The organism is Burkholderia sp. 9777_1386, assembly GCF_015712265.1.
GTDB lineage: Bacteria > Pseudomonadota > Gammaproteobacteria > Burkholderiales > Burkholderiaceae > Burkholderia > Burkholderia cenocepacia.
The window spans coordinates 112,472-163,333 of the sequence record NZ_JACCQB010000011.1 but is presented as its reverse complement, the minus strand read 5'-3'; the positions used below and the strand labels follow the sequence as shown (position 1 = coordinate 163,333).

46 protein-coding genes, 2 tRNA genes and 1 pseudogene (1 of these 49 running past the window's edge) are annotated in these 50,862 nt (G+C 65.3%); 33 read left to right on the top strand and 16 right to left on the bottom strand.

Annotated features, from left to right (window positions below; all coding sequences use genetic code 11):
• On the bottom strand, window positions 1-222 hold a 222-nt coding region (locus H0X91_RS12095; protein WP_226209475.1), incomplete at its 3' end, for an FAD-binding protein.
• 107 nt (window positions 223-329) lie between these two features.
• On the opposite strand from H0X91_RS12095, the gene H0X91_RS12090 reads away from it, so the two are divergent.
• Together H0X91_RS12090 and H0X91_RS12085 are read left to right on the top strand one after the other, a co-directional pair.
• The gene (locus H0X91_RS12090) at window positions 330-1,112 is read left to right on the top strand and encodes an SDR family oxidoreductase (RefSeq protein WP_011545236.1); all 783 of its coding nucleotides are present in this window, start codon (window positions 330-332) and stop codon (window positions 1,110-1,112) included.
• A 32-nt stretch (window positions 1,113-1,144) separates the two neighbouring features.
• Window positions 1,145-1,585, top strand: coding sequence for an acyl-CoA thioesterase (locus tag H0X91_RS12085; protein ID WP_062884576.1), 441 nt, complete (start codon window positions 1,145-1,147; stop codon window positions 1,583-1,585).
• A gap of 127 nt (window positions 1,586-1,712) precedes the next feature.
• On the opposite strand, the gene H0X91_RS12080 is transcribed toward H0X91_RS12085, so the two are convergent.
• Window positions 1,713-2,258, bottom strand: a complete 546-nt coding sequence (locus H0X91_RS12080; RefSeq protein ID WP_006488515.1) for a LuxR C-terminal-related transcriptional regulator — start codon at window positions 2,256-2,258, stop codon at window positions 1,713-1,715.
• Between the two features lie 220 nt (window positions 2,259-2,478).
• On the opposite strand from H0X91_RS12080, the gene H0X91_RS12075 reads away from it, so the two are divergent.
• A complete protein-coding gene (locus H0X91_RS12075; protein ID WP_006488507.1) occupies window positions 2,479-3,183 on the top strand; it encodes a CoA transferase subunit A in 705 nt (234 codons plus the stop codon).
• Window position 3,184: 1 nt separating this feature from the next.
• Window positions 3,185-3,826 (top strand): CoA transferase subunit B, encoded by a 642-nt coding sequence (locus tag H0X91_RS12070; RefSeq protein WP_062884575.1) that lies wholly within the window; start codon window positions 3,185-3,187, stop codon window positions 3,824-3,826.
• 76 nt (window positions 3,827-3,902) lie between these two features.
• Here the strand turns inward: H0X91_RS12070 and H0X91_RS12065 are convergent, their stop codons facing one another.
• Genes H0X91_RS12065 through H0X91_RS12055 form a run of 3 tightly spaced genes read right to left on the bottom strand, consistent with a single transcriptional unit; the run spans window position 3,903 to window position 6,233 of the window.
• Window positions 3,903-4,616, bottom strand: coding sequence for an SDR family oxidoreductase (locus H0X91_RS12065; protein WP_062884777.1), 714 nt, complete (start codon window positions 4,614-4,616; stop codon window positions 3,903-3,905).
• Between the two features lie 37 nt (window positions 4,617-4,653).
• Complete coding sequence (locus tag H0X91_RS12060; protein ID WP_060210808.1) at window positions 4,654-5,664, bottom strand: polysaccharide deacetylase family protein; 1,011 nt, start codon at window positions 5,662-5,664, stop codon at window positions 4,654-4,656.
• A gap of 11 nt (window positions 5,665-5,675) precedes the next feature.
• Window positions 5,676-6,233: an ester cyclase gene (locus H0X91_RS12055; protein WP_058901392.1), complete on the bottom strand. Its 558-nt coding sequence runs from the start codon at window positions 6,231-6,233 to the stop codon at window positions 5,676-5,678.
• Between the two features lie 134 nt (window positions 6,234-6,367).
• Here H0X91_RS12055 and H0X91_RS12050 point away from each other — a divergent pair, with 134 nt between their 5' ends.
• The 13 genes from H0X91_RS12050 (at window position 6,368) to H0X91_RS11990 (ending at window position 19,317) form a co-directional block, all read left to right on the top strand.
• Window positions 6,368-7,276, top strand: a complete 909-nt coding sequence (locus tag H0X91_RS12050) for a LysR family transcriptional regulator (RefSeq protein ID WP_006495363.1) — start codon at window positions 6,368-6,370, stop codon at window positions 7,274-7,276.
• A gap of 123 nt (window positions 7,277-7,399) precedes the next feature.
• On the top strand, window positions 7,400-8,296 hold the full coding sequence (locus H0X91_RS12045) for an alpha/beta fold hydrolase (RefSeq protein WP_012492553.1): 897 nt from the start codon (window positions 7,400-7,402) through the stop codon (window positions 8,294-8,296).
• An 80-nt stretch (window positions 8,297-8,376) separates the two neighbouring features.
• Window positions 8,377-8,730: a RidA family protein gene (locus H0X91_RS12040; RefSeq protein ID WP_006486103.1), complete on the top strand. Its 354-nt coding sequence runs from the start codon at window positions 8,377-8,379 to the stop codon at window positions 8,728-8,730.
• Window positions 8,731-8,769: 39 nt separating this feature from the next.
• On the top strand, window positions 8,770-11,004 hold the full coding sequence (locus H0X91_RS12035) for a RelA/SpoT family protein (RefSeq protein ID WP_006486099.1): 2,235 nt from the start codon (window positions 8,770-8,772) through the stop codon (window positions 11,002-11,004).
• Between the two features lie 85 nt (window positions 11,005-11,089).
• Window positions 11,090-11,166: transfer RNA gene (locus H0X91_RS12030), tRNA-Val, on the top strand.
• A gap of 270 nt (window positions 11,167-11,436) precedes the next feature.
• A complete protein-coding gene (gene thrS / locus H0X91_RS12025) occupies window positions 11,437-13,344 on the top strand; it encodes a threonine--tRNA ligase (protein ID WP_062884574.1) in 1,908 nt (635 codons plus the stop codon).
• 49 nt (window positions 13,345-13,393) lie between these two features.
• A complete protein-coding gene (gene infC / locus H0X91_RS12020) occupies window positions 13,394-13,918 on the top strand; it encodes a translation initiation factor IF-3 (protein ID WP_071734130.1) in 525 nt (174 codons plus the stop codon).
• A 190-nt stretch (window positions 13,919-14,108) separates the two neighbouring features.
• Window positions 14,109-14,306, top strand: coding sequence for a 50S ribosomal protein L35 (gene rpmI / locus H0X91_RS12015; RefSeq protein ID WP_004191477.1), 198 nt, complete (start codon window positions 14,109-14,111; stop codon window positions 14,304-14,306).
• A 30-nt stretch (window positions 14,307-14,336) separates the two neighbouring features.
• Window positions 14,337-14,696, top strand: coding sequence for a 50S ribosomal protein L20 (rplT, locus tag H0X91_RS12010; RefSeq protein ID WP_004192938.1), 360 nt, complete (start codon window positions 14,337-14,339; stop codon window positions 14,694-14,696).
• 148 nt (window positions 14,697-14,844) lie between these two features.
• Complete coding sequence (pheS, locus tag H0X91_RS12005; protein ID WP_006486107.1) at window positions 14,845-15,858, top strand: phenylalanine--tRNA ligase subunit alpha; 1,014 nt, start codon at window positions 14,845-14,847, stop codon at window positions 15,856-15,858.
• A 98-nt stretch (window positions 15,859-15,956) separates the two neighbouring features.
• Window positions 15,957-18,386: a phenylalanine--tRNA ligase subunit beta gene (gene pheT, locus H0X91_RS12000; protein ID WP_062884573.1), complete on the top strand. Its 2,430-nt coding sequence runs from the start codon at window positions 15,957-15,959 to the stop codon at window positions 18,384-18,386.
• Between the two features lie 72 nt (window positions 18,387-18,458).
• The gene (locus tag H0X91_RS11995; RefSeq protein WP_006486093.1) at window positions 18,459-18,845 is read left to right on the top strand and encodes an integration host factor subunit alpha; all 387 of its coding nucleotides are present in this window, start codon (window positions 18,459-18,461) and stop codon (window positions 18,843-18,845) included.
• A gap of 58 nt (window positions 18,846-18,903) precedes the next feature.
• Entirely contained in the window at window positions 18,904-19,317 is a 414-nt protein-coding gene (locus tag H0X91_RS11990) for a MerR family transcriptional regulator (RefSeq protein ID WP_006486110.1), read from the top strand.
• Window positions 19,318-19,398: 81 nt separating this feature from the next.
• On the opposite strand, the gene H0X91_RS11985 is transcribed toward H0X91_RS11990, so the two are convergent.
• Window positions 19,399-21,609 carry a hypothetical protein gene (locus tag H0X91_RS11985; RefSeq protein WP_062884572.1) on the bottom strand — a complete coding sequence of 737 codons (2,211 nt, stop codon included), beginning with the start codon at window positions 21,607-21,609 and terminating at the stop codon, window positions 19,399-19,401.
• Between the two features lie 294 nt (window positions 21,610-21,903).
• Window positions 21,904-22,782: a tyrosine-protein phosphatase gene (locus H0X91_RS11980; protein ID WP_006486109.1), complete on the bottom strand. Its 879-nt coding sequence runs from the start codon at window positions 22,780-22,782 to the stop codon at window positions 21,904-21,906.
• Between the two features lie 319 nt (window positions 22,783-23,101).
• Here H0X91_RS11980 and H0X91_RS11975 point away from each other — a divergent pair, with 319 nt between their 5' ends.
• The 4 genes from H0X91_RS11975 to H0X91_RS11960 all read left to right on the top strand — a co-directional run bounded on the left by H0X91_RS11975 (window position 23,102) and on the right by H0X91_RS11960 (window position 26,197).
• Entirely contained in the window at window positions 23,102-23,815 is a 714-nt protein-coding gene (locus H0X91_RS11975) for a class I SAM-dependent methyltransferase (protein WP_006495357.1), read from the top strand.
• A gap of 131 nt (window positions 23,816-23,946) precedes the next feature.
• A tRNA-Pro gene (locus H0X91_RS11970) sits at window positions 23,947-24,023 on the top strand.
• A gap of 140 nt (window positions 24,024-24,163) precedes the next feature.
• Entirely contained in the window at window positions 24,164-25,372 is a 1,209-nt protein-coding gene (bamC, locus tag H0X91_RS11965) for an outer membrane protein assembly factor BamC (protein WP_012492557.1), read from the top strand.
• A gap of 534 nt (window positions 25,373-25,906) precedes the next feature.
• A complete protein-coding gene (locus H0X91_RS11960) occupies window positions 25,907-26,197 on the top strand; it encodes a putative quinol monooxygenase (RefSeq protein ID WP_006495355.1) in 291 nt (96 codons plus the stop codon).
• A gap of 47 nt (window positions 26,198-26,244) precedes the next feature.
• Here H0X91_RS11960 and H0X91_RS11955 read toward each other — a convergent pair whose 3' ends face one another.
• The 3 genes from H0X91_RS11955 to H0X91_RS11945 form a co-directional block, all read right to left on the bottom strand.
• Window positions 26,245-26,502, bottom strand: a complete 258-nt coding sequence (locus H0X91_RS11955) for a hypothetical protein (protein ID WP_006486090.1) — start codon at window positions 26,500-26,502, stop codon at window positions 26,245-26,247.
• A gap of 136 nt (window positions 26,503-26,638) precedes the next feature.
• Window positions 26,639-26,914 carry a hypothetical protein gene (locus tag H0X91_RS11950; protein WP_006486101.1) on the bottom strand — a complete coding sequence of 92 codons (276 nt, stop codon included), beginning with the start codon at window positions 26,912-26,914 and terminating at the stop codon, window positions 26,639-26,641.
• A 209-nt stretch (window positions 26,915-27,123) separates the two neighbouring features.
• Window positions 27,124-27,840 carry a YdcF family protein gene (locus H0X91_RS11945; protein WP_012492558.1) on the bottom strand — a complete coding sequence of 239 codons (717 nt, stop codon included), beginning with the start codon at window positions 27,838-27,840 and terminating at the stop codon, window positions 27,124-27,126.
• 160 nt (window positions 27,841-28,000) lie between these two features.
• Here H0X91_RS11945 and H0X91_RS11940 point away from each other — a divergent pair, with 160 nt between their 5' ends.
• On the top strand, window positions 28,001-28,318 hold the full coding sequence (locus tag H0X91_RS11940; RefSeq protein WP_006495354.1) for a hypothetical protein: 318 nt from the start codon (window positions 28,001-28,003) through the stop codon (window positions 28,316-28,318).
• A 194-nt stretch (window positions 28,319-28,512) separates the two neighbouring features.
• Here the strand turns inward: H0X91_RS11940 and H0X91_RS11935 are convergent, their stop codons facing one another.
• Together H0X91_RS11935 and H0X91_RS11930 are read right to left on the bottom strand one after the other, a co-directional pair.
• Complete coding sequence (locus H0X91_RS11935) at window positions 28,513-28,764, bottom strand: hypothetical protein (protein WP_006495353.1); 252 nt, start codon at window positions 28,762-28,764, stop codon at window positions 28,513-28,515.
• A gap of 201 nt (window positions 28,765-28,965) precedes the next feature.
• Window positions 28,966-29,361 (bottom strand): annotated as a pseudogene (locus tag H0X91_RS11930) (transposase); the annotation flags it as partial.
• Between the two features lie 431 nt (window positions 29,362-29,792).
• Here H0X91_RS11930 and H0X91_RS11925 point away from each other — a divergent pair.
• From H0X91_RS11925 to truB, 9 genes are all read left to right on the top strand, one after another.
• Window positions 29,793-30,695, top strand: coding sequence for a LysR family transcriptional regulator (locus H0X91_RS11925; RefSeq protein WP_006486096.1), 903 nt, complete (start codon window positions 29,793-29,795; stop codon window positions 30,693-30,695).
• Window positions 30,696-30,769: 74 nt separating this feature from the next.
• Window positions 30,770-31,930, top strand: a complete 1,161-nt coding sequence (locus H0X91_RS11920; RefSeq protein WP_196433050.1) for a pyridoxal phosphate-dependent aminotransferase — start codon at window positions 30,770-30,772, stop codon at window positions 31,928-31,930.
• A gap of 272 nt (window positions 31,931-32,202) precedes the next feature.
• The gene (scpB, locus tag H0X91_RS11915; protein WP_034200656.1) at window positions 32,203-33,240 is read left to right on the top strand and encodes an SMC-Scp complex subunit ScpB; all 1,038 of its coding nucleotides are present in this window, start codon (window positions 32,203-32,205) and stop codon (window positions 33,238-33,240) included.
• A 60-nt stretch (window positions 33,241-33,300) separates the two neighbouring features.
• The gene (gene rluB, locus H0X91_RS11910) at window positions 33,301-35,052 is read left to right on the top strand and encodes a 23S rRNA pseudouridine(2605) synthase RluB (protein ID WP_059723746.1); all 1,752 of its coding nucleotides are present in this window, start codon (window positions 33,301-33,303) and stop codon (window positions 35,050-35,052) included.
• A gap of 430 nt (window positions 35,053-35,482) precedes the next feature.
• Window positions 35,483-35,941 carry a ribosome maturation factor RimP gene (gene rimP / locus H0X91_RS11905; RefSeq protein ID WP_006490686.1) on the top strand — a complete coding sequence of 153 codons (459 nt, stop codon included), beginning with the start codon at window positions 35,483-35,485 and terminating at the stop codon, window positions 35,939-35,941.
• The gene (gene nusA / locus H0X91_RS11900) at window positions 35,941-37,416 is read left to right on the top strand and encodes a transcription termination factor NusA (protein WP_006495348.1); all 1,476 of its coding nucleotides are present in this window, start codon (window positions 35,941-35,943) and stop codon (window positions 37,414-37,416) included. Before rimP ends, nusA begins: the two co-directional genes overlap by 1 nt.
• Before the next feature lie 91 nt (window positions 37,417-37,507).
• The gene (gene infB / locus H0X91_RS11895) at window positions 37,508-40,423 is read left to right on the top strand and encodes a translation initiation factor IF-2 (RefSeq protein WP_006495347.1); all 2,916 of its coding nucleotides are present in this window, start codon (window positions 37,508-37,510) and stop codon (window positions 40,421-40,423) included.
• Between the two features lie 115 nt (window positions 40,424-40,538).
• Window positions 40,539-40,937, top strand: a complete 399-nt coding sequence (gene rbfA, locus H0X91_RS11890) for a 30S ribosome-binding factor RbfA (RefSeq protein ID WP_006495346.1) — start codon at window positions 40,539-40,541, stop codon at window positions 40,935-40,937.
• Between the two features lie 13 nt (window positions 40,938-40,950).
• On the top strand, window positions 40,951-41,883 hold the full coding sequence (truB, locus tag H0X91_RS11885; RefSeq protein WP_034200655.1) for a tRNA pseudouridine(55) synthase TruB: 933 nt from the start codon (window positions 40,951-40,953) through the stop codon (window positions 41,881-41,883).
• Window positions 41,884-41,990: 107 nt separating this feature from the next.
• Here truB and H0X91_RS11880 read toward each other — a convergent pair whose 3' ends face one another.
• The 4 genes from H0X91_RS11880 to H0X91_RS11865 form a co-directional block, all read right to left on the bottom strand.
• Entirely contained in the window at window positions 41,991-43,550 is a 1,560-nt protein-coding gene (locus H0X91_RS11880) for a DHA2 family efflux MFS transporter permease subunit (RefSeq protein ID WP_012492561.1), read from the bottom strand.
• Window positions 43,551-43,578: 28 nt separating this feature from the next.
• A complete protein-coding gene (locus H0X91_RS11875; RefSeq protein WP_006490688.1) occupies window positions 43,579-44,793 on the bottom strand; it encodes an HlyD family secretion protein in 1,215 nt (404 codons plus the stop codon).
• A 52-nt stretch (window positions 44,794-44,845) separates the two neighbouring features.
• Window positions 44,846-46,342 (bottom strand): efflux transporter outer membrane subunit, encoded by a 1,497-nt coding sequence (locus H0X91_RS11870; RefSeq protein ID WP_034200654.1) that lies wholly within the window; start codon window positions 46,340-46,342, stop codon window positions 44,846-44,848.
• An 87-nt stretch (window positions 46,343-46,429) separates the two neighbouring features.
• Entirely contained in the window at window positions 46,430-46,921 is a 492-nt protein-coding gene (locus H0X91_RS11865; protein WP_034178626.1) for a MarR family winged helix-turn-helix transcriptional regulator, read from the bottom strand.
• 327 nt (window positions 46,922-47,248) lie between these two features.
• Here H0X91_RS11865 and typA point away from each other — a divergent pair, with 327 nt between their 5' ends.
• Complete coding sequence (typA, locus tag H0X91_RS11860; protein ID WP_006490690.1) at window positions 47,249-49,075, top strand: translational GTPase TypA; 1,827 nt, start codon at window positions 47,249-47,251, stop codon at window positions 49,073-49,075.
• Between the two features lie 316 nt (window positions 49,076-49,391).
• Window positions 49,392-50,862, top strand: the 5' portion of a protein-coding gene (locus tag H0X91_RS11855) for a 2-oxoglutarate dehydrogenase E1 component (protein ID WP_006495342.1). 1,394 nt of this gene lie beyond the right edge of the window; only the first 1,471 of its 2,865 coding nucleotides appear in the window; it begins with the start codon at window positions 49,392-49,394; its stop codon lies beyond the right edge, outside the window.

Sequence of the window (50,862 nt, the reverse complement as noted above, 5' to 3'; positions counted from 1 at the left end):
GCACACGCCGATCTCGGCGCCTTTCTCGGCGGCCAGCTGCTTGAGCCGGATCGCCGCCGACAGCCCGGCGGGGCCGCCGCCGACGATCACGACGTCGTATTCCATCGATTCGCGCGGGCCGTATTGCTCGATGAGGCTTGCGGGGGTCATTGGCGTTCCTCTAACCGTTAGAATGCTTTTATTCGGGAGCGTATTGTCTGCGAAACGAAACGCTTGCCGCAACAACATGCAGGTAGATTAGCACGATCGTTCTATTTTTTGTGCTAGGGTAATGCCGCTCGGGCTGTGCCGCCCGGGCCGGCGAAACGACATCGAAAGGGGATGTGCAAATGGGTCGATCGATCAATCTGGAAGGCAAGGTTGCGCTGGTCACGGGCGCGTCGAGCGGCCTCGGGCAGCGTTTTGCGCAGGTGCTGTCGCAGGCCGGCGCGAAGGTCGTGCTCGCGAGCCGCCGCGTCGAACGCCTGAAGGAGTTGCGCGCGGAAATCGAGGCGGCGGGCGGCGCGGCGCACGTCGTGTCGCTCGACGTGACCGACGTCCAGAGCATCAAGGCGGCCGTCGCGCATGCGGAGACGGAAGCCGGCACGATCGACATCCTCGTGAACAATTCGGGCGTGTCGACGATGCAGAAGCTCGTCGACGTGACGCCCGCGGATTTCGAGTTCGTGTTCGATACGAATACGCGCGGCGCATTTTTCGTCGCGCAGGAAGTCGCGAAGCGGATGATCATGCGCGCAAACGGCGGCGGCAACGGCAAGCCGCCGTGCCGGATCATCAACATCGCGTCGGTGGCCGGGCTGCGCGTATTCCCGCAGATCGGGCTGTACGCGATGAGCAAGGCCGCGGTCGTGCAGATGACGCGCGCGATGGCGCTGGAGTGGGGCCGCCACGGGATCAACGTGAACGCGATCTGTCCGGGCTATATCGATACCGAAATCAATCATTACCTGTGGGAAACCGAGCAGGGCCAGAAGCTGCAGTCGATGCTGCCGCGCCGGCGTGTCGGCAAGCCGCAGGATCTCGACGGGCTGTTGTTGCTGCTCGCGGCCGACGAGTCGCAGTTCATCAATGGTTCGATCATCTCCGCGGACGACGGCTTCGGCCTCGCGTGAGCGGATGACATTCAGCAACAAAGAAGACTGCAATGAGCGCAACAAACGATTACTCCCCCGTTTTTGAGATGTCGATGCCGATCCGCTGGGGCGACATGGACGCGTTCGGCCATGTGAACAACACGGTCTATTTCCGCTACATGGAGCAGGCGCGGATTTCGTGGTTCGAGCAGCTCGGCATTGCCGGCGGCAACGGCGAGGGGCAGGGGCCCGTCATCGTCACCGCGTCGATGGAGTTCCTCAAGCAGCTGCACTATCCGGGCGACGTGATCGCGAAGATGTCGGCCGCGAAGCCCGGCCGAAGCAGTTTCGACACCGGGTTCGAGCTCACGCGCGCGGACGATCCGCAGCATGTCTATGCCCGCGGCAACGCGCGTTGCGTGTGGGTCGATTACGCGCTCGGCAAGTCGGTGCCGCTGCCGCAACTGTTGCGCGACACGATCGAGCACGCGCTCGCGACGAAAGTCGGCTGAGCGCGGCTATCGGCAGGCCGCACCGGGTTGCCGGTGGCGCGCCGTGTTCGTTGTTGCCCCGATGTTTCCCCGGATCGGCCGCCGTGTGCGGCCGATCGTCATTCGAGCGCCGCGATGCGACGCGCGTTCACTGTCCGAGCAGGCGCTGCAGCAGCTCCGGCGTATTGTTCGTTCCGTATTTGCGCATCAGCCGGGCGCGGTAGATGTCGACCGTGCGCGAGCTGATGTCGAGCACGCGCCCGATCTGCTTGCTGGTCTTGCCGGTCGCGAGCTGCGCGGCGATCTCGCGCTCGCGCGGGGTCAGCTCGACCGCGACGCGGCGCGTCGCGCTCAAATCCTCGAAGGTCCAGACGCCGGCCGCAAGCGGTGCGGTGCGGTCGAGCGCGCGGCCCGTCACGTGGCACCAGAACAGCTCGCCGTCCGCGCGTTTCATGATTCTGTCATCCGAGTAGATGCCGTTCGCGACCATCACGCGTGCGATGCGCTCGCCGATCCGCTGGAATTCGTCCGTCGACGGGTAGAGCACCGCGTACGATTTTCCGATCAGGTCGGCCCGCGCACAGCGGAAGATCGACGCGAGCGCGTCGTTGCAGTCCTCGATCACGCGGTCGCGCGACAGCACGAGGCCGAGCGGCGCGAGATGGAAGGCGGTCTGGTAATCGAGATCGGGCATGGCGCAGGCAAGCGGAGGCAAATGCTTATGTATTTTTGCGTATTGTGCCGCATCGGCGTCACATCGTACCCTTTCAGGCATCTCGCGGCGGTGTGTCGCGACATAAAAACAGCGTGCCTCGACGCAGGCTTTGCCGCGCGTGCATAGAATGATGCGGCGGGCTTGCGCCACGTGGCGCGTGAACCGGTTTTGCTGGTTTCCATAGAGGAAGGGACAACTGATGAACAAAGTCTATCCAAGCGCGGCTGCCGCGCTGGAGGGGATCGTCCGCGACGGACAGACCTTCGCGGTGGGCGGCTTCGGCCTGTGCGGGATTCCCGAGGCGCTGATCGCGGCGTTGCGCGATTCGGCCGTCAAGGGCATCACCTGCATCAGCAACAACGCGGGCGTCGACGGTTTCGGCCTCGGCCTGCTGCTGGAAACGCGCCAGATCAAGAAGATGATCTCGTCGTACGTCGGCGAGAACAAGGAGTTCGAGCGCCAGTACCTGGCCGGCGAACTCGAGCTTGAATTCACGCCGCAGGGCACGCTCGCCGAAAAGCTGCGCGCGGGCGGCGCGGGCATCCCCGCGTTCTTCACGAATACCGGCTACGGCACCGTGATCGCGGAAGGCAAGGAAACGCGCCAGTTCGGCGATCGCCACTACGTGCTCGAGCCGTCGCTGACGGCCGACGTCGCGCTCGTCAAGGCATGGAAGGCCGACAAGTCCGGCAACCTCATTTACCGCCGCACCGCGCGCAACTTCAACCCGATGTGCGCGATGGCCGGCAAGATCACCGTGGCGGAGGTCGAGGAGATCGTCGAGAACGGTGCGCTCGATCCGGACCAGGTCCATACGCCGGGGATCTTCGTGCAGCGCATCGTGCTGAACGCGACGCCCGAAAAACGCATCGAACAACGCGTCGTACGCGCGAAAGGAGACTGACATGGCCTGGAATCGTGACCAGATGGCCGCGCGCGCGGCGAAGGAACTGCAGGACGGCTTCTACGTGAACCTCGGCATCGGCCTGCCGACGCTCGTCGCCAACCACGTGCCGGAAGGCGTCGAGGTGTGGCTGCAGTCGGAGAACGGCCTGCTCGGCATCGGCCCGTCGCCGACCGAAGACGAAGTCGACGCCGATCTCATCAACGCCGGCAAGCAGACCGTCACGACGCTGCCGGGCTCGTCGATCTTCTCGTCGGCCGATTCGTTCGCGATGATCCGCGGCGGCCACATCAACCTCGCGATCCTCGGTGCGATGCAGGTCAGCAAGCAGGGCGACCTCGCGAACTGGATGATCCCGGGCAAGATGATCAAGGGGATGGGCGGCGCGATGGACCTCGTCGCGGGCGTGGGGCGTGTCGTCGTGCTGATGGAGCATGTCGCGAAAGGCGATCAGCACAAGATCCTCGACGAATGCAATCTGCCGCTGACGGGCGTCGGCGTGGTCGACCTGATCATCACCGATCTCGGCGTGATCGAAGTGACGCCGGCCGGCCTGAAGGTGCTCGAACTCGCCGACGGCGTGAGCGCCGAAGAGATCCAGGCGAAGACGGGCGCACCGCTCGACGTCAGCGCCGTGGCCTGAGCATCACGTCGTTGCGTCATGCTCGACGCCCCGCGTTCCTCACGGAACGCGGGGCGTTTTGTCATGACCGCATGCGTCACGCAATCGCGCCGCCGCCGTCGATCAGTACCGTCGAACCGGTTGCATAAGGCGTGGCCGCCAGATACAGGACCGTATTCGCGACATCCTCCGGCTGGCCGACCCTGCGGGCCGGAAGCCGCCGGGCCGCGCCGGCGTACATCGCGTCGCGTGCATCGGGCGCGAGCTTGTCCCACAGCGGCGTCGCGATCAGGCCCGGCGACACGGTATTCACGCGAACCGGCGCGAGCTCGAGCGCCAGGCCGCGGGCGAGCGCCTCGAGCGCCGCATTGATCGCGCCTTGCAGCACCGACGACGCGCTCGGTCGCACGCTGAGGTAGCCCGACACGAACGTCAGCGAGCCGCCGGGCGCGATATCGATCGCGCGGGCGATGCGGTACGCGCCCCAGAACTTGCTGTCCATCGCAGCCTGCGCGTCGGCAAGCGGCAGCGCGCGGACTGCGCCCGTGGCCGTCTTCGCGGCCGAAATCACGACGTGGTCGAACTGGCCGGCGCGCGCGCAGAACGCATCGACGTCCGCCGTATCGGTGATGTCGAGCGTTTCGGTCCGCACGTGCGCGCCCGGCATGGCATCGACGTCGAACCTGCCCGGATCGCGCGACGCGATCGTCACGCGCGCGCCGTGTCGCGCGAAAGCCGCCGCGGTGGCGGCGCCGATGCCGGAGCTGCCTCCGACGACGAGGACGTTCTTGCCGTGGAGCGGATCATTCATGAAGGTCATTCCTGGTGATGAGTTGAACGGCATCCGGTCAGATCGTTTCGGTCTCGCGCAGCGTCGACGGGCTGCGCAGCGCGAAGCGCGCAATATCGTCCTTGCGCATGAAAGCGACCCCCGGATGTGATCGCGCGTAGTGCAGGAAGTCGTCCCACGCGCGGACCATCTGCGGCGTGCCGCTGATCCGGTCGTGCGCACTGATCGACATCAGTCTGCGCCGCTGCCCGGCTTCCGCGTACAACTGGTCGAAATCGAGCTTGATCTGCTCGAGGAACATCGCCGGCGTGTAGTGGCGGCCTTCGATCAGCAGGATGTCGTTGTTGCGCAGCGTGTACGGGACCACGGCGAAATCGCGACCGCCGACGGTCTCGACGAACGGTTCGTCGCGACTGACGTCGTCGATGTGATACGTGTAGCCGAGTTCCTGCAGCAGCGACAACGTATGCGGTCCGCGCCGCAGCCAGTTGCAGTTGTAGCCGGTCGGACGCTGGCCGGTCACCGCTTCGACCATGTCGCGTGCTTCGGTCAGGAAGCGGCGCTCGTCGTCGCGGCTCATCGTGAATTGCGCGCGCCACGTCGGGCCGTGCGCGGCGGCTTCGTGGCCGCGCGACACGATCTCGCGCGCCAGATCGGGGTGCCGGCGCGCGGCTTCCCCGATCATGTGCGACGTCACTTTCACGCCGTGCCGGTCCCACAGATCGAGCAGGCGCGGAATCCCTTCCCGGTAGCCGTACGCGAACCAGGTGGCCGAGGCGAGATCGACCGGTACCGACGGCGGGAACGCGACGGTCGGAAACGGGCTGTCCGCGCCCGTGGGCGGCTGTCCGCCTGCTTCGAACTGCATCGAGATCGAGATCACGATGCGCGCGCCGTCGGGCCAGAACGGCGTGGCGCCCGGTGCGGCGAGCGCCGCCGTTGGCGCGGCGGTTGCCGGCAGGGAGGCGCCTGCGGCCGCCGCGACGCCGGCCGCGAGCCCGGCGCCGGCCTGGGCCAGGAACGTGCGGCGCGGCAGCGGCGTCGCGGGAGGGTGGTTGCCGTGAGTCATCGTTCCCTCCGTCAGCCGACGAGCCCGAGCTGACGCATCAGCGTCAGGTTGTCCTCGATGTGCCAGTTTTCCGCGATCCGGCCCTGGTCGATCCGGTAGATATCGGTCGCGATGAAGTCGATCGCCTGTCCGCGCCCCGCCGTTCCGTTGAAAGCGCCGGTGAAATGCCCGCGGAAATGCAGGTGCACGACGACCCGGTCGCCCGCGACGATCATCTGTTCGATGTCACAGCGCAGGTCCGGGATCGCGTCGCGCATCGTGCCCGAGGCCGCGAGTGGCCCCGGTACGCCTTGTTCGCGGCCGGGCGGCAGCGTTCGGTCGGTGAAGTCGACGGCGAGCGCCGCGCGAGCCAGCGCAGGGTCGCCGGTATTCCAGAAGGTGCCGTAGCGGCGCGCGACCAGGATTTGCGCGCGTGCCTGCGCGGCCGGCAAGCCTGCCGCGACGGTCAGGCTGTGCGGTGCGACGAGGTCGGCGGCACGGGAAGCGGCGGGCCAGAGCGCCACGACGCAGGCGGCTGTCGCGAATGCGTGCGCGAGGGGGCGGGCGGCCGAACGAAGGCGGATCGACATGGTTTCGAGGGTCCTGTGAAGGCGTCGTGCGACGACGCGGAACAGGTATGGTAGGTTTCCGTTATGAATGCAAATACTGGCAAAATGCGAATGGATTATTCGAAAAAAGGAAAGGTTTGGGCGAGGCGCACGCCATGACGCTGATCGACGATTTCCCGGCGCTCGATACCTTCGCGCGGATCGTGTCGGCCGGCAGCCTGTCGGCGGCGGCGCGCGAGCTCGACCTGTCGTTGTCGGTCGTCAGCAAGCGGCTCGCGCATCTCGAGTCGCGACTCGGCGTGCGCCTGCTGCACCGGACGACGCGGCAGCAAACGCTCACCGACGACGGTGCGCAGTTTCATGCGCAGGTGCTGCGCATCCTGGCCGAGGTCGAGCATGCCGAAACGCTGATGCGCGATCGCCGCGGCACGGTCAGCGGCGTGCTGCGCGTGACGGCGCCCGGCGAACTCGGCCGCCTGCGGATCGCGCCGCTCATTGCGGCATTTCAGCAGCGACATCCGCAATTGACCGTGCAGCTGATGCTGACCGATACGGTCGTCGATCTGCTGGCAGCCGATATCGACGTCGCCGTGCGGATCGGCAATCTGGCCGATTCGACGATGATCGCGCGCGAGCTGGCGCCGAATCATCGCGTGCTGTGCGCGTCGCCGGGCTATCTCGCGGCGCACGGTTGGCCGGCCCATCCGGCCGAGCTCCGTGCACACCGATGCATCGTGATGGGCGATCAGCCGCGTGCCGAATGGCGGTTCGACGGCGCGCAAGGTGACGTGGCGGTCGAGGTGACGGCCACGCTGCTGACGAACGACGGCGGCGCGGCGCGCACGCTGGCGCTCGAAGGCGCGGGCATTGCGTTGAAGTCGATCTGGGACGTCGGCGCCGATCTCGACGCCGGTCGGCTCGTGCGCGTGCTGCCGGCCTTCGAGGCGCCCGCCGCGCCGTTGCATGCCGTCTATCCCGGCGGCCGTCACGTGTCGTTGCGCGTGCGGACGTTCGTCGATTTCCTGCGCGAGCAGTTGCGTCACGCGTGGCGCCGCCACGATTGAACCCGTTCCGGATGGTGGGCCGGGCGCGTCGCGGCCCGTCATTCCGAAGCGGTTTACAATCGTTTGCATCGGGCGCCGCAGGCGTTGTCCCGCGCGTCGCCCCCGTTCGACAGGATGCCAACGATGCCAACGACCCCAGCGAATCCCCCGGTTCCCCGCCAGCGGCGCGTGCAGTGTGCGAGCGCGGCCGGCCTTCACCACGTCGCCTATACCGAGTGGGGCGATCCCGCGAATCCGCGCGTGCTCGTGTGCGTGCATGGCCTGACCCGCTCCGGACGCGATTTCGACCGGCTTGCCGCCGCGCTGTCCGATACGTATCGCGTCGTCTGCCCCGATGTCGTCGGGCGCGGCCAATCGGACCGGCTGGCCGATCCGCGGCACTATGCGATTCCGCAGTACGTGGCCGACATGGTGACGCTGATTGCGCGGCTCGACGTCGAATCGGTCGACTGGTTCGGCACGTCGATGGGCGGCCTGATCGGCATGGCGCTGGCCGGGCTGCCCGGTTCGCCGGTGCGCCGGATGATCGTCAACGACGTCGGCCCGCGCATCGAGCCCGATTCGCTGACGCGCATCGGCGAATACCTCGGCGTGCAGCCGCGCTTTGCGACCGAGCAGGAGGGGATCGACTACCTGACGTCGCTGTCGCTGCCGTTCGGCGCGCTGAGCGCCGACGAGTGGCGCGAGATCAACGGGCCGCTGCTGCACGAGCTGCCCGAAGGCGGCTGGACGATGCGCTACGACCCGCGCATCGCCGAGCCGTTCAAGGCCACGACGCCCGAACTGGCCGCACTCGGCGAAGCCGCGCTGTGGCACGCGATCGAGGCGACCGATGCGACGCTGCTCGTCGTGCGTGGCGAGACGTCCGACTTGCTGTCGCGCGAGACGGCGGCCGAAATGGTTCGCCGCGGCCGCCATGTGACGCAGGTCGAGATTCCGGGCGCGGGCCACGCGCCCGCCTTCGTCAGCGCCGACCAGATTGCGCTCGCGCGGCGGTTTTTCGTCGAAGGCGACGCATAAACGCGTCATAATATGCGGTTCGGCGGCACGCGGGCCGTGCCGCCGTCCGATTCCTCACTCATCACGACCGGAACATTTTCATGGCAGTCATTCGTCACCACGTCGGGGCCCGGCTCTCCGAAACCGCGATCCACAACGGCACCGTGTATCTGGCCGGCCAGATCGCCGAAGACACCACGCAGGACATCCGCGGCCAGACGCGCGAAGTGCTCGGCCACATCGACCGCCTGCTCGCCGAAGCGAACAGCGACAAGGCGCATCTGCTGTCGGTGCAGATCTACATCTCGGATCTCGCGAACTTCGAAGGCATGAATGCGGAGTGGGATGCATGGGTCGCGCCGGGCAACACGCCGCCGCGCGCCACCGTCGAGGCGAAGCTCGCCGATCCGGCGCTGCTCGTCGAGATCGTGGTCGTCGCCGCGCAGCGGAGCTGAGCGTTATCCGACGATGACCGTATTCCGGCAGGCCGTGCAATGACCGAATCCGTTTCCGCCTCTCCCGTCGCGGCGCCGTCGTTCGACGACGTGCTCGCGTTCGTGCGCGAGCGGGCCGGCGACGCGCGCCTGTCGTCGGGCGAGCTGCTCGCCGACCACTCGGCGGGCACGGCGGCGATCATGCGCACGCTGAACGTCGATCCGTCCGCGATGCAGGCCGCCGCGCTGTTCGTGCTGACGCCGCACCTGAGCGACCCCGAGCGCGAGCTGACCGAACGTTTCGGCGACGAGGTCGCGCGGCTCGTGTCCGACGTGCGCAAGCTGTTGCGGCTCGGTACCGTGAGCCTGCGCGCCGCGCAGAACGCAAAGCCCGACTCCGGGCGCGACGCGGCGGAAGAGCGGCGCACGCAGATCGAGGCGCTGCGCAAGATGCTGCTCGCCTTCGCGCAGGACATTCGCGTGGTGCTGATCCGGCTCGCGTCGCGGTTGCAGTCGCTGCGCTATTACGCGGCCGCGAAGCTCGATCCGCCGCCCGACGTCGCGCGCGAGACGCTCGAGATCTATGCGCCGCTCGCGAACCGTCTCGGTATCTGGCAACTGAAGTGGGAGCTCGAGGATCTCGCGTTCCGCTTCGAGGATCCCGTCACCTACAAGCGGATCGCGAAGCTGCTCGACGAAAAGCGCATCGAGCGCGAGGCGTACGTCACGCAGGCGATCGCGCGGCTGCAGCACGAGCTCGCGGAAGCGCACATCCAGGCCGACGTGAGCGGCCGGCCGAAGCATATCTACAGCATCTGGCGCAAGATGCGCGGCAAGGAGCTCGATTTCTCCGAGCTGTACGACGTGCGCGCGTTTCGCGTGATCGTGCCCGACATCAAGGATTGCTACGCGGTGCTCGGCATCGTGCATCACCTGTGGCAGCCGGTGCCGAAGGAATTCGACGACTACATCTCGCGGCCGAAGCCGAACGGCTACAAGTCGCTGCATACGGTCGTGATCGGCGACGACGGCCGTGCGTTCGAAGTGCAGATCCGCACGCAGGAGATGCATCGCTTCGCCGAGTACGGCGTTGCCGCGCACTGGCGCTACAAGGAGGCCGGCGCGCGTGGCTATGGCGGCCAGTTCTCGGCGAGCGACAAGTACGACGAGAAGATTGCGTGGCTGCGCCAGTTGCTCGCGTGGAAGGACGACGTCGAGGACGGCACCGAAGTGTCGGGCGACCAGGCGTGGGCGCAATTGCGCGAGACGTCGCTCGACGACGATCACATCTACGTGCTGACGCCGCAGGCGCGCGTGATCGCGCTGCCGCAGGGCGCGACGCCGGTCGATTTCGCGTACCACCTGCACAGCGAGCTCGGCCATCGCTGCCGTGGCGCGCGCGTCGACGGCGTGATGGTGCCGCTGAACACGTCGCTCGCGAACGGCCAGACGGTCGAGATCGTCGCGGTGAAGGAAGGCGGCCCGTCGCGCGACTGGCTGAACCTGCAGCTCGGTTACCTGAAGAGCCCGCGTGCACGGCAGAAGGTGCGCGCGTGGTTCAACTCGATCGAGCAGGAAGAAAACGTCGCGCATGGTCGTGCGCTGGTCGAAAAGACGCTGCAGCGCGAGGGCAAGACGTCGGTCAACCTGGACAACCTCGCCGCGAAGCTCGGCTTCAAGTCGCCCGAGGAGCTGTTCTCGGTCGTCGGCAAGGAAGAATTCAGCCTGCGCAACGTCGAGCACGCGCTGTCCGACGCACCGCCGCCGGAACCGGCGCCCGAGGCGCCGGCCGATTTCGAGAAGCGCAGCAGCGGCGCGAGCGTCGCGCACGGCGCGTCGACCGGCGTGCTGGTGGTCGGCGTCGACGCGTTGCTGACGCAACTGGCGCGCTGCTGCCGTCCGGCGCCGCCCGATCCGATCAGCGGTTTCGTCACGCGCGGCAAGGGGATGTCGATCCACCGCACCGACTGCCCGACGTTTCGCCGGATGGTCGAGCGTGCGCCGGAACGCGTGCTGCAGACGACGTGGTCGGCCGACGTGCTGGGCGGGCGCGGCGCGTCCGTCTATCCGGTCGACCTGATGATCGAGGCGAGCGACCGGCAAGGGTTGCTGCGCGATATCTCCGAAGTGTTCGCACGCGAAAAGATCAACGTCGTGGGCGTGAAGACGCAGAGCCGCCGCAATGCGGCATTCATGCAGTTCACGGTCGAGGTATCGAATTCGGCGCAGGTGCAGCGCGCATGTACGCTGCTCGGCGAGGTGCAGGGCGTCGTGCGGGCGGGGCGGAAGGTGTGATGGGGTTGGAACCGCGTTATTTTGCTGCGACCGCATAAAAACACTTGCCAAGCCCGTAACGGCTCCATATAATCTTAGCTTCTCTAGGCTCGTAGCTCAGCTGGTTAGAGCACCACCTTGACATGGTGGGGGTCGTTGGTTCGAGTCCAATCGAGCCTACCAACGAATTGAGAATGCCCGGCCTCCGGGTGTTCGATGCAGTACACAACTCAACGCGAACAAGGCGAATACGGTTATGACACCGCGAACGTTGACCGAAACCACTTCGGAGCGACGCTAGTCGAGGAACGTTTTCGCCCTTTCAGTTTGAGTGAAGTATCGAATGCGGCCCCTCGAAAGCGGGGCCGCATTTTTTTTGTCGCGAATTTTCACGCGTGAGTTCGATCTCGCGTACCTGGTCTGCCGCCCACTGTCGGCATCACGGAGATTGCTATGGTTTCGATACGCTTGCCTGACGGCTCAGTTCGACAATACGAGCATCCGGTGACAGTTGCCGAGGTTGCGGCCTCGATCGGTCCCGGCCTTGCGAAGGCTGCGCTTGGTGGCAAGCTCGATGGCGAGCTCGTCGATACGTCGACGGTGATCGACCGCGACGCGTCGCTCGCGATCGTCACGGACAAGGATGCCGACGGCCTCGACATCATCCGCCACTCGACCGCCCACTTGCTCGCGTATGCGGTGAAGGAACTGTATCCGGACGCGCAGGTGACGATCGGTCCGGTGATCGACAACGGTTTCTATTACGACTTCTCGTACAACCGCCCGTTTACGCCGGAAGATCTCGAAAAGATCGAAAAGCGCATGCAGGAACTCGCGAAGAAGGACGAGCCGGTCACGCGCCGTGTCGTGTCGCGCGACGAGGCGGCCGGTTATTTCCGCAGCATCGGCGAGAAGTACAAGGCCGAGATCATCGAATCGATTCCGCAAAGCGACGAAATCAAGCTGTACTCGCACGGCGGCTTCACCGATCTGTGCCGCGGCCCGCACGTGCCGTCCACCGGCAAGCTGAAGGTCTTCAAGCTGATGAAGGTCGCGGGCGCGTACTGGCGCGGCGATTCGAAGAACGAGCAGCTGCAGCGCATCTACGGCACGGCCTGGACGAAGAAGGAAGACCAGGACCAGTACCTGCACATGCTCGAGGAAGCGGAAAAGCGCGACCACCGCAAGCTGGGCAAGCAGCTCGACCTGTTCCACATGCAGGAAGAGTCGCCGGGCATGGTGTTCTGGCATCCGAAGGGCTGGGCGCTGTGGCAGCAGGTCGAGCAGTACATGCGCCGCCGCGTCAACGAGGCCGGCTATCTCGAGATCAAGACGCCGATGATCATGGACCGCTCGCTATGGGAAGCGTCGGGCCACTGGCAGAACTATCGCGAGAACATGTTCACGACGGAGTCGGAGAAGCGCGACTACGCGATCAAGCCGATGAACTGTCCGGGGCACGTCCAGGTGTTCAAGCACGGCCTGCGTTCGTACCGCGATCTGCCGCTGCGTTACGCGGAATTCGGCTCGTGCCACCGCAACGAGGCGTCGGGCGCGCTGCACGGCCTGATGCGCGTGCGCGGCTTCGTGCAGGACGATGCGCACATCTTCTGTACGGAAGATCAATTCATCTCGGAATCGATCGCGTTCAACACGCTGGCCATGAGCGTGTACAAGGATTTCGGTTTCGATCACATCGACATCAAGCTGTCGCTGCGCCCCGACCAGCGTGCCGGTACGGACGAGACGTGGGATCGTGCCGAGCAAGGTTTGCGCGATGCGCTGACGGCTTGTGGTCTCACGTGGGAAGAGTTGCCAGGTGAGGGCGCGTTCTACGGCCCGAAGATCGAGTACCACATCAAGGACGCGCTCGGCCGCTCGTGGCAGTGCGGCACGCTTCAGCTCGACATGGTGCTGCCGGAGCGCCTGGGTGCCGAATACGTCGCGGAAGACAACAGCCGCCGCCGGCCGGTGATGCTGCACCGCGCGATCGTCGGTTCGATGGAGCGTTTCCTCGGCATTTTGATCGAGCACCATGCTGGTGCAATGCCGGTCTGGCTCGCGCCGTATCAGGCAATTGTGCTCAATATCGCCGAAAGTCAGGCCGAATATGCGAAGTCTCTGGCCCAATCGTTGCAAAAACAAGGGGTTAGAGTGGCGGCCGATTTGCGCAACGAGAAGATTAGCTATAAAATACGCGAGCACACGCTGGAAAAGGTGCCTTATCTCCTCGTCGTGGGCGATAAGGAGCGTGATGCGCAAACGGTAGCCGTGCGTGCCCGTGGCGGCGTCGATCTTGGCGTAATGCCGGTCGAAGCCTTCGTTGAGCGTCTGCAGGAAGACCTGCGCTCGTTCAAGTAACCGCCCTGGCAGCGCGGCTCGTTTTTTTAATTTTTAGAGGAAACGTAACATCGCTACTGATAAGTCGTCGCACCGCATCAACGGTGAAATCACTGCGCCGGAAGTGCGCCTGGTCGGGATCGAGAACGAACCGCTCGGTATCGTAAAACTCGCTGACGCTTTCCGTAAATCGGAAGAACTGGATGTTGACCTGGTGGAAATCGCGCCGCAAGCGGTGCCGCCGGTTTGCCGTCTGATGGATTACGGCAAGTTCAAGTACCAGGAATCGAAGAAGCAGCACGAAGCGAAGCTGAAGCAGAAGGTCATCCAGGTCAAGGAAGTCAAGTTCCGCCCGGGTACCGATGACGGGGATTACAACGTCAAGCTCCGCAATCTCGTGCGCTTCCTCGAAGAGGGCGACAAGACGAAGATCACGTTGCGTTTCCGCGGCCGTGAAATGGCTCACCAGGAAATCGGTATGCGGATGCTCGAACGTCTGCGCACGGATCTCGAGGAAGTCGGCCAGGTCGAGCAGATGCCGAAGATGGAAGGGCGCCAGATGATCATGGTGCTCTCGCCGAAGAAAAAGAAGTAACGGGCCCGCGCGCGTCGCGCGCAGGTTCGACAGTGGTTCGGCGCGTTGCCCGGTCAGGGCGGCGCGCCAACAATGACGGCGGCTGCGCAAGCGGGTCGCCGTACACAAGTGGACTGGGTTTCGAAGGGCGGGTCAAGGGCGCAAGCCAACCGCACACCCATCGCCATCTAATAAACTGGAGTTGTTCGTCATGCCTAAGATGAAGACCAAGAAGAGCGCTGCAAAGCGCTTCGTGGTGCGTCCGGGCGGTACCGTCAAGCGCGGTCAAGCCTTCAAGCGCCACATCCTGACCAAGAAAACCACGAAGAACAAGCGCCATCTGCGCGGCGCAACGGCAGTTCATGATTCCGATCTGAACTCCGTCCGCGCGATGCTCCCGTTCGCGTAACCCCTCAACTGATACTCCAAGGAGAGAAACATGCCTCGAGTCAAACGTGGGGTAACCGCACGGGCCCGCCACAAGAAGATCATCAACCTGGCCAAGGGTTATCGCGGCCGCCGCAATAACGTCTACCGCATCGCCAAGCAGGCGGTGATGCGCGCTGGTCAGTATGCGTACCGCGATCGCCGCAACAAGAAGCGTGTGTTCCGCGCACTGTGGATCACGCGTATCAACGCGGCAGTTCGCCAGCACGACATGACCTACAGCGTGTTCATCAACGGCCTGAAGAAGGCGTCGATCGAACTCGACCGTAAGGTGCTGGCCGACATGGCGGTGTTCGACAAGGCTGCTTTTGCTGCGATCGTCAAGCAGGTGAAAGCCGCCGTTGCAGCCTAATTGCGAAATTAGCACTGCGTGGTTAGTTGCAGCGAGGTTCCGGTAGTCTCGGCCGCTGCAGCGAAAACGGGGCTCTTCCGAGCCCCTTTTTTGTTTGGTGGGCGGTTTCGCTCGCCAAGACCGAATGACGTTGGAAATGATGGGATCTATGGATCTGGACCAGATTGTCGCCGACGCGCAGCAGTCCTTCGAACAGGCTGCCGACATCACCACGCTCGAAAACGAGAAAGCACGATTTCTCGGCAAATCGGGTGCGCTGACCGAGTTGCTGAAGGGCCTCGGCAAGCTCGATCCCGAAGCACGCAAGACCGAAGGCGCCCGCATCAACGTCGCGAAGCAGCAGGTTGAAGCCGCGCTCACCGCCCGTCGCCAGGCGCTGGCCGACGCGCTGCTGAATCAGCGCCTCACTGCCGAAGCGATCGACGTGACGTTGCCCGGCCGCGGCGCCGGCGCCGGCAGCCTGCACCCCGTGATGCGCACGTGGGAGCGGGTCGAACAGATTTTCGGCTCGATCGGTTTCGACGTGGCCGACGGCCCCGAAATCGAGACCGACTGGTACAACTTCACGTCGCTGAACAGCCCGGAGAACCATCCGGCGCGTTCGATGCAGGACACCTTCTACGTCGAAGGCAAGGATGCCGACGGCCGCCAGCTGCTGCTGCGCACGCACACGAGCCCGATGCAGGTGCGTTATGCGCGCATGAACCGTCCGCCGATCAAGGTGATCGCGCCGGGCCGCACGTATCGCGTCGACAGCGATGCGACCCACTCGCCGATGTTCAATCAGGTCGAGGGGCTGTGGATCGACGAAAACATCAGCTTCGCCGACCTCAAGGGCGTCTATACCGACTTCCTGAAAAAATTCTTCGAGCGCGACGACATCCTCGTGCGCTTCCGTCCGTCGTATTTCCCGTTCACGGAACCGTCGGCCGAGATCGACATGATGTTCGAGCAAGGCAAGAACGCCGGCAAGTGGCTCGAAATTTCCGGCTCGGGGCAGGTGCATCCGACCGTGATCCGCAACATGGGCCTCGACCCCGAGCGCTACATCGGTTTTGCGTTTGGCAGCGGCCTCGAGCGCCTGACGATGCTGCGCTACGGCGTCCAGGATCTGCGGCTGTTCTTCGAGAACGACCTGCGTTTCCTGCGCCAGTTCGCATAACGCCGCTCGTTGCGCCGACCTGTGCCCGCGCACGCCCCCGATGGACGTTTCCGACGGGGCCCGGGCGTCGATCTAACCTGTTTCGAACGTAGACATCCATGCAATTCCCTGAATCCTGGTTGAGAATCTTTGTCGACCCGCAGCTGACGACCGACGAGCTGTCGCACGCGCTGACGATGGCGGGGCTCGAAGTCGAATCGCTGAGCAAGGCTGCGCCGCCGACGTCGAAGATCGTCGTGGGCCGCGTGCTCGAAGTCGTCAAGCATCCGGATGCGGACAAGCTCAATGTCTGCCAGGTCGACGCCGGCACCGGCGCGACGCTGAACATCGTGTGCGGCGCGCCGAACGTGGCGCCCGGCATCAAGGTGCCGGTCGCGCTGGTCGGTGCGGAACTGCCGCCGGCGGAAGAGGGCGGCAAGCCGTTCGCGATCAAGCTGTCGAAGCTGCGCGGCGTGGAGAGCCAGGGGATGCTGTGCTCGGCGCGCGAGCTGAAGTTGTCCGAGGATCACAGCGGGCTGCTGATCCTGCCGGAAGACACGCCGGTCGGTCAGGACATCCGCGAGACCCTCAATCTCGACGACACGATCTTCGAAATCAAGCTGACGCCGAACAAGGCCGACTGCCTGTCGGTGTTCGGTATCGCCCGCGAGACGGCCGCGATCACCGGCGCACCGCTGACGCCGGTCGACATCCGCCCGGTGAACGTCGAGCTCGACGAAACACTGCCCGTGCGCATCGCTGCGCCCGATCTGTGCGGCCGCTTCTCGGGCCGCGTGATCCGCGGCGTGAACGCGCATGCGAAGACGCCGCAGTGGATGGTCGAGCGCCTCGAGCGTTCGGGCCAGCGCAGCGTGTCCGCGCTCGTCGACATCTCGAACTACGTGATGTTCGAACTCGGCCGCCCGTCGCACGTGTTCGATCTCGACAAGATCCACGGCGGCATCGAAGTGCGCTGGGGCAAGCGCGGCGAATCGCTGAAGCTGCTCAACGGCAATACGGTCGAACTCGACGAAACGGTCGGCGTGATCGCGGACGACCGTCAGGTCGAAAGCCTGGCCGGCATCATGGGCGGCGACAGCACGGCCGTCACGCTCGATACGACCAATATCTATCTGGAAGCCGCGTTCTGGTGGCCGGACAGCATCCGCGGCCGCGCGCGCAAGTACAACTTCTCGACCGATGCGGCGCATCGCTTCGAGCGCGGCGTCGATTACGCGACGACCGTCGAGCACGTCGAGCGCATCACGCAGCTGATTCTCGAGATCTGCGGCGGCAAGGCCGGCCCGGTCGACGATCAGGCGGTGAACCTGCCGCAGCGCGCGCCGGTGAAGATGCGTGTGTCGCGCGCGAACCGCATCATCGGCGTGAAGATCGACGCCGACGAGATCGCGGACATCTTCACGCGCCTCGGCCTGCCGTTCGAGCGTGAAGACGACGCGTTCCTCGTCACGCCGCCGTCGCATCGCTTCGACATCGAGATCGAGGAAGACCTGATCGAGGAAGTGGCGCGCATCTACGGCTTCGAGAAGATCCCGGCCCGGCCGCCGGTCGCGACGAGCGAAATGCGCGCGACCCACGAGACGCGGCGGTCGATCCACGACATCCGTCACGCGCTGGCCGCGCGCGACTACGCGGAAACCGTCAACTTCAGCTTCGTCGATGCGGAGTGGGAGCACGATTTCGCGGGCAACGACAACCCGATCCGCCTGCTGAACCCGATCGCGAGCCAGCTCTCGGTGATGCGTACGACGCTGTTCGGCAGCCTGATCGCCGTGCTGCGCCACAACCTGAACCGCCGTGCCGATCGCGTGCGCGTGTTCGAATCGGGGCGCGTGTTCGTCGCCGATCCGTCGGTGAAGGCCGGCGAGCTGGCGGTCGAAGGCCATGCGCAGCCCAAGCGCGTCGGCGCGCTGGCGTACGGTCCGGCACTCGACGAGCAGTGGGGCGTGACGACCCGCGCGGTCGATTTCTTCGACGTGAAGGGCGATCTCGAAGCGCTGCTCGCGCCGGCGGTTGCGCGTTTCGTGAAGGCCGAGCATCCGGCCCTTCATCCGGGCCGCAGCGCACGCATCGAAATCGATGGCCGCGCGGTCGGCTGGATCGGCGAGTTGCATCCGCGCCTGATGCAGAAATACGAGCTGCCGCACCCGCCGGTGATGTTCGAGATCGACGCGGACGCGCTGATCGCCCGTGCGCTGCCCGCGCCGACCGACGTGTCGAAATTCCCGCCGGTCCGTCGCGATATCGCCGTTGTCGTCGATCAGGCGGTCGAGGTTCAGGCACTTTTCGACGAAATGAAGAAGGCGCTTGCCGAAGAGGCCTGCCGATTCGTTCAGAAGGTTGTACTCTTCGACGAATTTCGTGCAAAATCAAATACTTCCGGTGGTCTTGCCGCGAACGAGAAGAGCCTTGCCTTCCGCGTGACGCTGCAGGATGCGGCTGGCACGCTGCAGGACGAGGTCGTCGACCAGGCGATTCAGACGCTGGTCGAGCGGATGGCTCGCGCTGGGGCGCGCCTGCGCGGCTAAGGAGAGGGCCCGCCCGTTCGCGGGCGGCTTTTTTCCATCGTAAGTTTTGATTCAACGCGCTGTATGGCAGATATGAACGACATGACCTCGAGTGAATTCGAAGCCCTCCTGACGGCGCAACGCAGCGCGATGAACCGCGACGCTTCGGCGCCGGCGTCCACCGAGACGCCGACGCTGACGAAGGCGGAACTGGCGGAGCTGCTATTCGACAGCGTCGGGCTGAACAAGCGTGAAGCGAAGGACATGGTCGAGGCGTTTTTCGAAGTGATCCGCGACGCGCTCGAAAACGGTGAAAGCGTCAAGCTGTCGGGGTTCGGCAATTTCCAGTTGCGCGACAAGCCGCAGCGTCCGGGCCGCAATCCGAAGACGGGCGAGGCGATTCCGATCGCGGCCCGCCGGGTGGTAACCTTCCACGCGAGCCAGAAGCTGAAGGCGCTGGTCGAAAACGGCGCGGAGTAAGACGCGCGCCCACGCCCCGCGCGGCCGCCGCGCACCCTTTACCGACGGTTAACCGACGATGACCACCACGGTTGAGAAAGTCGTCTTGCCTCCGATTCCCGCGAAGCGCTACTTCACGATCGGCGAAGTCAGCGAACTGTGCGGGGTCAAACCACATGTGCTGCGTTACTGGGAACAGGAATTCACTCAACTGCGGCCGGTGAAGCGGCGCGGCAACCGGCGGTATTACCAGCATCACGAAGTGCTGCTGATCCGGCGGATTCGCGAATTGCTGTACGAGCAGGGCTTCACGATCAACGGCGCGCGCAACCGGCTCGATTCGCCGGGCAGCGAGCGGGCCGCGGCGGAGCCAGCCGAATCCGACGCGCAGGCCGTCGATGCGCGTGGGGCGGCCAAGCCGGGCGCAACCGTCGACGTCATCGCGTTGCGGCAGGCGTTGCTGGACGTGATCGACGGACTGAAACACGACTGAGCGCACGGCGCGCAGGCAGCATTGAAAAAGCCCGGTTGGCGACCTGCCACCGGGCTTTTTCATGCGGGTCGCGCATGCGGATCAGCGCGATGCGAGCGGATTCTTCTGCCCGATGTCGACGACCAGCGTGCCGTCCGGCAGCATCCGCACCGAGCCCTGCGCGACCTGGCTGCGGTATCCGTACAGGTCGAACCGCATCGGGCCCGCCTCGGCCGAATTCCGGATCAACGCGCGCACGTTCAGTTCCAGCACGTTGAACATCTTCATGTCGCCGCCTTCCATCCACATGTAGCTCGGTGCATCGATCTGCGGCCGCTTCGGCGTGGGTGCACCCGCTGCGCGCCGGAACGTGAGACGCAAGCCGTCGCGTTCGACCGTTGCCTGGCCGAGCTTGCCGTTCAGCACGGGCGGCGGGAACACGGTGTACTGGTCGAGTACGAGCGTGTCGCCGCGCAGTTCCGCGCCGCGTCGGCGCAACGGCGTCAGCGACGCGAGCTCGATGCCGAGCGAGCGCAGCAGCGTCGCCTGCGGGATGCCGAGCACCGACACCTGCGACGGCTTGAAGGCGAGGTGCCGGTCGTCGAGCACCGTCAGCGAGCCCTTCATGTCGGTCGGCAGCCAGACCCCCGGCACGTGATTCCACAGCTTGATGCCGCCCTGGACGCGCAGGTTCTGCCCGTCCGCGCTCAGTTGCAGGTCGTTCAGCGAACGCGGCGAATAGTCGAGCAGGTAGTTGTTGAAGAGCGCCGACATCGCCTTCCACGATTCGACGACCGTGCCGCCGAGAATGCGGATGTCGTACTGGTTCGGATCGTCGAGATCGACCGGTTCGCCGGGCCGCCTCGACACGAGTTCCACGTCGAGATCCTCGACATGAAAGCCGATATCGCCGGACAGGTTGAAGTCGACGTTGCGCAGATGGATCGTCGGGTTGCGGTTCGACACGTGCCGTTCGTTGAACGGCGTCGTCGACGTGCGCCGCATCGCGACCTTCTGCATGCCGGGCCGCATCGCGTCCGCCGCGAGCGCGTACGCTTCCCAGTGCTGGCGCACGTCGCGCAGCGCAGTCTGCTGCGCGGCGAGGAAGCTGTCGTTCAGGCGCGCCGCCGCGTTGCCGAGCAGCGCGCCGCTCGCCGGGCCCGTATACGAAGGCATCCGGATCGCCATCGCGCCGCTTTCGTCGAAGTTGAAGTAACCGGCCGACACCTGGTCGCGATAGTGATACAGGTCGAACACGAACGTCTGCTCGCGCTTCGACGAATCGACTGGACCGATCAGGATGTCGGCGTTCATCGGCATCGAGCGCATGAACTTCACGTCGCCGCCGCGGATGTACATCGCCTGCTGCGGGGCATTCGCCGGCATCGCGAAGCCGGCATGCGTGCCGTCGTCGAGCTTCAGGTCGAGGCCTGCCGGCGTCACGCGCACGGCGGTGATCGTGAGCTTCAGGCGCGGTGGCGGCATCAGCTTGTCGACCGCCATCACGAGATCGTCGCCGGCAAGTTGCGCGATCGGGGTCTGCACCTTCAGCAGGTCGGCCATCTTCACGTTGGCCGCGCGCATCACCGGCTGCGCGTTGATACCCGACACGCGTACGCCGGTCGGGTGGAACACGAGCTGGCTGCCGTCGCGGATCGCGAGCGTGCCGGTCAGCGAGAACGGTACCCAGCCGTCGCGCTGCATCTCGCCTTGCAGATGGATCACGCCGTCGCCGGCCGACACCGCGAGCTTGCGCAGCGGCGCGTTGCGATAGCCGAAGATGTAGGTGTTGAAGAGGGCGGTCAGCTTCGCATTGTCGAGCGTCACCGTGCCTTCATGTACGTCGATCTCGAAGCTCGTCGGATCGTCGAAGACGATCGGCGCGCCGGCCTGCGTCGGCACGAGCGTGGCCGACAACTGGTGGATGAAGAAGCCGAGGTTGTTGACGATGCGGAAATCGATGTCGCGCAGGAACGTCATCGCGCCGTTCTGGCCCGAGTCGCGCAGCGTGAACGGGCGCGGCTGCGTGAGGCTGATCGATGCGAGCGACGGCACGGTGCGCGCGATCTGCTGTTCGCGCGCGAGCCGCTCGGCCTTGGTGCGTTCGATCTTCGTCGATGCGATGGACGTGTTGCTGTCGCGCTGCGCGGCCGATTCCGCGCAGCCGGTGCAGAGGACTGCAAGCGCCAGCGCGCCGCAGCCGAACACGCGGGACGTCGTGGGCGATCCCGGGGCGACCGTGCGTCGCAGGCCGGAAAACCAGTCGAAAATTGCCAAAGGCGAGCGATGGCCGCGCCGGACCGCATTCCGCATCGTCTGTCTCCATGTCTTGTCTTGATCGACGGCGGCGCGCGCGACTGCACGGCGCGAGCGTCGATGCCGTGCAGTGTGTCATAGCGCGCTAGAGCGGCGTTACCAAACAACGGACGCCCGGGCGCGGGGCGCCGGCGGGCGGCCAGACAACGGATTCGCGGTGGATGAACGGCCGTATCAAACGGCCGTTTGGTTTGTGCGGGCCGGCGGTCGGCGTCTTTCGAGGCAGCCCTGAAAAACCGCGGCCGGCCTTGGCCGGCGCGGGTTTCACCGGATGCGCACAGCAACGGCCGGTCAGACCAGCAGGCGCTCCCGGATCGCGTTTTGCGTAGCCGGATCGAGTTGCAGGCCGTTCTCGAGGTACGACGCCATCGAGCCGTACGACGTCGCGACCTGATCGAAGGCCGCCTGCAGATAGTCGGCGTGTGCGCCTTGCAGTGCGGTCATCATGTCCGCCGCGTTTTGTCCGCCGGCTTGTCGGGCGTGGGCGACCGAAGCGGCGATATCGGCTGCGCTATAGACGTTGGTCAGCAGGTAGTCGGCCAGAATCGTTTGCCCGGAGATGCCGAGGATCGAGTGCAGAATGGCGGTCGCCCAGCCGGTGCGATCCTTGCCGGCCGTGCAGTGGAACACCCGGTTGTCGCCGCTGCCCGCGAAGCCGGTGAACAGCGCGTGGTAGCTGGCGTGCGCGCTGTCCGACGTGACGAATGCGCGATACATGCTCAGCATGAATGCCGTCGCGGTCGCGCCGGTCGTCGGAATCGGGTCGATACTGGCGGCCCCGAGCACGTTGAGGTTTTGCCAGGCGGCGCCGGCGAGCGGTACATCGGGTTGCGTCTTGATCTCGGCGGGCGTGCGCAGGTCATCGACCTGCGTGATGCCGAGCGTGCCGACGGTCGCGACGTCGGCGGCGGACAGCGCGAGCGCGGACGAGCGATAGATCGCGCCTTTCTTCATCTTCGCGCCGCTGGTCGTCACGTAGCCGGTTCCGTCCGGCCCGGCCGTGTCGCGAAAGTTCGACGCGGACGCCAGCCGCGGCGTCGTGACCGGCGCGACCGCTATCGCGTCGCCGCCGCATGCCGACAGCAGCGACGCGCTTCCCAGCGCGATGCCGATCGTGCCGGCGCCCAGCCGGAGAAAATGTCGACGGGAAATTTCGTTTTTCTGATGCATTCGATGCCCTGTGTCGGAGACGGTTACCAGGCGTCGCGACCGCGGTGCCGCTGCCCGCGCGCGACATGGCAAGGCCGGGGCGAGCCGGATCGATCGGCATGCAGTCGGACGGCTTGCCGGGCACGTCGATCTCGCGCCGGCTTACCGCACGGTAGCGATTTGCCGTCAAGCGGCCATCGTCCTTTTCGATTAGGGGCGAATGCCGGGTAGCGGCGCGGCCCCGGGCATCGACCGATACGCGCGGCGATGGCGGCGAGGTAAGATCGGCATCAGTGGCGGGTTCGACATCACGACACGGCAGCCATCACGGGGAAGCGCCATGGACCTGAAGGAAGTCGACGTACTCGGTGCGGGGGTGGGCGATCACTGGTACTACGCGTCGAAGGCGAGCGCGATTCGCCGGTTCCTGGGCGCGTCGGGCGCGAACCGGATACTCGACGTCGGTGCGGGCTCCGGTTTTTTCTCGAAGCATCTGCTCGAACGCACGCAAGCGACGGAAGCGTGGTGTGTCGATACGAGCTATGCCGACGACAGCGACGGCGAGGCGGCCGGCAAGCCCATCCACTTTCGGCGCGCCGTCGATCGATTCGATGCCGATCTCGTGTTGCTGATGGACGTGCTCGAGCATGTCGACGACGACGTCGGGCTGCTGACGCAGTACGTGCAGGGTGCGCCGTCGGGCAGCCGGTTCCTGATCACGGTGCCCGCGTTCCAGTTCCTGTGGAGCGGCCACGACGATTTCCTCGAACACAAGCGCAGGTATACGCTCGGCGGCCTCGAGGGCGTGGTGCGGCGTGCCGGGCTCGACGTCGAGCACGGCGCCTATTATTTCGGCCTCACGTTTCCGCTCGCGGCCGCGTTGCGGCTGGGCGAGCGGGCGCGTTCGCAGCCGCGCGAGCCTGCGTCGCAACTGCGTCGTCATCATCCGTTCGTCAACGGCTTGCTGAAGACGATCTGCCGCATCGAGCTGCCGATGTTCCGCTTCAATCGCGTCGCCGGCCTGACGGTCATCTGCGTCGCACGCAAGCGGTGACGACGATGCGCGGTGAGTGCCGCGGATTGCCTGCATCGCCGCCATCACGCCAAAAAATTGCACGAGAACATTCACAAAATGCATGCGACCCGTTCTAAATCGGGAAACTGTCTGTTATAATTTTTTTCTTTCGGGGCGTAGCGCAGCCTGGTAGCGTACCTGCATGGGGTGCAGGTGGTCGGAGGTTCAAATCCTCTCGCCCCGACCAGACAAGAACCCGCGTCAGCTGAAGCTGACGCGGGTTTTTTCTTGGCCGCCGCTTTTTTGCACATCGCAACGCGGCCCCGGTAAAATGCAAGGTTGATCCACGGAAAGCGCCGTGATTTAGCGGAAGAGGATTCCCCGAACATGACTGATCTTCGTCTTACCATGCGGTTCGCTGCAGTGCTCGCCACCGGCGCGCTCGTCGCCGGTTGCGGTACGTCGTCGCCCACGAAAGTGGACTACAAGAGCGATTCGAAATCGAAGGAAGCGTCGCTCGCAGTGCCGCCCAACATGCTCGACGAGACGGCCGATCAGCGTTCGCTGCCGCCCCAGGGCGGCGCGACTTCCCTGTCCGCGCTCCAGCAGGTCCAGCAGGCCGCGCCTGCGCTGGACACCGTCGCGCCGGCCGTCGCCGGCATGCATATCCAGCGCGACGGCACCGAAAGCTGGCTCGTGATCGACGGCAAGCAGCCGGCCGCGATCTGGCCGCAGGTTCGCCGTTTCTGGCAGGAGCAGGGCTTCCTGCTCGTCGTCGACCAGCGCGACAAGGGCGTGATGGAAACCGACTGGAACGAAACCCATCCGCAGATCAACGACGGCTTGATCCGCAGCGTGATCTCAAAGGCGATGGGCAATTCGTATGTGACGGCCGAGCGCAACAAGTACCGCACGCGTCTCGATTCGGCGCCGAACGGCGGCACCTACGTGTTCATCAGCCAGAAGGGCATGCGCGAGGCGATCACCGGCGCGAACAACGATTCGAGCAAGTGGGAACCGAAGCCGAACGATCCGGCGCTCGAGACGGAATACCTGAAGCGGCTGATGGCCGTGCTCGCGCAGAACGAGCAGCGCGCGAAGAACGGCGAACCGCCGATCGCGAACATCAAGGACAACGCGGTCTCGAAGGACAAGAAGGCCGATGCCGACGCGTCGTCGAAGGCTGCCGCGGCGATCGCTGCGCAGAACGTCTCGCGTACGTCGGCGCAAGGCAATGACGCGGCCGAAGCGGCCGTGCCGTCCGAAGTCACGCTCGGCGAGCCGTACGATCGGTCGTGGCTGCACGTCGGTCTCGCGCTCGATCGCGCGAATTTCACGGTCGACGATCGCGATCGCACGAAGGGCCTGTATTTCGTGCGCTATGTCGATCCGAAGGATCTGAGCTCGGCCGAGCAGGGCTTCTGGAGCCAGCTGTTCCACGGCAAGAAGGAAAAGCAGGCGAAGCAGTATCGCGTCAACGTGAAGGCGCTTACGGCCGATCAGACGCGTGTCGCGGTCGTCGACGATTCGGGCGCAATCGATTCGTCGTCGGCCGCTCGCCAGATCATGGGGTTGCTCGTGAATCAGCTCCGCTGATCCCGGCGTCTCCGCACCCTTGAAAAGCCCGCCATTCGGCGGGCTTTTTTCATGTCCGCTCGCCAGCGTGTGCGCATGTTCGGCGGGGCCCGTCCCTTCTCGTGACGTTACGTAACATCCCCGCGTTACGACGACAGAACACGTGTCACATTGTCGCCGATCTAAAAATTTTTCCTTATAAATCAATGGAATATTGCGCGTGTAATGCCTGGCACGCAACCTGCTTTATAGGTTGGAATCGTTAGAACAGGGAGGACAGCGTCAGGGACCGGGAATGCGCGGCGAGCGCATGAACAACGGGATCGACGCCTTTACATGCCGACGCGCCAAGCGTCGGCGCAACAGATGATGGTCCGCGCCAGCGTGCGGATCTCGATGGCCCCGTCGCCTATCCTCGTAGGGCGACGGTTTCGCCCGCGCTTCTCTGAAGCGCGGGCTATTTTTTTGGGTGCCGTCGCCATGTCGTATCCGGGTAGCCGATGTGCGGCGCGGGATTCGCGTATTCTCGGACTTTTTCGGATGAAGGAGGCGGGAATGGCGGAAATTGCAGTCGTGGCGCTGATCGTGGCGAAGCCGGGGGCCGAGGAAAAACTGCGCGCCGTGCTCGAGGGAATCGTCGAGCCCACCCGCAACGAAGCCGGCGCGTTGCAGTACGACCTGCACCGGGATCTGAAGGAGCCCGCGCGGTTCGTATTCGTCGAGCGTTGGGAGAGCGAGGAGGCGCTGGCCGCTCATGCGCGTTCCGCGCATATTCTCGCTTATCGCGAAGCGGCCGCGGACTGGATCGAGCGTTCCGAAATCCGCGTGCTGTCGAAGCTCGTGTGAGCCTGAGCCGGGTGGGGCGACCGGACGTGTCCGGTCGCGGCGGCGCGTCAGTGCGACGCGCTGGGTACGTCGAGAATCAGGATGATCGTCCAGTCTGCGTCGCCGTCATGGTGATACTGGCGCTCGGCAACGATGAACGGTTGCTGCTTGCCTTGCGGGCCGAGGAACAGCACGTCGCCCTCCATCGGCAGGCACTCGATCGGCGGCAGCGCGAGGAACGCGTCGTCCGAGCCGCGGGGCATCAGTTGCTTGATCTTGCGAGTGGCGGCTTCGGTCCACTCGATGTCGAGTTGAATGTTGCTCATGCTGTCCTCCGCACCGGGGTGCGCACGGGTGGAAAATTTCGGTGCGCGACTTTAGCACAGCGCGCGGGCGCCGCAACCAAAAAAGCCGAACCCGGTTGCCCGGATTCGGCTTTTCGCTGATGCGGTGCCGCCGAACTTACTGGCTGGCAGCGTCTGCAGCCTTTGCCTTCTTGCCGGCCTTCTTCGCAGCTGCCTTGTGATGCGCAGCCTTCTTGCCGTGGTGATGCTCTTCCTGCGCCGCCGGCTGAGCCGCTTCGGCCGCTTGCTGCTGTTGCAGCGCTTGTGCACGCTGCTCGATCTCGGCGATCTTGGCCGGATCGGTGATGGTCTGGATCTGCGTGCTCTCTTGCGCATACGCTGCGCCAGTCAGCGCCGACATCGCTACCAGGATAGCCAGGGACGTCTTCTTCATTGCTTTACCTCCGCTAAGTGGTGATGAACCCGAGTGTTGCCGTTTTGTCTGGCGACTGCAATCGAGTGCGTGTCGAGTGTAACAAAAGTGACGGATCAATGTGCACCGGATCGCCGCACGACGCAAGGCTCCGTTGAAGTCGCGCAACACTTCGCGCGGTTCGTCACGCGCCTGCCATCCAGGGGAGTGCGGAGATTTCCATGCGGTCGTCAAAACCAGCCGAGCCAACGATACACGTGGAATTGCGCGATCCCGACCAGCTCGTGCAGCGCGTGTTCGGCGTTGGCCACATTGCGCCAGCGCGGCAGCCACCCCGTCTGCGCGCGCCGGAGATTCGCATAAACGGGTTGCGGATCGATGCCGAAGCGGCGGAAATCGAGCAGCGCCCGGCGCATCTGGTACGACGACGTGACGAGAATGCGCGCGTCGTCATACTGTGAGCGTAGTATAGACGCAGTGAATTTCGCGTTTTCGTAGGTTGTACGGCTGTTCGGTTCGAGCACGAGGTCGGCCGGCGCCACGCCTTGCGCGACGAGCTGGCGCCCGTAGACGGCCGCCTCGGTATCGCCGTGATGCTGCGGGTCGCCGCCCGACATCACCACGGTGCAGCGTTCGGCCTGCTGCCGGCACGTGCGATAGAGCGCCGCAATCTTGCGGATGCGCGCGGCGCCGTCGGGCGGCGGCTGCAATCCGGCATCGGTGCGAAGCGTGCCGGCGCCGATGAGGATCAGCGTGGTTCGTCCATGCATGTCGGGATGCTCGACCGGCGTGACGCCTGCCTCGCTCCAGGCGATCAGCGGCGCGGCGAGCCAGCCCGTCGCGAGCAGCCAGAACAGCGCAGCGGCGACGATCGAAATGGTTCGACGCCGCTTGCGGCAGAGCATGAAACCGATGAAGAGAAGTACAAATGAATCGAACAGAATCAATTTGATTGGGGTATGGTGTCTTTTTATGGACGGCTGACGATCCGGCCCTGACGCGACGCCGAACAACGTCGGCCTCCAGAATCGGTGGCGGTTTCGGCGGGCGGAGACCCCGCCCGGCGCGCCGCTTCGCATTGTCGCTGCACTTTAAGAAAGAATCGAGATGGCCACGTATTCCAACGAAGCGGTGCTCGACGCATTGAGACGAGTGCAGTACCGCCAGGTACCGTGGGCACGCCGCCCGGGCGTGTTCGAGTATCTCCGTTCGCTCGGGCTGATGGACACGGTCAGGCAGAAAACCGTTGCCCCCGCACCGGGCTTCCATGCACCGGTCGACATCGCCGTACTGACCGACAGCGGTCGAGCCGAATTCTCGCGCCTCGAGCGCGACGAGAAATTACTGTCCTGGACTGATCGCCGCATGGACGACTACGCATTGAGCGAAGCGAGCGCCGTGGCGATTCTCGAAAGCCGCCTGTAGCGGTTCTTCATCCCGCCCCGTGCATCGCCGCGGCAGACCGGCGACGCAAAAAAAGCCCGTATCGCGAGGATACGGGCGTACCGGATACTTTTGCTGCTGCCACGCTGTGCTCATGGCAACGATGTGACTCGCCGCATGCGGCGCAGTTCCCGGATGCGGGCATTTTCTTTGGCGAAACGTCGAAATCGGCAGGACTACGGATGACGCGGCACACCCGGCGGCTGCGAGCCGATCCGCGCCCGTGCGTTGCTCGCGATGTCGCCACGCAAGTCGCCGCGCGGCACGGTTTGCCGGCTGGACGAATTGGCGGACGGCGGCTGGCGGAGGGTGTTGCGATGATCCTGCTGGCGATGGGGCGGCTTCACGCGATCGTCGGCATGGACAGGAGCGGCGAGCGCCACGGAAACGACAATGCCGCATGCAACGAGCAGTGACATTGTTTTCATGGCGGGGCTCCCTTCAAGCCGTCCGTGCGGCCTGTTGATATGTCGCTAAGGTAAGCGTGGGAGTGCAGGCTTGCTGTAAATAATAGTAAATAGATGTTTCGCGGCACGACAACGGTAATCGACGGCAAGACATGCGTCGCGACAAAGTCGCATCGCAGAAAGAAACCGGGCGGCCGAAGCCGCCCGATCGAGCATGCGTTACGCCATCTTGACGGGCGCGCGCCAGGATTCCGGGTTGGTCCAGAAGGCGCCGCGCAGCCGGTCGCGGCTCGGCGGGGCCGGCGGCTTCGCCGCGCTTGCGCCGATGCGTCCGCGCAGCGAGATTTGCCGGCCGCTCGTGCCGAGTCGCTTCACGATCTCGGCGAGCGTGCCGTCGGCCTGCCATTCGTCGAAGCGGCGGCGGCAGGTCGGCGGGGACGGATAGCGGCCCGGCAGTTTCGACCAACCTTCACCCGTCGACAGTACCCACAGTACGGCGTTGACCACCGACCGGGCTTCCACGCGGGGACGGCCGCGCCGCTCACTCCGTGCGGGCTCCGAGCAAAACAGACCCTCGACCAGCGCCCACTCGTTATCTCTCAAATCGTCGAACAGCATCATGTCCTCACCTCAGCGAAGCTAACTCCGGTGCGCTGCCCTGCGCCGCGCACTCTTCAGGCACTCGATCGGCGAGTGCCGGGTGGGGGCGTCCGGTTGGCCGGCAGCGGCGTTTCTGCTCTTCCGTCCGACGAAACCTGTGCCCTGTGCGCCAGGTAATGCACGAAGCGTGCCATGTCGGAGGTGAATCCCTCGAGAGCCGCTTGGCAGCGAGCTAACGGCTAAGTCAGCTAGGGGCGTATAAGACGCCAAAATAACCCGGCAGCAAATCGGGACAATCACCAATCTTGTGCAATTCGCCCGTGTCACGTGCGTTTGCGAACGTATTGCACCGCAGCGAAACATGTGCGGCGGGTGCCGGATTCGTTCGCCGAAGCCGGGTTCGCACATTAAAATCGCGCATCGATATCGACGATTGATGAGGTCAGGAGATGAACGTTACGCTGCGCCAGCTTCGCGTATTCATCGAAGTCGCGCGGCTCAGGAGCTTCAGTCGGGCGGGGGACGAGATCGGGCTCACGCAGTCCGCGGTCAGCCGCTGCGTGCGCGAGCTCGAGGCCGAACTCGGGCTGAAGCTGATCGACCGCACGACGCGCGACGTGCAACTGACCGACGTCGGCGCGAACCTGATCGCGAGCGTGTCGCGCCTGCTCGACGATCTCGACGACACGCTGCGCGAGATTCGCGAAATAGGGGAGCAGCGTCGCGGGCGCGTGATCGTCGCGGCAAGCCCGACGATCGCATGCAGGCTGATGCCGCGCGTGGTGGCGTCGTGCGAGCGCCAGTTCCCGTTCGTGACGCTCGGCCTGCGCGACGACGTACAGAGCGACGTGCTGCGCAAGGTGAAGTCGAGCGAAGTCGACTTCGGCGTCGTGATCGGGCCGCTGACGGTCGCCGATCTCGTCTGCGAGCCGCTGATGACCGATTCGTTCTGCCTTGTCGCGCGCGCCGACCATCCGCTCGCGGCGCGGGCTGAGGTGCCGTGGACGGCGCTTGACGGCGAGCGCCTCGTGCTGCTCGATCATGCGTCGGGCAGCCGGCCGCTGATCGATGCGGCGCTGGCCACGCATCGCGTGAACGCGACGGTCATGCAGGAACTCGGGCATTCGGCGACCGTGTTCGGGCTGGTCGAGGCCGGTGTCGGCGTGAGCGTGCAGCCGTGGCTGTCGCTGCCGCTGCCCGCCGGCTCGACGCTCATCGCACGGCCGCTCACGCCGCGCACCGAGCGTACCGTCGAGCTGGTGCGTCGTCGCGACCGGTCGTTGTCGCCCGCCGCGCAGGCGATCTGGGAGCTCGTGCGGCAGATGCCGGCAAGGGCCGAGGATCTCGACTGACGCTTGCCAACGTGCGCGGTCCGGCTTGCCGGCCGGTACACTACGCGGATCGTGTTCCTCGGCGGTGGTGCTCGATGACGCAATCCGCAGGTTTTTTTCCGGCAAACGACGAGCCGGCGGCGCGTGCCGCGGTGCAGGCGCTGCGTCCGTCGCTGATCCGCGAGGTCGCAAACGCCGGCTTCGGCGTGCCGGACATGCTGCCGTTCTGGTTCGGCGAATCCGATCGCGTGACGCCGGACTTCGTCCGCGACGCCGCAGCGGCCGCGCTGCGCGACGGCGCGACCTTCTACACGCACAATCTCGGCACGGCGCCGCTGCGCGACGCGATCGCAACCTATGTCGGCGCGCGTCACGGTGCGACGCCGGCGGACACGGTGGCCGTGACGAGTTCGGGTGTGAGTGCGCTGATGCTGGCTGCGCAGATGCTCGTCGGGCCGGGCGAGCGGGTCGTCGCGATCACGCCGCTGTGGCCGAATCTCGTCGAGATTCCGAAGATCCTCGGTGCGCAAGTCGACTGCGTGCCGCTCGACTATGGCGACGCGGGCTGGCAGCTCGATGTCGGCCGGTTGCTCGCGGCGCTGACGCCCGATACGCGGATGCTGCTAATCAATTCGCCGAACAACCCGACGGGCTGGACGATGTCGCGCGACGATCAGCAGGTCGTGCTCGCCCATTGCCGCCGTCACGGCATCTGGCTGGTCGCCGACGAGGTGTACGAGCGGCTTGCATTCGGCGACGGCGGCGCGCCGTCGTTCCTCGATATCGCGTCGCGCGACGAGCGCGTCGTGGTCGTCAATTCATTCTCGAAGGCGTGGGCGATGACGGGCTGGCGGCTCGGATGGCTGATTGCGCCGGCATCGATGATGGGCGACCTGTCGAAGCTCGTCGAATACAACACGTCGTGTGCGCCGGGCTTCGTGCAGGCCGCGGCCGAGGTCGCGTTGCGCGACGCGCGCGATCACCTGGTTGCCGCGCTGCGGACCCTGCCGGGAGTCGAGGTGCCGCCCCCGCCGGGCGCGATGTACCTGTTTCTGCGGCTGCCGGGTGCGGCCGACAGCCTGGCGTTCTGCACGACGCTGGTGCGCGAAGCGGGGCTCGGTCTTGCGCCCGGGCGCGCATTCGGCCCGGAGGGAGAAGGGTTCGTGCGCTGGTGCTACGCATGCGATCCGGCGCGGCTCGATGCGGGCGTCGAGCGGCTGCGCCGGTTCCTTGCACACGGCGCGGGCGCCCGCTGAAGCGGGGCCGGAGCGGGCGCGCCGCCCGGGCGGCGGCCTGTTCCACTCATCTTTACGCACCGGGCAATTTTGCGTAATATGGCGCTCAGTCACGCGGTTCCGTCGTTGAGCCGTGCTGTTCCGTCCGGTTTGGGCCTGGCCTGAAGTTGGTTCGCCGCCCCCGGTTCGTGCTCCCATCAATATGACCGATCAGAATCGGGCGAGCGCGTCTTCCGTTCCTTTCGTCTGTTTGTTGATCCGGTTCGTTTGACCACAGGGTCTGGCCTAGCTGCATGAATACCCAAGAGGCGAAGATCGTCCTCGAGACTGCTTTGATCTGCGCGCAGGAACCGCTGAAGCTCGGCGATTTGCGCAAGCTCTTTGCCGACGGCGTGTCGGCTGACACGGTCCGCACGTTGCTCGAAGATCTGAAACAGGATTGGTCCGGTCGCGGTGTCGAACTGGTGGCGTTGGCGACCGGATGGCGCTTTCAGAGCAAGCCGGCGATGCGTCATTATCTCGATCGCCTGCATCCCGAGAAGCCGCCGAAATATTCGCGCGCGGTGCTCGAAACGCTCGCGATCATCGCGTACCGGCAGCCCGTCACGCGCGGCGACATCGAAGAGATTCGCGGCGTCACGGTCAATACGCAGGTGGTCAAGCAACTCGAGGATCGCGGCTGGATCGAGGTGATCGGTCATCGCGACGTGCCGGGGCGTCCGGCGCTGTATGCGACGACCAAGCAGTTCCTCGACGATCTCGGCCTGAAGGCGCTCGACGACCTGCCGGCGCTCGAAGAGCCGGCCGCGAACATCGAGGCCGCGCTGCTCGCGCAGCAGGCCATGGATTTCGACGGTGACGTGCCGGTGGCCGACGATGCGGCGGGCGACGTACCGCAGGCACTGGCGAATGAAGTGCCCGCCGGCGAGTCGGCCGAGGCCTCCGGCGATGCCGCGGCCGACGTCGCGTCGACGCAGGAAATGCCGAGTCGCGATACGCTCGATGCTGATCGCGGGCAAACGGAGCAGACGGAGCAGGTTGGCGCCGAAGCAGTGCCGACCGATGTGCAGCCCGAGCCGCAGCCAGCGGATTGGAGCGAGGAAGATCGCAAGCCGGCCGCCGAAGCGGCTGCCGGAGACGGAGCGGAAGCGGCCGGCGACATGCCCGGCGAGGCCGATCAGGCCGACGCCTCCCGTTCCCGTCCCGCGGACGACGAGACGCTGGACGACACGTCCGACAGTCTCGCGGATGCCGTACGAAGCGCCAGTGCGCCCATCGGCGCCGACGCGCTGCCGGACGACGAAGCAGAACCCGAACAGCGTCGCGCCTGATCGCGGCCAACTTCTTGCCGCGCCCGCGCCGGGCGCGAGACCTGACATTTTGAGGTTGTTTTGACAGATATCCACGATATTGAATCGTCCGCGCCTGCCGTGCAGGCAGCGCGTGCCGACGATGCGCCGGAGCAGGATGCTTCGGCCGCGGGTGGCGACGAGCGTCCCCGCCGCGGTCTGCGGCGCGGCCCGCGCAGCCTGATCGCGCGGCGTCGCGCGGCGGCCAAGTCGAAGGGCGCCGAAGGCGAGCAGCAGGGTGCCGAGGGCGCGGATGCGCAGCCGGCCGAGGCCGCCGATGCGCCGCCGGCGCGTGCGCCGCGCAAGGAAGGTGCGGCCAAGGGCGGTCGCAAGCCGGCCGGCAAGCGCGAAAGTGCGGCCAAGGGCGGTCAAGGCGGCCAGGGCCGTCGCGGTGCATCGAAAGCCGAAGGTGGCGCGGCGAAGGCCGTGGAAGGCGATGCGTCCCAGGACGAACTGTTCGCGTACGTGACGTCGCCCGCCTTCGACGCGGACAACTCCGCGGGCGGTAGCGGCGTGCGTGCGCCGATGCTGCGTCGCGGCCGCAACCAGCCGGCGAACAAGCGCGTGCTGTCGCCGGACGACGACGCGCCGAAGCTCCACAAGGTGCTGGCGGAAGCGGGCATGGGCTCGCGCCGCGAAATGGAAGAACTGATCGTTGCCGGCCGCGTGTCGGTGAACGGCGAGCCCGCGCACATCGGCCAGCGGATCATGCCGACCGACCAGGTGCGGATCAACGGCAAGCCGGTCAAGCGCAAGCTGCCGAACAAGCCGCCGCGCGTGCTGCTGTATCACAAGCCGACCGGCGAGATCGTCAGCCACGCGGATCCGGAAGGTCGTCCGTCGGTGTTCGACCGCCTGCCGCCGATGAAGACGGCGAAATGGCTGGCGGTGGGCCGCCTCGACTTCAATACCGAAGGCCTGCTGATGCTGACGACCTCCGGCGACCTCGCGAACCGCTTCATGCATCCGCGTTACAGCGTCGAGCGCGAGTACGCGGTGCGTGTGGTCGGCGAGCTGGCCGAAGGCATGCGGCAGAAGCTGCTGCATGGGGTCGAGCTCGAAGACGGTCCGGCGAATTTCCTGCGCATCCGCGATGGCGGCGGCGAAGGCACGAACCACTGGTATCACGTCGCGCTGGCCGAAGGCCGCAACCGCGAAGTGCGCCGGATGTTCGAAGCGGTCGGCTTGATGGTGAGCCGGCTGATCCGTACGCGTCACGGCCCGATTCCGCTGCCGCGCGGCCTGAAGCGTGGTCGTTGGGAAGAGCTCGACGATGCGCAGGTGCGCAAGCTGATGGCGACCGTCGGCCTGAAGGCGCCGTCCGAGGAGAAGGGCAAGCGCGGCGGTGCCGGTCCGACCGAGCGGCGCCAGCCCGATCCGATGCAGACGTCGATGGGTTTCATCGGCCGCGAGCCGGTGCTGACGACGCACGGGCAACTCGACCAGCCGCGTCGCGGTGGTGGCCGGCGCGGCGCGCCGGGCCTGCCGGGCCTGAGCGGCTACGGCAGCCTGCCGGTTGCACCGTCGGGCTACGGCAACCGCACGGGCGGCGGTCGTGACGGCAACCGCATGGGTGGCGGCCGCGACGGCAACCGCGCTGGCGGTGGTCGCGATGTCGACGGCAATCGCGCGTCGTATGGTGCGGGCCCCAAGCGCGATGGCGCGGGCGGCAAGCGCGGCGGCAGCAAGGGCGGTGGTAACCGCACGCCGAACGGCAATCGTGCCGATGGCGGCGGCAACGGCGGCCCGCGCGGCGGTCAGCGTCCGCAGCGCAGTCGTACGCGCAGCCGCTAAGCGCCTGTCGGTCGGCGTGCGTCGGCCCAAGGCCGCTGGCGCGTCGGCCAGGCCGGCATCCGGCCGGCTTTGTCGACGCGTTTCGGCTGATCCGTGTCGCGTGCCGCGACAACGACGATCACCGGCGCGGCACGGGAGTCCCGGTCGATCGGGTAGCCCGATTTCGTATTTTTGGTCCGTAAAGGCAGTCGACGCGCTGCTTTTACCGGCTGGCTTGGCGTTTGCGCCAAAAATCGCTATAATCGCGGAGTCGCTGGGCGTACGGATTCAATGTGCGGCTCAGGTGCGACCACCAGTAAGAAGATGGGCGTTCCGCCCATTTTTTTTTGCTGAAACGGTTAGGCATCTCGGGTAGCGCTTCCTGCGCCGGCTAAGGCGCGCGCCCGCGGGTGAATCGCGAGCGGCGGGCGCGAACACCTGAGAGGACACTGTGCAACTGACGGAACTGATAGAAACCACGGTCACCGGGCTCGGCTACGAGCTGGTGGAACTCGAGCGCACCGGGCGCGGCATGCTTTGCATCTATATCGATCAGCCTGCCGGCATCTCGCTCGATGACTGCGAAAAGGTTACGCGTCAGCTCCAGCACGTCTTGACGGTCGAAAATATCGATTACGAACGGCTCGAAGTCTCGTCCCCGGGGCTCGACCGCCCGTTGAAGAAGCTGGCCGACTTCGAGCGCTTCGCCGGCAGCGAAGTTTCCGTGACCTTGAAAAAGCCGCTGGACGGGCGCAAGACGTACCGGGGCATTCTGCACGCGCCGAATGGCGAAACGATCGGTTTGGAATTTGAGGGGAAGAAGGGCGAGGCAGCCATGCTGGATTTCACGCTGGCCGATATCGACAAAGCCCGCCTGATTCCGCAAGTTGACTTTAGGAGCCGCAAATAATGAGTCGCGAAGTGTTGATGCTGGTGGATGCGCTGGCGCGCGAGAAAAACGTCGACAAGGATGTGGTGCTGGGCGCCCTCGAGGCTGCGCTCGCGTCCGCTTCCAAGAAGCTGTTCGACGAAGGCGCCGAAATCCGCGTCCATATCGATCGCGAAAGCGGCGAGCACGAAACCTTCCGTCGCTGGCTCGTCGTGCCCGACGAGGCAGGCTTGCAGGAGCCGGATCGCGAGATCCTGCTGTTCGAAGCACGTGAGCAGAAGCCCGACGTCGAAGTCGGCGAGTATGTCGAGGAACCCGTTCCGTCGATCGAGTTCGGTCGCATCGGCGCGCAGGCCGCGAAGCAGGTGATCCTGCAGAAGGTGCGCGACGCGGAGCGCGAGCAGATCCTGAACGACTACCTCGAGCGTGGCGAAAAGATCATGACGGGTACGGTGAAGCGCCTCGACAAGGGCAACTTCATCGTCGAATCGGGCCGCGTCGAGGCGCTGCTGCGCCGCGATCAGCTGATCCCGAAGGAAAACCTGCGCGTGGGCGACCGCGTGCGTGCGTACATCGCGAAGGTCGACCGCACCGCGCGCGGTCCGCAGATCGAGCTGTCGCGTACGGCGCCCGAATTCCTGATGAAGCTGTTCGAGATGGAAGTGCCGGAAATCGAACAGGGCCTGCTCGAGATCAAGGCGGCTGCCCGCGACCCGGGCGTGCGCGCGAAGATCGGCGTCATCGCATACGACAAGCGGATCGATCCGATCGGCACCTGCGTCGGCATCCGCGGTTCGCGCGTGCAGGCCGTGCGCAACGAGCTCGGTGGCGAAAACATCGACATCGTGCTATGGTCGGAGGATCCCGCCCAGTTCGTGATCGGCGCGCTCGCGCCGGCAGCCGTCCAGTCGATCGTCGTCGATGAAGAAAAGCATTCGATGGACGTCGTCGTCGACGAGAACGAACTGGCTGTCGCGATCGGCCGCAGCGGTCAGAACGTTCGCCTTGCCGGCGAACTGACCGGCTGGCAGATCAACATCATGACGCCGGACGAATCCGCCCTGAAGCAGGGTGAAGAGCGCGACCGGCTGCGTGCACTGTTCATGGCGCGCCTCGACGTCGACGAAGAAGTTGCCGACATCCTGATCGACGAAGGCTTCACGAGCCTCGAAGAGATCGCGTACGTGCCGCTCAACGAAATGCTCGAAATCGAAGCGTTCGACGAGGATACCGTGCACGAACTGCGCAACCGCGCACGCGACGCGCTGTTGACGATGGCCATCGCGAACGAAGAAAAGGTCGAGAACGCAGCGCTGGATCTCAAGAGCCTCGACGGCATCACGCCGGAGCTGCTCGCGAAGCTGGCCGAACACGCCGTGCAGACGCGCGACGATCTCGCCGAGCTGGCTGTAGATGAACTGGTCGACATGACCGGGATGGAAGAGGATGCCGCTAAGGCGTTGATCATGAAAGCACGTGAACACTGGTTCCAGTGAGAAATGACCATGGCGCACTGATTTGATGGCGGCCGTATGGCCTGACCCGATGCTAACCGCAAGGAATCGGTCCTTGCACTAAGAGGAATGAATGGCGAGTAACAACGTAGCCCAATTTGCCGCGGAACTGAAAATGCCTGCTGGTGTGCTGCTCGAACAGCTGCAGGCAGCGGGCGTCCAGAAAGCGAGTGAAGACGATGCGCTGTCCGAAGCGGACAAGGCGCGTCTGCTCGATCATTTGCGCAAGTCACACGGCGCAACCGACGGCGACAAGCGCAAGATCACGCTGACCCGCAAGCATACGTCGGAGATCAAGCAATCTGACGCGACGGGCAAGGCTCGCACCATTCAGGTCGAGGTTCGCAAGAAGCGTACGTTCGTCAAGCGCGACGACGTGAGCGAAGGTGCGGAACAGGGTCAGGCGCAGGTCGCCGAAGCGGACGACGATGCGGAACTGAAGCGTCGCGAGGAAGAAGCGCGCCGCGAGGCCGAGCTGCTCGAGAAGCAGGCGCAGGAGCTGCGCGAGCGTCAGGAACGCCTCGAACGCGAGGAAGCCGAGCGTCGCGCCCGCGAGGAAGCGGCCGAGGCCGAGCGTCGTCGCGCCGAGGAAGAAGCCGCGGCGAAGCGTGCCGCGGCGGAAGCCGCCGCAGCGCAGCAGGCGGCAGCCCAGCAGGCCGCCGCCGAGCAGGAAACCGCGCCGACGCAGTCCGCGCAGGACGAGGCACGCGCAGCCGCCGAACGTGCGGCGCAGCGCGAAGCGGCGAAGAAGGCCGAGGACGCTGCCCGCGAGGCGGCCGACAAGGCGCGCGCCGAGCAGGAAGAGATCAGCAAGCGTCGCGCGGCGGCGGAGGCCGAAGCGCGCGCGATCCGTGAAATGATGAACACGCCGCGCAAGGCCGTGGTCAAGGCAGTCGAGCCGCCGAAGCCGGCGGAACCGGCGAAGCCGGCCGAAGCGAAGGGCACGCTGCACAAGCCGGCGAAGCCGGAAGGTGCGCAGGCGCGTCCGGCCGTGAAGAAGCCGGCCGGCGCTGCGGCACCGGCCACGACGCAAGCGCCGGCAGGCGCGGGCGACCGCAACAAGAAGCCGGGCGCAGGCAAGGGCGGCTGGCAGGACGACGCGTCGAAGCGTCGCGGCATCAAGACGCGCGGCGATTCGAGCGGCGGCGTCGACCGCGGCTGGCGCGGCGGCCCGAAGGGTCGCGGCCGTCACCAGGACAGCGCATCGTCGTTCCAGGCGCCGACCGAACCGATCGTCCGTGAAGTGCACGTGCCGGAAACCGTGTCGGTTGCCGATCTCGCACACAAGATGTCGATCAAGGCCTCCGAAGTCATCAAGGTGATGATGAAGATGGGCCAGATGGTCACGATCAACCAGGTGCTGGACCAGGAAACGGCGATGATCATCGTCGAGGAACTGGGCCACCGCGCGGTCGCCGCGAAGCTGGACGATCCGGAAGCGCTGCTCGTCGAAGGCGAAACCGGTACCGATGCGGAGCAACTGCCGCGTCCGCCGGTCGTCACGGTGATGGGTCACGTCGACCACGGCAAAACCTCGCTGCTCGACCACATCCGCCGCGCGAAGGTTGCCGCGGGCGAAGCGGGCGGCATCACGCAGCACATCGGCGCTTATCACGTCGACACGCCGCGTGGCGTCATCACGTTCCTCGATACGCCGGGTCACGAAGCGTTCACGGCAATGCGTGCACGCGGCGCGAAGGCGACCGACATCGTGGTGCTGGTGGTGGCGGCCGACGACGGCGTGATGCCGCAGACGAAGGAAGCAATCGCCCACGCGAAGGCGGGTGGCGTGCCGATCGTCGTCGCGATCAACAAGATCGACAAGCCGGAAGCGAACCCGGATCGCGTCAAGCAGGAGCTGGTCGCGGAAGGCGTCGTGCCGGAAGAATACGGTGGCGATTCGCCGTTCGTGCCGGTGTCGGCGAAGACGGGCGCAGGGATCGACGATCTGCTCGAGAACGTGCTGCTGCAGGCCGAAGTGCTGGAACTGAAGGCACCGGTCGAAGCGCCGGCCAAGGGCATCGTGATCGAAGCGAAGCTCGACAAGGGTAAAGGCCCGGTCGCGACGATCCTGGTGCAGTCCGGTACGCTGAACCGCGGCGACATCGTGCTGGCCGGTACGGCTTACGGCCGCGTCCGTGCGATGCTCGACGAGAACGGCAAGCCGACGAAGGAAGCCGGTCCGTCGATCCCGGTCGAAATCCAGGGTCTGTCGGAAGTGCCGGGTGCGGGCGAGGAAGTGATCGTGCTGCCGGACGAGCGCAAGGCGCGCGAAATCGCGCTGTTCCGTCAAGGCAAGTTCCGCGACGTGAAGCTCGCGAAGCAGCAGGCCGCGAAGCTGGAAAGCATGCTCGAGCAGATGGGCGAAGGCGAAGTGCAGAACCTGCCGCTCATCATCAAGGCAGACGTGCAGGGTTCGCAGGAAGCGCTCGTGCAGTCGCTGCTCAAGCTGTCGACCGACGAAGTGCGCGTGCAGATCGTGCACAGCGCGGTCGGTGGCATCAGCGAAAACGACGTCAACCTCGCGACGGCATCGAAGGCGGTCATCATCGGCTTCAACACGCGTGCGGATGCTCAGGCACGCAAGCTGGCCGAAGCGAACGGCATCGATATCCGCTACTACAACATCATCTACGACGCAGTGGATGAGGTGAAGGCGGCGATGTCGGGCATGCTGGCGCCGGAGAAGCGCGAAGTCATCACCGGCATGGTCGAGGTGCGCCAGGTCTTCAAGGTACCGAAGGTCGGCACGGTCGCAGGCTGTATGGTCACGGACGGTATCGTCAAGCGCTCGTCGTCGGTGCGCGTGCTGCGCAACAACGTCGTGATCTTCACGGGCGAACTCGAATCGCTGAAGCGTTTCAAGGACGACGTGAAGGAAGTGAAGCAAGGCTTCGAGTGCGGTATGTCGGTGAAGAACTTCAACGACATCATCGAAGGCGACCAGTTCGAAGTCTTCGAAGTGACCGAAGTCGCGCGGACGCTGTAATCGTCGCGTAATCGGCTCATGGGCGGGGCAGGCTTGGGCCTGTCCCGCCCATTTTCATGGTGGCGTGCCGAACATGGCCGCCGCTTCATCCTGATAAACGGATCACGGATCGATCATGTCCAGGAAACGTACTTCCCCCAATCGCAACGTTCAGATCGCCGACCAGATTCAGCGCGATCTGTCCGAACTCATCATGCGCGAGGTCAAGGATCCGCGCATCGGCATCGTAACCATCCAGAGCGTGGAACTCACGCCGGACTATGCGCACGCGAAGGTCTACTTCACGGCGCTCACCGGCGATCCGGACAAGACGCAGGAGGCGCTGAACCATGCGTCGGGCCACCTGCACAACCTGCTGTTCAAGCGCCTGCACATTCATACGGTGCCGACGCTGCATTTCCACTACGACCAGACGATCGAGAAGGCCGTCGAAATGTCGCGCCTGATCAAGGAAGCAAATTCGACGCGCGCGAAGGACGACGACGAGGCCGACGCGCCTGCCAAGGACGATTGAGCTCGACCGGCCTATGACGAATGCAGCACCCCAACGTCCGCGCGTGCCCCGGCGCGTGCTGGACGGCGTTCTCCTGCTCGACAAGCCGGTCGGCCTGTCGAGCAACGATGCGCTGATTCGCGCAAAGCGCCTGCTTCTCGCGAAGAAAGCCGGTCACACCGGCACGCTCGATCCGCTGGCTTCGGGCCTGCTGCCGCTGTGCTTCGGCGAGGCGACCAAGTTCTCGCAGGACTTGCTCGACGCCGACAAGACCTATGAAGCGACGATGCGCCTCGGCCAGCGCACGGCTACCGGTGACGCGGAAGGCGACGTGATCGACACGCGGCCGGTCGAATGCGATCGTGCGGCGGTGGAAGCCGCGCTCGTGCGCTTCACCGGCGACATCGTGCAGGTGCCGCCGATGTATTCGGCGCTCAAGCGCGACGGCAAGCCGCTGTACGAATATGCGCGGGCCGGCCAGACCGTCGAGCGGGAAGGCCGCAACGTGACGATTCATGCGCTCGATCTGCTCGCCTGCGAGCTGCCCGACGTGACGTTTCGCGTGACCTGCAGCAAGGGCACGTATGTGCGCACGCTGGCGGAGGATATCGGCGAGGCGCTGGGTTGCGGCGCGCATCTGACGATGCTGCGTCGCACGGGCGTCGGCGCGCTGACGCTCGAGCATGCGGTGACGCTCGATGCGCTGTCGGACGCTGCCGAAGCGGCGCGCGATGCATGGCTGCAGCCGGTCGATGCGTTGCTGTCGACGTTCCCGGCCATTCGGCTCGACGACGCGTCCGCGAAGCGGTTCCTGCATGGTCAGCGCCTGCCGCTGTCGGCGCTGGAGCCGATCGACGCGGCCGATGGCGAGCGCGTGCGTGTGTATGACGCGACGCGGTTGCTCGGCGTGGCGCGCAAGGCGAATGGCGTGCTCGCCCCGGAACGGCTGGTCGTGACGGCGCAATGATGTAGTCGTGCACGCAAGTGCATGCAGCGGCATGAAAAAGCCCGGTCGATTTCGACCGGGCTTTTTGTTTGGCGTGACCGCGCAGGGATGCGGCGTGCCGGTAGCGCTCAGTGCGCCGCCGACGCCGCCGCACCGGCATCGCCACCGCCCGCGCGTTCGGGCTTGGTGATCCAGATCAGTGCGATCAGCAGCACGAAGATGACCGCCGAGATGTAGAACAGGTCGTTCACGCCGAGCTGCGCGGCCTGTTGCGTGGCCATGTTGTTGATCAGTCCGTGTGCCTGGTTCTGCGACAGCCCGAGATTGCCCATCTGCGTGACGGCCTGGTTGAACGTCGGGTTGTACGGGTTCGCCTGCTCGACCAGTTGCGCGTGATGGAAGTTGTTGCGGTGGTCCCATGCGGTCTGGAAGATCGACGTGCCGATGCCGCCGCACATGATCCGCACGAAGTTCGACAGGCCGGACGCCGCGGGAATGCGGTGGCCGGGCAGGCCGGACAACGTGATCGACACGAGCGGGATGAAGAAGCCCGCCATCGCGATGCCCTGCACGAGCGTCGGCAGCGTCAGCGACCATTCGTCGACGCCCGTCGTATATCGCGAACGCATCCAGAAGCACAGCGCAAACGTCAGGAACGACGCCGTCGAGATGAAGCGCGGATCGGTGCGTGGCAGATACTTCCCGGTGAGGGGCGACAACAGGATGGCGAACAACCCGACCGGCGCCATCACGAGGCCGGCGTCGGTCGCGGTGTAGCCGATTTGCGTCTGCAGCCACAGCGGTAACAGCACGAGATTACCGAAGTACAGGCCGTACCCGATCGACAGCGCGACCGTGCCGCCGGTGAAGTTCCGGATGCGGAACAGCGACAGGTCGACGACCGGGTGCTCGGCGGTCAGCTCCCAGATCACGAAGAACGCGAACGCGATGACAGCGGTCAGCGCGAGCACGACGATGGTCGTCGACGCGAACCAGTCGAGATCCTTGCCCTTGTCGAGCATGATCTGCAGCGAGCCGACCCAGACGACCAGCAGCGCGAGGCCCACGCCGTCGATCGGCGCGCGGCGCACGGCCGACTCCCGATTACGGTAGATCGCCCACGTCGCGGCGGCGGCAGCGATGCCGACCGGGATGTTGACGTAGAAGATCCACGGCCACGAATAGTTGTCGGAGATCCAGCCACCGAGAATCGGACCCGCGACGGGCGCGATCAGCGTCGTCATCGCCCATAGCGCGAGCGCCATCGGCGCCTTCGCGCGCGGATAGCTCGACAGCAGGAGCGCTTGCGACAGCGGAATCATCGGGCCGGCGACCGCGCCCTGGAGCACGCGCGAGCCGAGCAGGAACGGCAGGTTCGGCGACAGCCCGCACATCCACGACGAGATCACGAACAGGATGATCGACGCGAGGAACAGGCGAACCTGCCCGAAACGGTCGGTCAGCCAGCCGGTCAGCGGCACCGAGATTGCGTTCGCGACCGCGAACGACGTGATGACCCACGTGCCCTGGTCGGACGACACGCCGAGGTCGCCCGAGATGGTCGGGATCGCGACGTTCGCGATGGACGTGTCGAGCACGTTCATGAACACCGCGAGCGACACCGCGATCGTGCCGAGCACGAGTTGCCCGCCCTGCAAGGGCGGGTGGGAGACAGGAGCCTGTGCCATGTCGGTTGTCTTTCCGGAGTCGGAACGGTTACATCATTTTCGCGGCGCTGTTCTGCTTCGCCGCGACCGGCGCCGACGCGTTGCCGCCTGCGTTCTCGGCGATGATGCGCGCGATTTCGGCGTCGGCTTCGTCGCCGTATTTCGCGAACACGTTGGTCTCGTAGACGGTGTTCGGCGCGTTGACGAGCTGGTCGCCGCGTTCGTCCTTGATGTCCACGTCGACCTGCATCGACAGGCCGATGCGCAGCGGATGCTTGTCGAGATCCTTCGGATCGAGTTCGATCCGCACCGGCAGGCGCTGCACGACCTTGATCCAGTTGCCGGTCGCGTTTTGCGCCGGCAGCAGCGAGAACGCCGAGCCCGTGCCGGCCGAGAAACCGACGACCTTGCCGTGGTACGTGACCGACGAACCGTAGATGTCGGCCGTCATTTCGACCGGCTGGCCGATGCGCATGTGCTTCAACTGGACTTCCTTGAAGTTCGCGTCGACCCACACGGCATTCAGCGGCACCACCGACATCAGCGGGTTGCCGGGCGACACGCGCTGGCCGACCTGCACCGAGCGCTTCGCGACGTAGCCGGTGACCGGCGCCGGCAGCACGTTACGTGCGTTCGCGAGGTATGCGTCGCGCACCTTCGCGGCGGCGGCCATCACGTTCGGATGCGATGCGATCGTCGTGTTCGCGGTCAATGCGCGATTCGATGCGAGCTGCTGCTGCGCGGCGTCGACCGATGCCTGCGCGGCCTTCACCGCGTCGCGGGCGTGCGAGATTTCTTCCTGCGACACGGCGCCCGTTTGCGCGACGGCCAGGCGGCGACGCAGGTCGTCCTGGGCCTTCGACAGGTCGGACTGGCGCAGCGCGACTTGCGCGCGGTACTGGTCGTCGTTGACGAACAGGCCGCGCACCTGGCGTACCGTCTGCGCGAGGTTGGCTTCCGCCTGCTGCAGCGCGACCTGCGAATCGGCCGGGTCGAGCACGACCAGCGGGTCGCCGGCCTTGACCGTCTGCGTGTCGTCCGCCTTCACGGCGATCACGGTGCCGGTGACCTGCGGCGTGATCTGCACGACGTTGCCGTTCACGTAGGCATCGTCGGTGTCTTCATGGAAGCGCGCGACGAGGAAGTAGTACAGGCCGTATGCGATGGCCGCGATCACGATGACCGCGACGAGCAGCGTCATCATTCGTTTGCGCTTGCCGTTGTTCTGCGGCTGCGCGCTGGCGGCGTTTTGTTGGTCGCTCATGGCGATTTTCTCCGTCCGTTATTTCGAGTGTCTGCGTAGTGGTGGCGCCGGCTCAGTTGGCGGCCTGTTTGGTCGGCGTGGCGGCATCGGGCGCGGCGAGCGGCGTGCCGGTCGCGTCGAACCCGCCGCCGAGCGCCTTGATCAGGGCGAGCTGCATGTCGCGGCGACGCATCTTCAGGTTGGTCACCGTCTGTTCCGCTGCGAGGCGGTTGCTGTCCGCCGTCAGCACCTGCAGTTGCGGCGACAGGCCGGCCTTGTAGCGGATGACCGCGAGATCGTACGCGCGCGTCGACGCGTCCAGCGCGCGCTGCGCGTCGCCCATCTGGCGATCGATCGCACGGATCGACGCGACCTGCGTCGCGACGTCGTTCAGCGCGCTGATCAGCGTCTGGTTGTAGTTCGCGACCGACAGGTCGAAGTCCGCGTAGCGGCCCTTGAGCTGCGCGCGCAGCGCGCCGGCATCGAAGATCGGCAGGTGGATCGCCGGGCCGAACTGCGCCTGGCGGCTCGCGAAGTTCAGGAATTTGCCCCAGCCGAACGCATCGAAGCCGAAGCCGGCCGCGAGGTTCACGTCGGGGTAGAACTCGGCCTTCGCTTCCTTCACGTCGTGCATCGCGGCTTCGACCTGCCAGCGCGCGGCGACGATGTCGGGGCGGCGCGAGACGAGATCGGCCGGCAGGTTGCCGGGCAGCGTGACGTTGCCGCTCGGGTTCATCACGGGCGCCGCGATCTGCAGCCCGCGATCCGGACCCTTGCCGAGCAGCGCGGCAAGCTGGTAGCGCACCGTCGTGATCTGGCCGTCGAGGTCCGACAGCGAAGCCTGGGTCGTCGCGATGTTGCCGCGCGCCGTCTGGCGTTCGACGTTGGTGTCGAGGCCGGCGGATACGCGGCCGTCGGTGATCTTGCCGACCGTCTCGCGGTTGGTGATCTCGCGTTGCGCGATGTCGCGCAGTGCGTAGAGCTGCGCGAGCGAGTTGTAGGTGCGCGCGACCGACGACGCGAGTGTGATGCGCGCCTGCTGCATGTCGGCTTCGGCCGCTTTTTCCTGCGATACGGCCGTGTGCAGGCGTTCGCGGTTCTTGCCCCACAGATCGAGTTCCCACGACGCGCTCGCGAGCGCGTTGTTCTCGCTGTACCACTGGCCGCCGTACGGGGGCGGGAACAGCCCGTTCGCTGAATACAGCTCGCGTGTCCACGAATAGCTGGCTTCGGCCTTCGGCATCAGGTTCGAGCGCGACGATTCGATGTACGACGAGGCCTTCGCGATGCGCGCCTGCGCCTGCGCGATCGACGGGTTGCCCTGCAGTGCTTCGTCGATCAGCTTCGGCAGTTGCGGATCGCCGAACTGGCTGGCCCAGTCGAGCGCCGGCCACTGGCCGCCCTGGGCCGGCAGGCTCTGGGTGGATTCGAATTGCGACGCGGGGGCGATCTGCTTGTCGCTCTTGATGCCGATGTAATTCGCGCAGCCCGCCAGCGCCAGCGCGGCGACCGCGGCGGCGACGGCGGCGCGGCACGACCCGGCGCGCACGGACAACGGGGAGGTTTTCATCGCGCTAACCCCTGACTCGGAATGAATGATGGACACTGCAAGGATTTCCTTACATTAATCTGTCAAAAGTAATTGTTATGGCAACTATTACGTGATGCTACCGCCGGCCGTCTCGCAATAGTTGCTGAGAATGCGGCGCAGCATGCTCTTCAGGAACCCGACTTCTTCCGGCGTAAACCCGTCCAGCACCTGGTCGAGCACGCTGCGGAAAATCGGCGGCAGCCGTTCGGCGAGCGCACGGCCTTCGTCGGTGAGCTCGAGCCGCACGACGCGCCTGTCCTCGACGCTGCGCACGCGCGACAGCAGGCCGCGTTTCTCGACCCGGTCGAGCAGGCGCGTGACCGCGCTTGCGTCGATCCCGTATTCGCGCGCGAGTTCGGCGGCCGTCGAGCACTTGCCGACCGCGATCATGAACAACATGCTCGCCTGCGTGCCCGTGATGCCGAGCTCTTCCTGCGTGCGTTGCGTGACGAGGTTGGTCATCACGGACTTCACGCGCGACATCAGATAACCGACGCTGTCGTTCATCTGGTAAGAAGACAGCGGCGAAACGGGCGGTGGGGTAGGAGAATCCGACATAAAACCCTGAAGCTGCAATAGTTGACTAGGCAGCAGTATAGGCACAATTGCTTGCCGCGGCAAATGTTAATCGAACGGCAAAACGCGCGCTTTGTCCGGCGAGAGTCCCTTGTCGGGATAAGGTTTTTTCGGTCGTTCGATGGCGGCGCGCCGGGCGGTCGACCGGTTCGGAAGGGTGGCGGTGGCGCCCGTTTTGTTGCGTTGCACCGTGCGGGTCAGCTGTCGACACGCGCACGTGCTATAATTTGTGGCTTTCCAAGCTGCAACAGCGCGCGCCCGTGAAAACGAGCGCGCGCGTTTGCGCGTTCAAACGATTTCCAGGTTTCTATGACCCGCGCCCTTCGCAATATCGCCATCATCGCTCACGTCGACCACGGCAAGACGACGCTCGTCGACCAACTGCTTCGCCAGTCCGGCACCTTCCGCGACAACCAGCAAGTCGCCGAGCGTGTGATGGACTCGAACGACATCGAAAAGGAACGCGGGATCACGATTCTCGCGAAGAACTGCGCGGTCGAATACGAAGGCACGCACGTCAACATCGTCGACACCCCGGGGCACGCGGACTTCGGCGGCGAAGTCGAGCGCGTGCTGTCGATGGTCGACTCGGTGCTGCTGCTCGTCGACGCGGTCGAGGGCCCGATGCCGCAGACGCGCTTCGTCACGAAGAAGGCGCTCGCGCTCGGCCTGAAGCCGATCGTCGTCGTCAACAAGATCGACCGCCCGGGCGCGCGGATCGACTGGGTGATCAACCAGACCTTCGACCTGTTCGACAAGCTCGGCGCGACCGAGGAGCAGCTCGACTTTCCGATCGTCTACGCGTCGGGCCTGAACGGCTACGCGTCGCTCGACCCGGCGGCTCGCGAAGGCGACATGCGTCCGCTGTTCGAGGCGATCCTCGAGCACGTGCCGGTTCGCCCGGCCGATCCGGAAGCGCCGTTGCAGCTCCAGATCACGTCGCTCGACTATTCGACGTACGTCGGCCGGATCGGCGTCGGCCGCATCACGCGCGGTCGCATCAAGCCGGGCCAGCCGGTCGTGATGCGCTTCGGCCCGGAAGGCGACGTGCTGAACCGCAAGATCAACCAGGTGCTGTCTTTCAAGGGCCTGGAGCGCGTGCAGGTCGAGTCGGCCGAAGCGGGCGACATCGTGCTGATCAACGGTATTGAAGACGTCGGCATCGGCGCGACGATCTGCGCGGTCGACACGCCGGAAGCGCTGCCGATGATCACCGTCGACGAACCGACGCTGACGATGAACTTCCTCGTCAACTCGTCGCCGCTCGCCGGCCGCGAAGGCAAGTTCGTGACGAGCCGCCAGATCCGCGACCGCCTGATGAAGGAGCTGAACCACAACGTCGCGCTGCGCGTGAAGGATACCGGCGACGAAACGGTGTTCGAAGTGTCGGGTCGCGGCGAGCTGCACCTGACGATTCTCGTCGAGAACATGCGCCGCGAAGGCTACGAGCTGGCCGTGTCGCGTCCGCGCGTTGTGATGCAGGAAATCGACGGCGTGCGTCACGAGCCGTACGAGCTGCTGACGGTCGACGTCGAGGACGAACACCAGGGCGGCGTGATGGAAGAGCTCGGCCGCCGCAAGGGCGAAATGCTCGACATGGCATCGGACGGCCGCGGCCGCACGCGTCTGGAATACAAGATCTCGGCGCGTGGCCTGATCGGCTTCCAGAGCGAATTCCTGACGCTCACGCGCGGCACGGGCCTGATGAGCCACATCTTCGACTCGTATGCGCCGGTCAAGGACGGTTCGGTCTTCGAACGTCGCAACGGCGTGCTGATCTCGCAGGACGACGGCGCGGCCGTGGCCTACGCGCTGTGGAAGCTGCAGGATCGCGGCCGTATGTTCGTGAAGCCGGGCGACGCGCTGTATGAGGGCATGATCATCGGCATCCACAGCCGCGACAACGACCTCGTCGTGAACCCGATCAAGGGCAAGCAGCTGACCAACGTGCGTGCGTCGGGTACCGACGAAGCCGTGCGTCTCGTGCCGCCGGTCCAGATGTCGCTGGAATACGCGGTCGAATTCATCGACGACGACGAGCTCGTCGAAGTGACGCCGCAGTCGATCCGCCTGCGCAAGCGCTTCCTGAAGGAACACGAGCGTCGCCGCGCGAGCCGCGAAGGCGCGGTCGACTGAGCATCGGCCGTTCCCGACACGACGAAAAAGGCTGCCTTCGGGCAGCCTTTTTTGCATCCGCGCGTCGGGCAACCGGATTGCCTGCAAAACACTGTTCCCGCAGGTCGCGGCAATCCGGCAAAACCCCGCCGCGCGGTGCTTTCAGGCACATTTCGCCGTGAACTCCGGTATCGGTTCTGTGATATGCTGCGCGCACGCAAGTTTTAGGTCCTTCCAAGCAAGACTTGATTCGCAATCCGCTAAACGGTCAGGCCGTGTCGCGGAAGGTTGAGTAACCCGCTATTTCTCGAGAAGCTCGAAGAAAGGTGAGCGTAAAATGTCAGATGTAATGAAGCAGTTTCAGCTGAACTCCTATCTGTTCGGCGGCAATGCTTCGTACGTTGAAGAACTGTACGATGCATACCTCAACAATCCGGCGTCGGTGCCGGAGAACTGGCGAGAGTATTTCGACGCGCTGCAGAACGTGCCTGCAACGGACGGCTCCAACGCCAATGACGTTGCGCATTTCCCGATCGTCGAATCGTTCGCCGAGCGTGCTAAGGCCAATGCCTTCATCCCGCGCGAAAGCACCAGCAATCTCGCGACCGCACGCAAGCAGGTGCACGTCCAGTCGCTGATCAGCGCCTACCGCTTCCTCGGCTCGCAATGGGCCAATCTCGATCCGCTGAAGCGCCGCGAACGCCCGGCCATTCCCGAGCTCGAACCCGCGTTCTACGACTTCTCCGAAGGCGACCTCGACCAGACCTACAGCGCAAGCAACCTGTACTTCGGCTTCGACCAGGCTTCGCTGCGCGACATCGTCAAGGGTCTGCGCGACACGTACTGCGGCACGATCGGCGCCGAGTACATGTACATCAGTGATCCGGAACAGAAGCGCTGGTGGCAGGAGCGCCTGGAGTCGACCCGCGCGACGCCGTCGTTCTCGATCGACAAGAAGAAGCACATCCTGAATCGCCTGACGGCCGCCGAAGGCCTCGAGCGCTACCTGCACACCAAGTACGTCGGCCAGAAGCGCTTCTCGCTCGAAGGCGGCGAGAGCTTCATCGCGGCGATGGACGAAGTCGTCCAGCACGCGGGCAAGAGCGGCGTGCAGGAAATCATCATCGGCATGGCTCACCGCGGCCGTCTGAACGTGCTGGTCAACACGCTGGGCAAGATGCCGGCCGACCTGTTCGCCGAATTCGAAGGCAAGCACGTCGACGACCTGCCGGCCGGTGACGTCAAGTACCACAAGGGCTTCTCGTCGGACGTGTCGACGGAAGGCGGCCCGGTCCACCTGTCGCTCGCGTTCAACCCGTCGCACCTCGAAATCGTGAACCCGGTGGTCGAAGGTTCCGCGAAGGCGCGGATGGACCGTCGCGGTGACGAAGACGGCCTGCAAGTGCTGCCGGTGCAGATCCACGGTGACGCGGCCTTCGCTGGCCAGGGCGTCGTGATGGAAACGCTGAACCTCGCGCAGACGCGCGGTTACGGCACGCACGGCACGCTGCACATCGTCATCAACAACCAGATCGGCTTCACGACGTCCGACCCGCGCGATGCGCGTTCGACGCTGTACTGTACCGACGTCGTCAAGATGATCGAAGCGCCGGTGCTGCACGTGAACGGCGACGATCCGGAAGCCGTCGTGCTCGCGATCCAGATCGCGATCGACTACCGGATGCAGTTCCACAAGGATGTCGTGATCGACATCGTCTGCTTCCGCAAGCTGGGTCACAACGAGCAGGACACGCCGGCGGTCACGCAGCCGCTGATGTACAAGAAGATCGCGCAGCACCCGGGCACCC

Excerpts from the sequence above, each read along its gene's own strand:
- bamC (WP_012492557.1), top strand. The coding sequence starts at position 24,164 with ATGACTGATCTTCGTCTTACCATGCGGTTCGCTGCAGTGCTCGCCACC.
- H0X91_RS11875 (WP_006490688.1), bottom strand. The coding sequence starts at position 44,793 with ATGAGCGACCAACAAAACGCCGCCAGCGCGCAGCCGCAGAACAACGGC.
- rbfA (WP_006495346.1), top strand. The coding sequence starts at position 40,539 with ATGTCCAGGAAACGTACTTCCCCCAATCGCAACGTTCAGATCGCCGAC.
- H0X91_RS11975 (WP_006495357.1), top strand. The coding sequence starts at position 23,102 with ATGGACCTGAAGGAAGTCGACGTACTCGGTGCGGGGGTGGGCGATCAC.
- H0X91_RS12065 (WP_062884777.1), bottom strand. The coding sequence starts at position 4,616 with ATGAATGATCCGCTCCACGGCAAGAACGTCCTCGTCGTCGGAGGCAGC.
- nusA (WP_006495348.1), top strand. The coding sequence starts at position 35,941 with ATGAGTCGCGAAGTGTTGATGCTGGTGGATGCGCTGGCGCGCGAGAAA.
- rplT (WP_004192938.1), top strand. The coding sequence starts at position 14,337 with ATGCCTCGAGTCAAACGTGGGGTAACCGCACGGGCCCGCCACAAGAAG.
- H0X91_RS11925 (WP_006486096.1), top strand. The coding sequence starts at position 29,793 with ATGAACGTTACGCTGCGCCAGCTTCGCGTATTCATCGAAGTCGCGCGG.
- H0X91_RS12045 (WP_012492553.1), top strand. The coding sequence starts at position 7,400 with ATGCCAACGACCCCAGCGAATCCCCCGGTTCCCCGCCAGCGGCGCGTG.
- thrS (WP_062884574.1), top strand. The coding sequence starts at position 11,437 with ATGGTTTCGATACGCTTGCCTGACGGCTCAGTTCGACAATACGAGCAT.
- H0X91_RS12050 (WP_006495363.1), top strand. The coding sequence starts at position 6,368 with ATGACGCTGATCGACGATTTCCCGGCGCTCGATACCTTCGCGCGGATC.
- H0X91_RS11935 (WP_006495353.1), bottom strand. The coding sequence starts at position 28,764 with ATGAAAACAATGTCACTGCTCGTTGCATGCGGCATTGTCGTTTCCGTG.
- rpmI (WP_004191477.1), top strand. The coding sequence starts at position 14,109 with ATGCCTAAGATGAAGACCAAGAAGAGCGCTGCAAAGCGCTTCGTGGTG.
- H0X91_RS11995 (WP_006486093.1), top strand. The coding sequence starts at position 18,459 with ATGAACGACATGACCTCGAGTGAATTCGAAGCCCTCCTGACGGCGCAA.
- H0X91_RS11990 (WP_006486110.1), top strand. The coding sequence starts at position 18,904 with ATGACCACCACGGTTGAGAAAGTCGTCTTGCCTCCGATTCCCGCGAAG.
- H0X91_RS12080 (WP_006488515.1), bottom strand. The coding sequence starts at position 2,258 with ATGCCCGATCTCGATTACCAGACCGCCTTCCATCTCGCGCCGCTCGGC.
- H0X91_RS11880 (WP_012492561.1), bottom strand. The coding sequence starts at position 43,550 with ATGGCACAGGCTCCTGTCTCCCACCCGCCCTTGCAGGGCGGGCAACTC.
- infB (WP_006495347.1), top strand. The coding sequence starts at position 37,508 with ATGGCGAGTAACAACGTAGCCCAATTTGCCGCGGAACTGAAAATGCCT.
- H0X91_RS12035 (WP_006486099.1), top strand. The coding sequence starts at position 8,770 with ATGACCGAATCCGTTTCCGCCTCTCCCGTCGCGGCGCCGTCGTTCGAC.
- H0X91_RS12060 (WP_060210808.1), bottom strand. The coding sequence starts at position 5,664 with ATGACTCACGGCAACCACCCTCCCGCGACGCCGCTGCCGCGCCGCACG.
- H0X91_RS11985 (WP_062884572.1), bottom strand. The coding sequence starts at position 21,609 with ATGCGGAATGCGGTCCGGCGCGGCCATCGCTCGCCTTTGGCAATTTTC.
- pheS (WP_006486107.1), top strand. The coding sequence starts at position 14,845 with ATGGATCTGGACCAGATTGTCGCCGACGCGCAGCAGTCCTTCGAACAG.
- H0X91_RS12055 (WP_058901392.1), bottom strand. The coding sequence starts at position 6,233 with ATGTCGATCCGCCTTCGTTCGGCCGCCCGCCCCCTCGCGCACGCATTC.
- scpB (WP_034200656.1), top strand. The coding sequence starts at position 32,203 with ATGAATACCCAAGAGGCGAAGATCGTCCTCGAGACTGCTTTGATCTGC.
- H0X91_RS12090 (WP_011545236.1), top strand. The coding sequence starts at position 330 with ATGGGTCGATCGATCAATCTGGAAGGCAAGGTTGCGCTGGTCACGGGC.
- typA (WP_006490690.1), top strand. The coding sequence starts at position 47,249 with ATGACCCGCGCCCTTCGCAATATCGCCATCATCGCTCACGTCGACCAC.
- H0X91_RS12070 (WP_062884575.1), top strand. The coding sequence starts at position 3,185 with ATGGCCTGGAATCGTGACCAGATGGCCGCGCGCGCGGCGAAGGAACTG.
- H0X91_RS12040 (WP_006486103.1), top strand. The coding sequence starts at position 8,377 with ATGGCAGTCATTCGTCACCACGTCGGGGCCCGGCTCTCCGAAACCGCG.
- pheT (WP_062884573.1), top strand. The coding sequence starts at position 15,957 with ATGCAATTCCCTGAATCCTGGTTGAGAATCTTTGTCGACCCGCAGCTG.
- H0X91_RS11865 (WP_034178626.1), bottom strand. The coding sequence starts at position 46,921 with ATGTCGGATTCTCCTACCCCACCGCCCGTTTCGCCGCTGTCTTCTTAC.
- H0X91_RS11950 (WP_006486101.1), bottom strand. The coding sequence starts at position 26,914 with ATGAAGAAGACGTCCCTGGCTATCCTGGTAGCGATGTCGGCGCTGACT.
- H0X91_RS11940 (WP_006495354.1), top strand. The coding sequence starts at position 28,001 with ATGGCCACGTATTCCAACGAAGCGGTGCTCGACGCATTGAGACGAGTG.
- H0X91_RS11955 (WP_006486090.1), bottom strand. The coding sequence starts at position 26,502 with ATGAGCAACATTCAACTCGACATCGAGTGGACCGAAGCCGCCACTCGC.
- H0X91_RS11960 (WP_006495355.1), top strand. The coding sequence starts at position 25,907 with ATGGCGGAAATTGCAGTCGTGGCGCTGATCGTGGCGAAGCCGGGGGCC.
- H0X91_RS12085 (WP_062884576.1), top strand. The coding sequence starts at position 1,145 with ATGAGCGCAACAAACGATTACTCCCCCGTTTTTGAGATGTCGATGCCG.
- H0X91_RS12075 (WP_006488507.1), top strand. The coding sequence starts at position 2,479 with ATGAACAAAGTCTATCCAAGCGCGGCTGCCGCGCTGGAGGGGATCGTC.
- H0X91_RS11870 (WP_034200654.1), bottom strand. The coding sequence starts at position 46,342 with ATGAAAACCTCCCCGTTGTCCGTGCGCGCCGGGTCGTGCCGCGCCGCC.
- H0X91_RS11980 (WP_006486109.1), bottom strand. The coding sequence starts at position 22,782 with ATGCATCAGAAAAACGAAATTTCCCGTCGACATTTTCTCCGGCTGGGC.
- H0X91_RS11920 (WP_196433050.1), top strand. The coding sequence starts at position 30,770 with ATGACGCAATCCGCAGGTTTTTTTCCGGCAAACGACGAGCCGGCGGCG.
- truB (WP_034200655.1), top strand. The coding sequence starts at position 40,951 with ATGACGAATGCAGCACCCCAACGTCCGCGCGTGCCCCGGCGCGTGCTG.